The organism is Roseovarius lutimaris, from assembly GCF_900115165.1.
GTDB classification, from domain to species: Bacteria; Pseudomonadota; Alphaproteobacteria; order Rhodobacterales; family Rhodobacteraceae; genus Roseovarius; species Roseovarius lutimaris.
This window is the reverse complement of the sequence record NZ_FOVP01000005.1, coordinates 54,675-111,057: the sequence shown is the minus strand read 5'-3', so window position 1 is coordinate 111,057 and position 56,383 is coordinate 54,675. Positions and strand designations below refer to the sequence as shown.

The 56,383-nt window shown below is 60.9% G+C and carries 52 protein-coding genes, 1 pseudogene and 1 riboswitch (1 of these 54 running past the window's edge); of the genes and pseudogenes, 32 read left to right on the top strand and 21 right to left on the bottom strand.

Annotation, left to right across the window (positions count from 1 at the left end):
- The 6 genes from BMZ91_RS05865 to BMZ91_RS05845 all read left to right on the top strand — a co-directional run.
- Positions 1-1,876: the 3' portion of a formate dehydrogenase subunit alpha gene (locus BMZ91_RS05865; protein WP_092835711.1), read on the top strand. Its footprint begins 1,019 nt before the window's first position; 1,876 of the gene's 2,895 nt are visible here — the last part of the coding sequence; its start codon lies beyond the left edge, outside the window; it ends in the stop codon at positions 1,874-1,876.
- 12 nt (positions 1,877-1,888) lie between these two features.
- Positions 1,889-2,482: a formate dehydrogenase FDH3 subunit beta gene (gene fdh3B, locus BMZ91_RS05860; RefSeq protein WP_092835709.1), complete on the top strand. Its 594-nt coding sequence runs from the start codon at positions 1,889-1,891 to the stop codon at positions 2,480-2,482.
- A 116-nt stretch (positions 2,483-2,598) separates the two neighbouring features.
- Complete coding sequence (locus BMZ91_RS05855) at positions 2,599-3,807, top strand: formate dehydrogenase subunit gamma (protein WP_092835707.1); 1,209 nt, start codon at positions 2,599-2,601, stop codon at positions 3,805-3,807.
- Positions 3,808-3,809: 2 nt separating this feature from the next.
- A complete protein-coding gene (locus BMZ91_RS05850; RefSeq protein WP_092835705.1) occupies positions 3,810-5,129 on the top strand; it encodes a c-type cytochrome in 1,320 nt (439 codons plus the stop codon).
- Positions 5,126-5,263 (top strand): hypothetical protein, encoded by a 138-nt coding sequence (locus BMZ91_RS21390; protein WP_177193799.1) that lies wholly within the window; start codon positions 5,126-5,128, stop codon positions 5,261-5,263. Before BMZ91_RS05850 ends, BMZ91_RS21390 begins: the two co-directional genes overlap by 4 nt.
- Positions 5,260-6,633 carry a sigma-54-dependent transcriptional regulator gene (locus tag BMZ91_RS05845; RefSeq protein WP_092835703.1) on the top strand — a complete coding sequence of 458 codons (1,374 nt, stop codon included), beginning with the start codon at positions 5,260-5,262 and terminating at the stop codon, positions 6,631-6,633. The genes BMZ91_RS21390 and BMZ91_RS05845 overlap by 4 nt, the downstream gene beginning before the upstream one ends.
- A 13-nt stretch (positions 6,634-6,646) precedes the next feature.
- Here the strand turns inward: BMZ91_RS05845 and BMZ91_RS05840 are convergent, their stop codons facing one another.
- The 4 genes and pseudogenes from BMZ91_RS05840 to BMZ91_RS05825 all read right to left on the bottom strand — a co-directional run bounded on the left by BMZ91_RS05840 (position 6,647) and on the right by BMZ91_RS05825 (position 10,981).
- Positions 6,647-8,617 carry a sensor histidine kinase gene (locus BMZ91_RS05840; RefSeq protein ID WP_092835701.1) on the bottom strand — a complete coding sequence of 657 codons (1,971 nt, stop codon included), beginning with the start codon at positions 8,615-8,617 and terminating at the stop codon, positions 6,647-6,649.
- A gap of 86 nt (positions 8,618-8,703) precedes the next feature.
- Positions 8,704-9,720, bottom strand: coding sequence for an extracellular solute-binding protein (locus BMZ91_RS05835; protein WP_092835699.1), 1,017 nt, complete (start codon positions 9,718-9,720; stop codon positions 8,704-8,706).
- 239 nt (positions 9,721-9,959) lie between these two features.
- Positions 9,960-10,247, bottom strand: a pseudogene (locus tag BMZ91_RS05830) (metal ABC transporter permease); the annotation flags it as partial.
- Positions 10,244-10,981, bottom strand: coding sequence for an ATP-binding cassette domain-containing protein (locus BMZ91_RS05825; RefSeq protein WP_092835697.1), 738 nt, complete (start codon positions 10,979-10,981; stop codon positions 10,244-10,246). The gene BMZ91_RS05825 and the pseudogene BMZ91_RS05830, both read right to left, overlap by 4 nt.
- 60 nt (positions 10,982-11,041) lie before the next feature.
- On the opposite strand from BMZ91_RS05825, the gene BMZ91_RS05815 reads away from it, so the two are divergent.
- Together BMZ91_RS05815 and BMZ91_RS05810 are read left to right on the top strand one after the other, a co-directional pair.
- Positions 11,042-11,383, top strand: coding sequence for a metal ABC transporter solute-binding protein, Zn/Mn family (locus BMZ91_RS05815; RefSeq protein WP_092835696.1), 342 nt, complete (start codon positions 11,042-11,044; stop codon positions 11,381-11,383).
- A gap of 119 nt (positions 11,384-11,502) precedes the next feature.
- Positions 11,503-13,389 carry an acyl-CoA synthetase gene (locus tag BMZ91_RS05810; RefSeq protein ID WP_092835694.1) on the top strand — a complete coding sequence of 629 codons (1,887 nt, stop codon included), beginning with the start codon at positions 11,503-11,505 and terminating at the stop codon, positions 13,387-13,389.
- A gap of 7 nt (positions 13,390-13,396) precedes the next feature.
- On the opposite strand, the gene BMZ91_RS05805 is transcribed toward BMZ91_RS05810, so the two are convergent.
- A complete protein-coding gene (locus tag BMZ91_RS05805; protein ID WP_092835692.1) occupies positions 13,397-13,618 on the bottom strand; it encodes a hypothetical protein in 222 nt (73 codons plus the stop codon).
- A gap of 26 nt (positions 13,619-13,644) precedes the next feature.
- Here BMZ91_RS05805 and BMZ91_RS21385 point away from each other — a divergent pair, with 26 nt between their 5' ends.
- Together BMZ91_RS21385 and BMZ91_RS05800 are read left to right on the top strand one after the other, a co-directional pair.
- Entirely contained in the window at positions 13,645-13,785 is a 141-nt protein-coding gene (locus BMZ91_RS21385; RefSeq protein ID WP_177193797.1) for a hypothetical protein, read from the top strand.
- Between the two features lie 24 nt (positions 13,786-13,809).
- Complete coding sequence (locus BMZ91_RS05800) at positions 13,810-14,298, top strand: anthrone oxygenase family protein (protein WP_218145644.1); 489 nt, start codon at positions 13,810-13,812, stop codon at positions 14,296-14,298.
- A gap of 73 nt (positions 14,299-14,371) precedes the next feature.
- Here BMZ91_RS05800 and BMZ91_RS05795 read toward each other — a convergent pair whose 3' ends face one another.
- The gene (locus tag BMZ91_RS05795; RefSeq protein ID WP_092835690.1) at positions 14,372-15,964 is read right to left on the bottom strand and encodes a 2-isopropylmalate synthase; all 1,593 of its coding nucleotides are present in this window, start codon (positions 15,962-15,964) and stop codon (positions 14,372-14,374) included.
- A gap of 293 nt (positions 15,965-16,257) precedes the next feature.
- Between BMZ91_RS05795 and BMZ91_RS05790 the strand changes: the two genes are divergently transcribed.
- Together BMZ91_RS05790 and BMZ91_RS05785 are read left to right on the top strand one after the other, a co-directional pair.
- A complete protein-coding gene (locus BMZ91_RS05790; protein ID WP_092835688.1) occupies positions 16,258-16,923 on the top strand; it encodes an SDR family NAD(P)-dependent oxidoreductase in 666 nt (221 codons plus the stop codon).
- Positions 16,917-18,446 carry a cryptochrome/photolyase family protein gene (locus tag BMZ91_RS05785; RefSeq protein WP_092835686.1) on the top strand — a complete coding sequence of 510 codons (1,530 nt, stop codon included), beginning with the start codon at positions 16,917-16,919 and terminating at the stop codon, positions 18,444-18,446. Before BMZ91_RS05790 ends, BMZ91_RS05785 begins: the two co-directional genes overlap by 7 nt.
- Here BMZ91_RS05785 and BMZ91_RS05780 read toward each other — a convergent pair whose 3' ends face one another.
- Positions 18,447-19,898: an MORN repeat-containing protein gene (locus BMZ91_RS05780; RefSeq protein WP_092835684.1), complete on the bottom strand. Its 1,452-nt coding sequence runs from the start codon at positions 19,896-19,898 to the stop codon at positions 18,447-18,449.
- A gap of 153 nt (positions 19,899-20,051) precedes the next feature.
- Here BMZ91_RS05780 and BMZ91_RS05775 point away from each other — a divergent pair, with 153 nt between their 5' ends.
- Positions 20,052-21,719 carry an NAD+ synthase gene (locus BMZ91_RS05775; protein ID WP_092835914.1) on the top strand — a complete coding sequence of 556 codons (1,668 nt, stop codon included), beginning with the start codon at positions 20,052-20,054 and terminating at the stop codon, positions 21,717-21,719.
- A 27-nt stretch (positions 21,720-21,746) separates the two neighbouring features.
- On the opposite strand, the gene BMZ91_RS05770 is transcribed toward BMZ91_RS05775, so the two are convergent.
- Positions 21,747-23,930: an ATP-binding protein gene (locus BMZ91_RS05770; protein ID WP_092835682.1), complete on the bottom strand. Its 2,184-nt coding sequence runs from the start codon at positions 23,928-23,930 to the stop codon at positions 21,747-21,749.
- 4 nt (positions 23,931-23,934) lie between these two features.
- On the bottom strand, positions 23,935-24,330 hold the full coding sequence (locus BMZ91_RS05765; RefSeq protein WP_092835680.1) for a hypothetical protein: 396 nt from the start codon (positions 24,328-24,330) through the stop codon (positions 23,935-23,937).
- Between the two features lie 187 nt (positions 24,331-24,517).
- Between BMZ91_RS05765 and BMZ91_RS05760 the strand changes: the two genes are divergently transcribed.
- Positions 24,518-25,330, top strand: a complete 813-nt coding sequence (locus BMZ91_RS05760) for a CE1 family esterase (protein ID WP_092835678.1) — start codon at positions 24,518-24,520, stop codon at positions 25,328-25,330.
- A 100-nt stretch (positions 25,331-25,430) separates the two neighbouring features.
- On the opposite strand, the gene BMZ91_RS05755 is transcribed toward BMZ91_RS05760, so the two are convergent.
- Positions 25,431-26,354, bottom strand: coding sequence for an MBL fold metallo-hydrolase (locus tag BMZ91_RS05755; protein WP_092835676.1), 924 nt, complete (start codon positions 26,352-26,354; stop codon positions 25,431-25,433).
- 173 nt (positions 26,355-26,527) lie between these two features.
- Between BMZ91_RS05755 and gltX the strand changes: the two genes are divergently transcribed.
- Entirely contained in the window at positions 26,528-27,853 is a 1,326-nt protein-coding gene (gene gltX, locus BMZ91_RS05750) for a glutamate--tRNA ligase (RefSeq protein ID WP_092835910.1), read from the top strand.
- Here gltX and BMZ91_RS05745 read toward each other — a convergent pair.
- Both BMZ91_RS05745 and BMZ91_RS05740 read right to left on the bottom strand, forming a co-directional pair.
- Positions 27,837-29,153: a DUF2254 domain-containing protein gene (locus BMZ91_RS05745; protein WP_245736218.1), complete on the bottom strand. Its 1,317-nt coding sequence runs from the start codon at positions 29,151-29,153 to the stop codon at positions 27,837-27,839. The genes gltX and BMZ91_RS05745 overlap by 17 nt on opposite strands.
- Before the next feature lie 16 nt (positions 29,154-29,169).
- Entirely contained in the window at positions 29,170-29,775 is a 606-nt protein-coding gene (locus BMZ91_RS05740) for a gamma-glutamylcyclotransferase family protein (RefSeq protein ID WP_092835674.1), read from the bottom strand.
- 59 nt (positions 29,776-29,834) lie between these two features.
- Between BMZ91_RS05740 and BMZ91_RS05735 the strand changes: the two genes are divergently transcribed.
- The 4 genes from BMZ91_RS05735 (at position 29,835) to gcvP (ending at position 35,044) form a co-directional block, all read left to right on the top strand.
- Complete coding sequence (locus tag BMZ91_RS05735) at positions 29,835-30,287, top strand: RrF2 family transcriptional regulator (protein WP_092835908.1); 453 nt, start codon at positions 29,835-29,837, stop codon at positions 30,285-30,287.
- Positions 30,288-30,317: 30 nt separating this feature from the next.
- Positions 30,318-30,404, top strand: a riboswitch (glycine riboswitch).
- A gap of 166 nt (positions 30,405-30,570) precedes the next feature.
- Entirely contained in the window at positions 30,571-31,695 is a 1,125-nt protein-coding gene (gene gcvT / locus BMZ91_RS05730; protein ID WP_092835906.1) for a glycine cleavage system aminomethyltransferase GcvT, read from the top strand.
- 23 nt (positions 31,696-31,718) lie between these two features.
- Positions 31,719-32,078: a glycine cleavage system protein GcvH gene (gene gcvH / locus BMZ91_RS05725; protein ID WP_092835672.1), complete on the top strand. Its 360-nt coding sequence runs from the start codon at positions 31,719-31,721 to the stop codon at positions 32,076-32,078.
- A 116-nt stretch (positions 32,079-32,194) separates the two neighbouring features.
- Positions 32,195-35,044: an aminomethyl-transferring glycine dehydrogenase gene (gcvP, locus tag BMZ91_RS05720; RefSeq protein ID WP_092835670.1), complete on the top strand. Its 2,850-nt coding sequence runs from the start codon at positions 32,195-32,197 to the stop codon at positions 35,042-35,044.
- Between the two features lie 271 nt (positions 35,045-35,315).
- Here the strand turns inward: gcvP and BMZ91_RS05715 are convergent, their stop codons facing one another.
- From BMZ91_RS05715 to BMZ91_RS05700, 4 genes are all read right to left on the bottom strand, one after another.
- Positions 35,316-37,100 carry a bifunctional helix-turn-helix transcriptional regulator/alpha/beta hydrolase gene (locus tag BMZ91_RS05715; protein WP_092835668.1) on the bottom strand — a complete coding sequence of 595 codons (1,785 nt, stop codon included), beginning with the start codon at positions 37,098-37,100 and terminating at the stop codon, positions 35,316-35,318.
- An 85-nt stretch (positions 37,101-37,185) separates the two neighbouring features.
- Positions 37,186-38,061 carry an inositol monophosphatase family protein gene (locus BMZ91_RS05710; protein WP_092835666.1) on the bottom strand — a complete coding sequence of 292 codons (876 nt, stop codon included), beginning with the start codon at positions 38,059-38,061 and terminating at the stop codon, positions 37,186-37,188.
- A 60-nt stretch (positions 38,062-38,121) separates the two neighbouring features.
- Positions 38,122-40,641: an ABC transporter permease gene (locus BMZ91_RS05705; RefSeq protein WP_092835664.1), complete on the bottom strand. Its 2,520-nt coding sequence runs from the start codon at positions 40,639-40,641 to the stop codon at positions 38,122-38,124.
- Entirely contained in the window at positions 40,638-41,315 is a 678-nt protein-coding gene (locus BMZ91_RS05700; protein ID WP_092835662.1) for an ABC transporter ATP-binding protein, read from the bottom strand. The genes BMZ91_RS05705 and BMZ91_RS05700 overlap by 4 nt, the downstream gene beginning before the upstream one ends.
- Positions 41,316-41,367: 52 nt before the next feature.
- On the opposite strand from BMZ91_RS05700, the gene BMZ91_RS05695 reads away from it, so the two are divergent.
- Positions 41,368-41,991, top strand: a complete 624-nt coding sequence (locus BMZ91_RS05695) for an arylesterase (protein WP_245736217.1) — start codon at positions 41,368-41,370, stop codon at positions 41,989-41,991.
- Between the two features lie 45 nt (positions 41,992-42,036).
- Here BMZ91_RS05695 and BMZ91_RS05690 read toward each other — a convergent pair whose 3' ends face one another.
- From BMZ91_RS05690 to BMZ91_RS05680, 3 genes are all read right to left on the bottom strand, one after another.
- Positions 42,037-42,243 (bottom strand): cold-shock protein, encoded by a 207-nt coding sequence (locus BMZ91_RS05690; protein ID WP_092835658.1) that lies wholly within the window; start codon positions 42,241-42,243, stop codon positions 42,037-42,039.
- Between the two features lie 278 nt (positions 42,244-42,521).
- Positions 42,522-43,088, bottom strand: a complete 567-nt coding sequence (locus tag BMZ91_RS05685) for a L,D-transpeptidase (protein ID WP_177193796.1) — start codon at positions 43,086-43,088, stop codon at positions 42,522-42,524.
- Positions 43,089-43,402: 314 nt separating this feature from the next.
- Positions 43,403-44,656, bottom strand: a complete 1,254-nt coding sequence (locus tag BMZ91_RS05680; RefSeq protein ID WP_245736216.1) for a multidrug effflux MFS transporter — start codon at positions 44,654-44,656, stop codon at positions 43,403-43,405.
- A gap of 133 nt (positions 44,657-44,789) precedes the next feature.
- On the opposite strand from BMZ91_RS05680, the gene BMZ91_RS05675 reads away from it, so the two are divergent.
- From BMZ91_RS05675 to BMZ91_RS05645, 8 genes are all read left to right on the top strand, one after another.
- A complete protein-coding gene (locus BMZ91_RS05675) occupies positions 44,790-46,322 on the top strand; it encodes an acyl-CoA carboxylase subunit beta (RefSeq protein ID WP_092835656.1) in 1,533 nt (510 codons plus the stop codon).
- Positions 46,323-46,400: 78 nt separating this feature from the next.
- Positions 46,401-46,739: a hypothetical protein gene (locus tag BMZ91_RS05670; protein WP_092835654.1), complete on the top strand. Its 339-nt coding sequence runs from the start codon at positions 46,401-46,403 to the stop codon at positions 46,737-46,739.
- Positions 46,736-47,128 carry a DUF6497 family protein gene (locus BMZ91_RS05665; protein WP_092835652.1) on the top strand — a complete coding sequence of 131 codons (393 nt, stop codon included), beginning with the start codon at positions 46,736-46,738 and terminating at the stop codon, positions 47,126-47,128. The genes BMZ91_RS05670 and BMZ91_RS05665 overlap by 4 nt, the downstream gene beginning before the upstream one ends.
- A gap of 223 nt (positions 47,129-47,351) precedes the next feature.
- Positions 47,352-47,495 carry a hypothetical protein gene (locus tag BMZ91_RS21380; RefSeq protein ID WP_170925183.1) on the top strand — a complete coding sequence of 48 codons (144 nt, stop codon included), beginning with the start codon at positions 47,352-47,354 and terminating at the stop codon, positions 47,493-47,495.
- A 222-nt stretch (positions 47,496-47,717) separates the two neighbouring features.
- The gene (locus tag BMZ91_RS05660; protein ID WP_092835650.1) at positions 47,718-48,080 is read left to right on the top strand and encodes a hypothetical protein; all 363 of its coding nucleotides are present in this window, start codon (positions 47,718-47,720) and stop codon (positions 48,078-48,080) included.
- 358 nt (positions 48,081-48,438) lie between these two features.
- Positions 48,439-48,657 (top strand): hypothetical protein, encoded by a 219-nt coding sequence (locus BMZ91_RS05655; protein ID WP_177193795.1) that lies wholly within the window; start codon positions 48,439-48,441, stop codon positions 48,655-48,657.
- 147 nt (positions 48,658-48,804) lie between these two features.
- Positions 48,805-50,805, top strand: coding sequence for an acetyl-CoA carboxylase biotin carboxylase subunit (locus BMZ91_RS05650; protein WP_092835648.1), 2,001 nt, complete (start codon positions 48,805-48,807; stop codon positions 50,803-50,805).
- A 4-nt stretch (positions 50,806-50,809) separates the two neighbouring features.
- Positions 50,810-51,328: a hypothetical protein gene (locus tag BMZ91_RS05645; protein WP_092835646.1), complete on the top strand. Its 519-nt coding sequence runs from the start codon at positions 50,810-50,812 to the stop codon at positions 51,326-51,328.
- A gap of 14 nt (positions 51,329-51,342) precedes the next feature.
- On the opposite strand, the gene BMZ91_RS05640 is transcribed toward BMZ91_RS05645, so the two are convergent.
- The gene (locus tag BMZ91_RS05640; protein ID WP_092835644.1) at positions 51,343-51,789 is read right to left on the bottom strand and encodes a DUF4174 domain-containing protein; all 447 of its coding nucleotides are present in this window, start codon (positions 51,787-51,789) and stop codon (positions 51,343-51,345) included.
- Positions 51,790-51,964: 175 nt separating this feature from the next.
- On the opposite strand from BMZ91_RS05640, the gene BMZ91_RS05635 reads away from it, so the two are divergent.
- The 3 genes from BMZ91_RS05635 (at position 51,965) to BMZ91_RS05625 (ending at position 55,552) form a co-directional block, all read left to right on the top strand.
- Positions 51,965-52,900 (top strand): hypothetical protein, encoded by a 936-nt coding sequence (locus tag BMZ91_RS05635; protein WP_092835642.1) that lies wholly within the window; start codon positions 51,965-51,967, stop codon positions 52,898-52,900.
- The gene (gene scpA, locus BMZ91_RS05630; protein ID WP_092835640.1) at positions 52,872-55,001 is read left to right on the top strand and encodes a methylmalonyl-CoA mutase; all 2,130 of its coding nucleotides are present in this window, start codon (positions 52,872-52,874) and stop codon (positions 54,999-55,001) included. Before BMZ91_RS05635 ends, scpA begins: the two co-directional genes overlap by 29 nt.
- 257 nt (positions 55,002-55,258) lie before the next feature.
- Positions 55,259-55,552 carry a hypothetical protein gene (locus tag BMZ91_RS05625; RefSeq protein WP_177193794.1) on the top strand — a complete coding sequence of 98 codons (294 nt, stop codon included), beginning with the start codon at positions 55,259-55,261 and terminating at the stop codon, positions 55,550-55,552.
- A gap of 79 nt (positions 55,553-55,631) precedes the next feature.
- Here the strand turns inward: BMZ91_RS05625 and BMZ91_RS05620 are convergent, their stop codons facing one another.
- Entirely contained in the window at positions 55,632-55,838 is a 207-nt protein-coding gene (locus tag BMZ91_RS05620; protein WP_092835638.1) for a cold-shock protein, read from the bottom strand.
- A 195-nt stretch (positions 55,839-56,033) separates the two neighbouring features.
- Between BMZ91_RS05620 and BMZ91_RS05615 the strand changes: the two genes are divergently transcribed.
- Positions 56,034-56,348, top strand: a complete 315-nt coding sequence (locus BMZ91_RS05615) for an arsenate reductase family protein (RefSeq protein ID WP_092835636.1) — start codon at positions 56,034-56,036, stop codon at positions 56,346-56,348.
- The last annotated feature ends 35 nt before the right edge of the window (positions 56,349-56,383 follow it).

Genomic DNA, 56,383 nt, shown 5'->3' with positions numbered 1-56,383 from the left:
TGCCCGGACATTGGCCAATAACCGGCCCGGTACGCTGATTTGGTGTATGGGTGGTACTCAGCATGCCAACGGCAACAACAACACACGCGCCTACTGCATCCTCCAACTGGCGTTGGGCAACATTGGGGCCGCCGGTGGCGGCGCCAATATCTTCCGCGGCCATGATAACGTGCAGGGCGCAACCGACCTTGGTGTGCTAAGCCACACTTTGCCGGGGTATTACGGCCTTAGCAAAGGTGCATGGGGCCATTGGGGCCGTGTCTGGGGTGAAGATGACGACTGGCTTGCTGGTCAGTTTGACAGCATCAAGGACAAGGATGGCAAGGATCAGTCGCTGCAATACCTCAAGGGTATTCCTGTTAGCCGCTGGATCGACGGTGTTCTGGAAGACACGGAAAACATGGATCAGCCCAACAAGGTGCGGGCCATGGTTCTGTGGGGCCATGCGCCCAACAGCCAGACGCGCGGCAAGGAAATGAAAACGGCGATGGAAAAGCTGGACATGCTGGTCGTTGTTGACCCGTATCCCACCGTTTCCGCCGTCATGCATGACCGCACCGATGGCGTTTACCTTCTGCCGGCCTGTACGCAGTTCGAAACCCGCGGTTCCGTGACCGCCTCGAACCGCTCGCTTCAGTGGCGTGACCGCGTGGTGACACCGCTGTTTGAAAGCAAGCCGGACGAGGTCATCATGGCCAAGTTCGCCAACAAGTTTGGCTGGGCTGACCGTTTGTTCCGCAATATCGAAATGGAAGATGCGGAAACGCCGAATGTCGAAAGCATCACCCGCGAATTCAACCGCGGCATGTGGACCGTCGGCTATACCGGCCAGAGCCCGGAACGGCTCAAGATGCACATGGCCAATCAGCATACGTTCGACAGAACCACGCTGACGGCTCTTGGCGGTCCTGCGGATGGCGAAACCTATGGTCTGCCCTGGCCCTGCTGGGGAACGCCCGAGATGAAACATCCCGGGACGCACAGGCTCTATGATATGTCCACACCGGTTTCCAAAGGTGGCCTGACCTTCCGTGCGCGCTTTGGTGTCGAACGGGATGGCGACAACCTTTTGGCCGAGGGTGTCTATTCTGCGGGGTCGGAAATTCAGGACGGTTACCCTGAATTCACCATGCAGATGCTGATGGATCTTGGCTGGGACGGTGATCTGACCGCCGAGGAACGCGCGTCGATTGATGCGGTTGCCGGACCTGCCACCAATTGGAAAACCGACCTTTCGGGCGGGATTCAGCGGGTGGCGATTGCCCATGAATGTGCGCCCTTCGGCAATGCCAAGGCGCGGGCCGTCGTCTGGACCTTCCCCGATCCGGTGCCTCTGCACCGCGAGCCGCTCTATACGAACCGGCGCGATCTGGTCGCGGATTATCCGACATACGAGGACCGGCACGATTACCGTCTGCCGACCATGTATGCCTCGATCCAGAAGAACGACTTCTCGAAAGAGTATCCGATCATCCTCACATCCGGCCGTCTGGTCGAATATGAAGGTGGCGGTGACGAGACCCGTTCAAATCCCTGGCTGGCCGAGCTTCAGCAGGACATGTTCGTCGAAATCAACCCGCGTGACGCCAACAACCTTGGTGTGCGGGACGGCGCGCAGGTCTGGGTTGAAGGTGCCGAAGGTGCCAAGGTCAAGGTCATGGCGATGGTCACCGAGCGGGTGGGCGAAGGCGTTGTCTTCATGCCCTTCCACTTTGGTGGTCACTTTGAGGGCAAGGATCTGCGGGCGAATTATCCCAAAGGGGCAGACCCCTATGTCTTGGGTGAAGCGACCAATACGGCCCAGACCTATGGCTACGATTCAGTCACGCAAATGCAAGAGACCAAGGCGACTCTTTGCAAAATCAGTGCAGCATAAGGAGATACTGACATGGCAAGAGCAAAGTTTCTCTGCGACGCCGAACGCTGCATCGAATGCAATGCATGCGTAACGGCCTGTAAGAACGAGCACGAGGTTCCGTGGGGGATCAACCGCCGCAAGGTGGTTACGATCAACGATGGTAACCCGGGCGAGCGTTCGATCTCGGTGGCCTGTATGCATTGTTCAGATGCGCCGTGCATGGCGGTTTGTCCGGTGGATTGCTTCTATCAGAACGAAGAAGGCATCGTTCTGCATTCCAAGGACCTCTGCATCGGCTGTGGCTATTGCTTTTACGCGTGCCCGTTTGGCGCGCCGCAATATCCCCAGGCCGGTAACTTTGGCAGCCGCGGCAAGATGGACAAATGTACCTTCTGCGCCGGCGGTCCCGAAGAAAACCACTCGGCAGCCGAGTTCCAGAAGTACGGGCGCAACCGGATTGCAGAAGGCAAATTGCCGATCTGCGCCGAAATGTGCTCGACCAAGGCCCTGCTGGCGGGGGACGGCGATGTTGTATCGGCGATCTATCGCGAGCGTGTAGTGGCGCGCGGCTTCGGCTCGGGCGCCTGGGGCTGGGGAACGGCCTATGAACAGAAAGGCGGCTGACCTTTGGTCAGGGGCGCCCCCGATGTGGGGCGCCCAACCGCAATTCGGATCGGGTGGGCGGCGGTCACGTCGCCCCCCTTACCAATGTTTGAAATTCCCAGACAGGATGACACGCGATGACCCGCATTCTTATGACGCTCTTGGTGTCTCTTTTTCTGACGGTTCCGCTGGCCGCGCAAGAGGCGGTCGAGGCACCGCAGCCGGAGCGTTCGGCAACCGGTGGGGCGCAGACACTGGAGGATATTCTTGCCCGGCAACGCGGCGAGAAAATTGACGATTCATTCCGCTCTGACGCGACGGGCGACCCCGACAGCGCCGCAGGGGTGGCAAATCAGCTTGGAACATTGGGCGGGGCATCGGATTCCGAAGTCTGGCGCGCGCTGCGTTATGGCAAGGGCGATGTCACCGTTTCGGCCGGCGGGCCGGTGGCGGGTGTCTTGATCCAGGATGGCGGCATGAGATGGCTGGAATTCCGCCAAGGGCCGCTGGCGCAATATGGCGCCTACCTTCTGGGTGGCACGATCGTGGTGCTGGCGCTGTTCTTTCTGCTACGCGGTCGTATCCGCATTGATGGCGAAAAGACCGGGCGCACCGTGACCCGCTTTCAGGCGATCGAGCGGTTTGGGCACTGGCTTATGGCGGGCGCTTTCGTGGTGCTTGGCATCACCGGGCTGATCACGCTGTTTGGCCGCAAGGTGCTTATTCCCGCCTTTGGCCACGAGATGTTCTCGACCATGGCGATTGCGTCGAAATGGGTTCACAACAATATCTCATGGGCCTTCATGATCGGCCTTGTGATGGTGTTTTTCATGTGGGTGATGCACAACATCCCCAACAAGATCGACCTGAAATGGATCGCAGTGGGCGGGGGCATTTTCAAGAAGGGCGTTCATCCGCCTGCCAAAAAGTTCAATGCCGGGCAAAAGATGATCTTCTGGTCGGTGATCCTGTTTGGCGCCTCGATCTCCGTGTCTGGCCTGTCGCTTTTGTTCCCGTTCGAGTTGCCGATGTTTGCCAAGACCTTTGTCCTTCTGAACCAGACCGGCCTGCCGCAGGCGGTGGGGTATGGCGAATTGCCGGTCATGCTTGCGCCGCATGAGGAAATGCAGCTTGCGACGCTCTGGCATTCGATCATGGCCTTTGTCCTGATGGCGATCATCCTGGCGCATATCTATATCGGCTCGATCGGGATGGAAGGCGCCTATGATGCAATGGGATCGGGCGAAGTCGAAGAGCAATGGGCGCGCGAGCACCATAGCCTCTGGCTTGACGAAATCCGCAAGGCCGAGGGTCAGACCGAAGGCAAAGCGACCCCCGCGGAATAGCCATGCGCGCGCTTGCGATTGCTCTGTGGTGTCTTGGGCTGGCGGCGATGACCCCGCCGCTGGCCGCGCAGGAGTTTACCACGCTCAAGGGTCATGGCGGGCCGATCATGGGCCTTGCCGTGAACGATCAGACCGGGCAGGTGGCCTCGGCCAGTTTCGACAATTCTGTCGGCCTCTGGCAGGGGCGGGCGCCACACTGGCTTGAGGGGCACCGCGCTGCGGTGATCAGCCTTGAGTATCTGGACGAAACCCGGCTGGTGTCGGGGGGCGATGATTTTGCCCTGATGATCTGGGATATGCAAACCGGCACCCAAACCCGCCTTGAGGGGCACAAGGGCAAGATCGCGGCGCTTGATATCTCGCCCGATGGGCAATGGATCGCCTCGGCAAGCTGGGACGGCTCTATCGGGATCTGGCCGCTGGCGGGGGGCGCGCCACGATTTCTGACCGGCCATGACGCGGCTGTGACCGACGTGATGTTTGGCCAAACCGGGGCGCTGCTTTATTCGTCGTCCTCGGATGGCACGGTGCGCGAATGGCACTGGCAAGAGCCGCAGGTGCGCCCCCGCGTCGTGATCAATCAGGGGTTCGGCGTGAACCGGATCATCCTTGGCCCCGATGACACATGGCTTGCCTATGGCGCGGTCGATGGCGCAACGCGGGTGATCCGCCCCGAGACTGGCGCGACGCTGGCGGATTTCACCCTTGATCGCCGCCCGATCCTGGCGCTCGCCCATGATCCGGGTCGGGGCCAGTTGGCGGCAGGGGACGGGCACGGCTATATCATGGTGATCGACACCGATGACTGGCAGATCGAACGCGATTTTCGCGCCATGCAGCGCGGCCCGGTCTGGGCGCTGCAATTCTCGCCCGATGGCGAGATGATTTATGCCGGCGGCCTTAACGATGTGGTTTATGGCTGGCCGGTGGCCTTGCTGAGTGAATATGATCCGGCGGTGGCCTCTGAGCACAGCTTTTTGCGCGCGCCCCGCGAGATGGGCAACGGCGAGCGGCAATTTATGCGCAAATGCTCGATCTGTCACGCGCTCACGCCGCCGCCCTCGCGCAAGGCCGGGCCGACATTATACGGGGTGTTCGGGCGGCCAGCCGGCACCGTGCCGGGCTATGCCTATTCCGAGATCCTGACCGGATCTGATATCATCTGGTCGGACGATACGATAGACGCTTTGTTTGATCTTGGGCCGGATCACTATATTCCCGGCTCAAAGATGCCTATGCAACGGATCACGGCAGCGCAGGACCGTCAGGATATGATAGACTATCTGCGCGATGCCACGGCCAAACAGGAGAACCGAGAATGAAAGCCATGATTGTGGCCTTTGTGGCCTGCGCCATTATTGCCGCCGCCGCGCCCCACGTCATTGAACTTGCGGGCTACACGACCGAGGGCCAACGCGCGGGCGATGCGGTTCGCCTTGGTGACGCGGCCCAATGAGCCCTGCTGCGGCGCATGCCAGGGCCGCGCAGGACGACCGTGACGACTACGGCGAAAACCTCGCGCTTGCGTCGGTTCTCGTGATCGACGACGAACCGGGCATGCGCAATTTTCTGGTCAAGATCCTCGGCCCGCGCTGCAAGCGGGTCGAGCAGGCGCGCTCTTGCCGCGAGGCGGGCGATATCCTTGATCAGGCACATTTCGATCTGGTGATCCTCGATAATATCATGCCTGAAAAAACCGGGCTGGATTGGCTAGAGGAACAGCGCCATGTCGGCTTTTTCGCCGATACCATCCTGATCACCGCCTATGCCGACCTTGATACCGCGATCAAGGCGCTGCGGGCGGGGGTGACCGATTTCGTGCTGAAACCGTTTCGCGCCAACCAGATCTTGAACGCGGTGGCGCGCGCGCTTGATCGCAAATACCTGCGGCGCGAAAACTATCTGCTGCGACACGAGCTATCCGAGGGCGGGCAGGCCGCGCGCGGGCGCTTGCTGGGCAATTCCGCGCCTATTCAGGCGGTGCGCGAGATGCTGGGCAAACTGGCGCCGATGCCCACCTCGGTGCTGTTCACCGGGGCCAGCGGCACCGGCAAGGAGATTGCCGCGCGCACACTGCACGGGATGTCTGATCGCGCCGAAAAACCCTTTGTCGCGATCAATTGTGCCGCGATTTCACCCGAGCGCATCGCAGAAGAATTGTTCGGCGTGGTCGAGGGCGAAAGCCACCGCAAGGACGGTCTTTTGCTGCATGCGGATGGCGGCACCCTGTTGCTTGATGAGGTGGCGCAGCTTTCGGAAAATGTGCAGGCCGCCTTGCTCCGGGTGCTGGAGGACAAACGGATCAGGCCGCTTGGCTCGGAACGTGAAATTCCGCTGAACCTGCGGTTTCTTTTCGCCACCAACGCCGATCTGGAAGCAGCGGTTGCCGAGGGCCGCTTTCGCGCCGATCTTTATCACCGGATTAATGTGGTCAATATCGAGATGCCGCGCCTGAAAGAGCGCAAGGAGGATATCGTCGAACTGGCCGCGCTGTTCATGAGCGAATTCGTCAAGACGCTTGGCATGCAGGCGCTTGAGCTTAACGAAGAGGTTCTGTTGAAGCTAAGCCGCTATGACTGGCCCGGAAACGTCCGCGAATTGCGCAACCTGATCGAGCGTTCGGTGATCCTTGGGGCCTTTCCCAATGAGTTTGCCGGCTCTGGCCGCGTAAGCGGCGCACAGGCGATCGAGACGCTCGAACTGGTTGAACAGCGCCATATCATGACGGTGCTCGATGCCTGTGGCGGCAACCGCGCCGAGGCCGCGCGCCGACTTGGCGTGGCGCGCAAGACGGTGGATCGCAAATGTGCGGCCTGGGGGCTTTAGCCGCTCTTCGGGCTCAGGTCTGCTCACCTTGATCTTCGGGCAGCCAGACGGTGAATTCGGCGCCGCCCTCGGCCCGGTTGCGCACCGAAATAAGCCCCTTGGCGCCTTGAATCAGGGTCTGGCTGACCGAAAGGCCAAGCCCGGTGCCTTCGCCAAGCTTGGTGGTGAAGAACGGATCGAACACCGAGGCAAGCTTGTCGGCGGGAATGCCGGGGCCGGTATCGGCGATGATCAGGGCCGCACCGCTTTGCCCCGTCTGATCGCGCCTTTGCAGGGTGATCGTCAACGCGCCGCGATCCCCCATTGCCTGGACCGCGTTGACCACAAGGTTGATGATCACCTGCTGTAGTTCGCCGGGGTTGATGGACACAAGTGGCGCATCCTCGGCCATGTCGATCGAAAGCCGGGTTTGCGCATTGGCGATCACGTGATCGACCAGCACAAGACAATCCTTGAGCACGGCGGCGATATCGACCTGTTCCTCGAAGGTGCCAAATTCGGTCGGCCGCGCAAATTGCAGGAGTTTGGATACGATGGCGCTTATCCGTCCAACCTGCCTGTCGATCAGCGACAGCTCGGTGTCTACCGGTGCGCTCTCCTTGCCAAGGGTCTGGCGGATCACATCGACATTGCCTTGAATGACCGCCACCGGGTTGTTGATCTCATGCGCGACGCCGGCGGTGATTTCGCCGATCGAGGCAAGCTTTTCGGACATGACCAGTTGCTGATAGGTGGCTTCCAGCTTTTGATTGGCCTCGCGCAATTCGGCCGTGCGTTCTTCGACGCGGGTATTGAGCACATCCGCCCAGGACCGAAGCGCGCGGTCACGTTCCTGCACCTGATCAAGCAGGCTATCGAGATGCGCCGCCACGGTGCCGATTTCATCGCGAGAGCGCACCGGCCCGATGCGCGCGTCAAGCTGGCCACTCTCGACCTTGCGCATGGTTTGCGTCATCCGTTCAAGCGGCGAAAAAATCCCGCCGGCGAGCCGCAGGAAAAGCGGGATGGTCAGCGCCAGAATGGCCAGAAATGCCGTAAAAATAAGGATATAGGCGCTGCGCTTGACGGCGGTGAACGGGGCCTCAAGAAAGCCGACGTAAAGCATGCCGACGCGATTGCCAAAGCTGTCGGTGAGCGGTTCATAGGCCGAAATATACCAGTCATTGACCACAAATGCGCTATCGAGCCAGGTGCGCCCGCCGTCCAGAACCGCGCCGCGCACCGCCGCCGACACCCTTGTGCCTAGCGCGCGCTCGCCCTCGAACAGGCGCACATTGGTCGAGATGCGCACATCCTCTAGAAACAGCGTCGCGGTGCCCTTGCGCGCGTCACCATCGCCGGTCGCGCGATAGACAAGCGCATTGATCGTGTCGATGAAATCCAGGTTCCGGTTAAGCAGAATCCCCCCCACCAGTACCCCGCTGCGCCCCTGTGCGGTTACTGCCGTCGCGGTATGCACGACCATGCCGCGATCCTCGGTGGTGCGTTTCGTCGGCACGGCGGCGCGGGTCTCGACCAGGGGCACGCGCGCGCGCGCCGCAAGGCCGGTGGCACTCGGCAGCGCGGCCAGATCCGCGCCTGAAAGAATGTCGATTTCGGTGGCCGAACCACCGCGCACCGCCGCCGCGATCACCGGCCAGAGATTGGCCTGTTCACGGGCCGCGGGGGCAGGCAGGAAATAGAGGAAATCAAGCCCGAGCACCGCGCGATTGTTCTGCAAAAAGCGGTTGAAGCGGTCCGGGTCATGCCCGCTCGCGCGATCAAAATCTATCGAGCGGGCAAGGCTTCGCACGTCATTGCCGGTGGTGGTCAGGATGCGTTGCAGATACTGATCGGCGATGCGCAGATCGCTTTGCACATTGGTGATCAAAAGATTGTCGTAATTCACCGACCAGCGGTTGACGGCAAACAAGAGCAACAGCGGCATCAGCACCATCAAAGGCAGCAAGGCCAGGATCAGAAGTCGAAGCCGAACTGAGGTCATGAATGTGCCGGGCCCTGTGGTCTGGGCCCGACACTAGGATATTTGCGCCGCGCCCGCAATCACGCGCGCGGCCAGGTAGGGGCGGCCTAGTTCCAGCCGACCTGATTGAAGATCGCCTGCGCCTCGGCTGCATTGCGGCTGAAGGCCGAGGTATTGGTGGTGGTGTCGGGCTTGAACGTGCCAAGCCGCGCGGTGCCCTCATCTGCGGCCATGTCCTTGACGGCCGGGTATTCGTGGTTGTCGCGCGCGAATTGGGTTTGCGCAAATTCGCCAGTCAGGAATTCCAGAAGGGCTGTCGCCTCTTCGGGGTGTGGGGCGGCGGCGGTCATTGCGGCCACGGCAAGATTGACATGCGCACCGCGCCCGTCCTGATTGGGCCAGACCCAGCCGATGCCCTCGATGCCGGGTGTCAGGCCGTCGACCTCGCCATCAAACCCGCGCAGGAAGTAATAGTTGTTGGCCACGGCGATATCGCATTCGCCCGATACAATCCCGCGAAGCTGATCGGTGTCACCGCCCTGGGGCGGGCGTGCCATATTGGCGACAACGCCTGCGGCCCACTCCTTGGCTGCCTCGGCGCCATCGGCCTCGATGATCGAGGCCAGCAGCGACTGGTTGTAGACGTTCGAGGACGAGCGGATGCAAACCTTGCCCTGCCATTTCGGATCGGCCAGTTCTTCATAGGTTTGCGGCGGGGTCTCGACGCGATCCTTGGCATAAAAAATGATCCGTGCGCGCTGTGACAGGCCAAACCAAAGGTCATCCGGGTGACGCAGATGCTCGGGCACGCGCGATGTGATGGTCTCTGAGGTGAAGGGTTGCAGCACGTCGGCCTCTTCGGCGCGGGCCATGCGACCCACGTCAACGGTGATGAACACATCGGCGGGGCTATTGGCGCCTTCGGCGGTCAGGCGGGCGATCAACTCGTCCGCGTCGGCCTCGATCCGGTTCACGGAAACGCCGGTCTTGGCGGTGAATTCTTCGTAAAGCGCGTTGTCGGAATCATAGTGGCGACTGGAATATACATTGACCTCCTGCGCCAGAACCGGAGTGGTCAGGGCCAGGGTTGCAGTCATGCCTATGACAGCTTTAAGCGATTGCATCGGGTGTCCTCTCTTGAGTGTCCGCGTGAAAGATGTCCCCGTTCTCCATTTTCTGACTAAAAGAGTCAATATATAATTCAGACTAAAAGAGTCGGGTCTAATTTCCGGGTCATTTCAACGCGCCGTTACCGCATTTGGCGTCTGATCATACTGCCGCCGAGGCTTGTCGTGGCAAAGATCAGTGCCGCAAGACAGACAATGGTCGGCCCCGTCGGCGTATCAAGCCGGAACGATGCGCCAAGCCCGCCAAGCGCCAGAACGCCGAGCAGCGTATCCATCGCAAAGCCACGCCCCGAGAGCGCAGAGACCGTCATCGCCATGACAAGCGACACCGCAAGCGCGCCGATAAAGATCGAGGTCGAAAACGCCAGGGCAAACGCGACGCCAAGGATCGCGGCATGGGCGGTCGCATCGCCGAAATAGGCCATCCGTCGCCAAACCACGAAACACCCCAAAGGCGCCGCTGCAAGCGCCACGCCAAGCCCGGCAAGCGCGGTGCGGAGCATGAAATCGTCAAGCAGGATCATTCGGCGGCCTCATGTGTGGGATCGTGGTCGTGATAGTGGTTATGTTCGTGCCGGTAAAGCGCCAGGGCGCCTTGGGTGCCGCGCCCGAAAATGGCGCGGTATTCTTCGGCCTGTGCCACCACCTCGGGGCGCCCCTCACAGCAGATATGTCCATTGAGGCAGATCACCCGGTCGCTGGCGCTCATCACCACGTGAAGCTCATGGCTCACCATCAAAACGGCGCAGCCAAGGCTTTGGCGGACCTCTTCGATGCGCCGGTAAAACGCGGCAGAGCCGGGTTGGTCAAGCCCCTGCGTGGCCTCGTCGAGGATCAGAAGATCGGGCTTTTCCATCAACGCGCGCGCCAGCAGAACCCGCTGAAACTGTCCGCCGGACAGATCGGCCATCTGGTGATCGCGCAGATCGGGCAGGCCGGCCTGTTCCAATGCGGCGCGCAGAGCCCCGGCGGGGTGGCGGCGCGGCAGGCCGAGAAATCGCGTCACCGTCAGCGGCAGCGTCGGGTCGATATGAAGCTTTTGCGGCACATAGCCGATGCGCAAGCCCGGCGCGCGGATGACCGCACCGCTGGTCGGGGCAAGCGCGCCAATGATGGCGCGCAACAGCGTTGATTTGCCCGACCCGTTGGGGCCGACGATGGTCACGATCTCGCCGCGCTCAACAAAAAGGTTGACGCTTTGCAGCACCATATCGCCGCCAAGGCGCACGCAGAGGTCTTTGGTCTTGATCAGGCGCATGCGGGCGCCCCCTTGCGGCAATTGGGGCAAAGGCCGAGCGCCTCGACCACGGCCTGTTCGATGGCAAAACCGGTGTCAGTGGCGGCACGCGCGCGGGTGGTCGAGCTTTTGGCGGCCGAGGAAACCCGCGTTCTTGATTTGCGCGAGGGGGTTGCCTTTGGCGCGTCGGGCGATATGGCGGGGCATGAGGACGATCGCGGCCATGATCACGGTCATGAGGGCCTTGATTCGCACGCCTGGCTTGACCCGGAAAACGCCCGCCGCTGGCTTGGGCTTTTGGCTGACGAGTTGGCGGCGCTTGATCCGATGGCAAGCGATCATGCACCGGGGCCCGATCTTTATCCCGATCTGCTGCGCGCGATGGCAGGTGCGCTGGTGACGTGCCTGAGCGCGCCGCGCTAGGCGCGTCGAAACCTGCACCAAAACGCAGCGTAAAACTTGCGCCGCCCGGCAATCCCGCACATTCTTGCGCGCAGGGAGAGAGCCGTGCGGGGTCGTGCGGCCCATAGGGAGGACACGACATGAGCTTTACGTGCCGACAGGACGTGATTGACATCCAGAACGAAGTGACATGGGAGGCGCGGGATAAACCCGAAACCCTTTACCAGATGCTCAGTCATACGGCGCGCAGCTTTCCCGACCGCCCCGCCGTCAGCTATCAGCTGTTTTCGGGCGCGGGCGATCCGTCACATACCCTGACCTGGAAACAGTTCCACGATCAGTGCTGTCAGGCGGCCAACCTGTTCCGCAGCCTCAAGGTGGGCGAAGGCGAGGTTGTCGCACTTGTCCTGCCCAATTGTCTTGAGACCGCAGTTGCAACCATTGGCGGGGCGATTGCCGGGATCGTCAACCCGATCAACCCGCTGCTTGAGCCTGAACAGATCGGCTCGATCCTGCGCGAAACCAAGGCCAAGGTGGTCGTCACCCTCAAGTCGTTCCCCAAGACCGACATCGCCCAGAAAACCGCCGAGGCGGTGCGCCATGCGCCGGGCGTGCATACGGTTCTGGAAATCGACCTCAACCGCTATCTGAGCCCGCCCAAAAGCTGGATAGTGCCGCTGCTGCGCCCGAAAATCCCGACCGGGCATCACGCCGATATCCTGAATTTCAACAAGGCGTTGGCAGGTCAGAAAACCGCGCTCGATTTCCCTGATTCCGCCGGAGACCGGGTGGCGGCCTATTTTCATACCGGCGGCACGACCGGCATGCCCAAGGTGGCGCAGCACCGCTATTCCGGGATGATCTACAATGGCTGGATCGGGCATACCCTATTGTTCACCGAACATGACAACGTGATGTGTCCGCTGCCGCTTTTCCATGTGTTTGCCTGTCACGTGATCCTGATGGCAATGATCAAATCGGGCGCGCATGTGGTGTTTCCGACACCTGCGGGCTATCGCGGCGAGGGGGTGTTCGACAATTTCTGGAAGCTGTGCGAGCGCTGGAAGATCACCTTTGTGATCACCGTCCCCACCGCCGTTTCCGCGCTGATGCAGCGCAAGGTCGATGCCGATCTTAGCACGGTCAGAAACGCCTTTTCCGGCTCGGCGCCGATGCCGCTTGAGCTTTTCAACCGGTTTGAAGCGGCGACCGACATGACCGTGATCGAGGGCTATGGCCTGACCGAGGCGACCTGCCTTGTGTCCTGCAACCCGCCGGAAGGCGAAAAGAAGGTCGGCTCGGTCGGGGTGCCGTTCCCCTACACGGATGTGCGCATCTACAAGACCGATGCCGAGGGCAAGCCGATTGAATGCGCAGCCGACGAGGTGGGCGAGATCTGTATCTCGAATCCGGGCGTCTACCCTGGCAATACCTATACCGAGGCCGCGAAAAATATCGACCTTTATCATCATGACGACTATCTGCGCACCGGCGATCTTGGCCGGATTGACCCGGATGGCTATCTTTGGATCACCGGGCGGGCCAAGGATCTTATCATTCGCGGGGGGCACAATATCGACCCGGCCGAGATCGAAGAGGCGCTAATGGCGCACGGCGAGGTGGCGATGGCCGGCGCAATCGGTCAGCCCGATGCGCATTCCGGCGAAATGCCCTGCGCCTATGTCGAGCTGGTCGAGGGTGGCACCGTCACCGGCGAGGCTTTGCTGGAACATTGCAAGATCCACGTTCATGAACGCGCCGCGATCCCGAAATATGTCGAGGTTCTGGCCGAACTGCCGAAAACCGCTGTTGGCAAGGTGTTCAAGCCCGACCTGCGCAAACGCGCGATCACCCGCATCTATAATGCTGCTTTGGACAAGGCAGAAATCGCGGCCGAGGTGGTGGCTGTGGTCGATGACAAAAAGCGCGGGCTTGTGGCGCAGGTCCGCAAGACTGGCGATGTGGACGAGGAAAAGCTTGGCCACACTCTTGGGCAATTCGTTCGCCCCTGGGAATGGGCCGACTAGGCAGGCTTCAGGCGCGCGGTGGCAGGGTTAGCTCGCTGCGCGCAAGCCCCTTGATTGTTTCGATATAACGCTCTTGCGGCCAGCCGCAAAGCTGGGTCAGATGCTCCCAGGTGGGGATCGACAGCAGCGTCCAGAGCAGATCTGTGGCGCTGTCCTTGCCAAGGCAGAGCGCGCCATCGCGATCAAGCGCCTCGACCGCGGCGGCGCAGCCCTCTCGCATGTCTGCCATTCTTTCGCCCCAGGCCCACCCGACGGGTGCTCTGCAATCAGGTGCTTGGATTTTGCGGAATCAAGGCGCGCAAGGTGGTGCAACTCGGCTCGGTCAAGCTTGCCGATGCGGCCAAGATCGACCGCTGGATCGGCACGGCCCGCGCCATGGGACAGGCGGCCGCCTGAGATGTCAAGGAAAGGACAGGATCAATGACACATATGGTTGAAGTGACAGTTTTTGCGAGCGCTGCCCTTGTGATGGCGCTTGTGGCGGGGGTGTTCCTGGCGTTTTCGGATTTCGTCATGCGCTCGCTGCGCGTCGCGACGCTGACAACGGGGGTCGAGGCGATGCAACAGATCAACCGCAAGGTTTACGGCTCGGTCTTTCTGGTCGGATTGCTCGGTCTGGCGCCGGTGTCTCTGGGGCTGGCGGGCTATGGCGTGATGTCCATGAGCGGACCTGCGGCGGGGTGGATCATCGTCGGCGGGCTGATCTATTTTGCGGGTACGTTTCTGGTCACGATGCTGGGAAATGTACCGATGAACCAACGGCTTGACCATATGGTCCTGTCTGCGCCTGAAACCCGAGACTACTGGCAGGTCTATGCCCGTGACTGGACCCGCTGGAACCACCTGCGCACGGCGGCCTCGGCGATTGGGTCGGCCTGCTTGCTGATCGGCCTGGTGCTTTATGCCTAGAGCGGCCACTCATCGCGCCCTTGCGTGCGCGCCTCGTGCGAGGCAGCCACGCAAGGGGCTGAAGAGCGCTCACCTAGGACAGGTCTTTGTAGTTCACCTCGGGCGTATCACCGCCCGATTTTTCGCGCCGCACCAAGAGATTATTGAGCGCGTGAACATAAGCCCTGGCACTGGCCACGACCGTATCGGTATCGGCCGATTGCCCAGTCACGATGCGCCCGTCCTCTTCCATGCGCACGCTGACCGTGGCCTGAGCATCGGTGCCCTCGGTCACCGCATGCACCTGATAAAGTTGCAGGCGCGCGCCATGCGGAAACAGGTTGCGCACCGCATTGAAGGTCGCGTCGACCGGCCCGTCGCCTGTGGCCTCGGTCGTGTGCTCGGTGCCGTCAATCACCATGGTCAGGCTCGCCTGTTGCGGCCCATCGGTGCCGCAAACCACTCGCAAATGCTTGATCTGAAGGCGTTCGCCTTCACCATCAATCCCGATGTTGACCAGCGCGATCAGATCCTCGTCATAGACCTCTTTCTTGCGGTCGGCCAATTCCTTGAAGCGCACGAACACATCGTTGAGCTGATTATCGGCCAGATCATAGCCCAGATCATGCAGCTTCGAGCGCAAGGCGGCGCGCCCCGAATGCTTGCCCATGACGATATTGGTTTCGGCCAGGCCCACGTCGGACGGGCGCATGATCTCGAAGGTTTCGGCATTCTTGAGCATGCCATCCTGATGGATGCCCGATTCATGGGCAAAGGCGTTCTTGCCGACAATCGCCTTGTTGAACTGCACCGGAAAGCCCGACACCGTTGCGACGCGGCGCGAGATATTCATGATCTTGGTGGTGTCGATGCCGGTCGCATAGGGCATGATATCACCGCGCACCTTGAGGGCCATCACCACCTCTTCCAGCGCGGTGTTGCCGGCGCGTTCACCAAGGCCGTTGATGGTGCATTCGATCTGGCGCGCGCCGCCCGCCACCGCCGCCAGGGCATTGGCCGTGGCCATGCCAAGATCGTTGTGACAATGGGTGGCAAAGACAACCTCATCGGCGCCGGGCACGGTTTCGATCAGGCGGCGGATCAGGTCGGCAGATTCAACCGGCGCCGTATAGCCCACCGTATCGGGGATATTGATCGTGCTCGCGCCGGCCTTGATCGCGATCTCGACCGTGCGGCACAGATAGTCCCATTCGGTGCGCGTGGCATCCATCGGCGACCATTGCACGTTGTCACACAAGTTGCGCGCATGGGTAACCGTCTCGTGAATTCGCTCGGCCATCTGATCCATGTCGAGATTGGGGATCGCCCGGTGCAATGGCGAGGTGCCGATAAAGGTGTGAATGCGCGGTTGCGCCGCGCCTTTCACCGCCTCCCAGCAGCGGTCGATATCCTTGATATTCGCCCGCGCCAGCCCGCAGATTACCGAATTTTTCGAATTCGCCGCAATCTCGCTCACGGCGCGGAAATCGCCTTCCGAGGCGATCGGAAATCCGGCCTCGATGATATCGACGCCCATCTCATCCAGAAGCCCGGCAATTTCGAGCTTTTCCGCATGGGTCATGGTGGCGCCGGGGGATTGTTCGCCATCCCGCAGGGTGGTGTCGAAAATCACCACACGCTCTTTTTGGGCCTGCGAGGGAACGCGGTTTTTGGTCTGATCAGTCATTTTGAGTCTCTTTTTATTTGTCCTAAGCCTGTGGCGCGAAAAGGCACATCCTCTGAGCGGTCGCGCCGGGCCGGCACGCTCAGAGGCGGCTTAGGTCTAGCAGGGCAGCCGGAAACGCGCGCAAAATCGCGCGAGTCATGGGCAATGTCATATGATCCTGCTTAGTCATGCGCCGGACTATAGGATTGGGCGCGCGAGATGAAAACCCCGAAATTGACCTTTGATTCGATTGAACGCTCGGGCAGGGCGCGATTGGTCTTGAAGCGCGGCGCAATCCGTCTAGCTCTGTGGTCATGGAAAACGCATTGATCATCGGCGCCTCGGGCGGGATCGGGGCTGCGCTATGCGCGGCGCTGAGCGCACGGGGCGTCGCCGTAACCGGCCTGTCGCGCAGCGCGGACGGTCTGGATGTCACGAATGAGGCCTCGGTCGCCGAAGAACTGGGCCGCCTTGTCGGGCCGTTCGACCTTATCTTTGTGGCCACCGGCGCGCTTGAAATCAACGGCGCCGCGCCCGAGAAAACCCTTCGGTCGCTCGACGCGACTGCGATGATGGATCAGTTTGCCGTCAATTGCATTGGCCCGTCCCTGGTGCTCAAGCACAGTCTTGGCCTTATGCCGCGCAAGGGGCGGGCGGTCTTTGCCGCACTTTCGGCGCGGGTCGGGTCGATCGGGGATAATGCCAAGGGCGGCTGGAACAGCTATCGCACCGCCAAGGCCGCGCTCAACCAGATGATCCATACCGGCGCGATTGAGCTGGCGCGCACCCACAGCGATGCGATCTGTGTCGCGCTGCATCCGGGCACGGTGCGCACGCCGTTCACCGAGAAATACCTTGATCGCCATCCCGCCGTGGCCGCGCCCGAGGCGGCCGATAACCTGCTTGGCGTGATCGACGCGCTGACCCCGGCGCAAAGCGGGCAGTTCTTTGACTGGCAAGGCAAACCCGTCGCATGGTAGAGCGTCTTGTTCTGGTGCTCGGCGATCAGCTTTCGACGCGCCTGTCGGCGCTAAGCCGCGCGGATAAATCCAGCGATATCATCGTGATGGCCGAAGTGATGGACGAGGCGCGCTATGTGCCCCATCATCCCAGGAAAATCGCGCTTATCCTGTCGGCGATGCGCCATTTTGCGCAAACGCTACGCGATGACGGCTGGCAGGTCGCCTATACCAGGCTCGATGATCAGGACGCGTCTAAATCAATTGTCGGAGAATTGATGCGGCGCGGGCAAGAGTATGGCACCAGCACGGTACTGGCCACCCAACCGGGCGAATGGCGGCTGCTTGAGGCGCTTGAAAACGCGCCACTCTCGGTGACGATCCTGCCCGATGATCGCTTTATCTGTTCTCTGCCTGAATTTACCGAATGGGCCGAGGGGCGCAAAGAGCTGCGGATGGAATATTTCTATCGCGAGATGCGCCGCAAGACCGGCTATCTGATGGAGGGCGACAAACCGGCGGGGGGCAAGTGGAACTATGACCACGACAACCGCAAGCGCGCGCGCGCCGATATGCTGCGCTCTGCCCCGCTGCAGTTTACACCCGACGAGATCACCGAAGAGGTGCTTGATCTGGTCGAGGCGCGGTTTGGCGATAATTTCGGTACGCTGCGCCCGTTCTGGTTTGCGGTCACACCCGGTCAGGCCAAGCGCGCATTGGATCATTTTGCCGGGCAGCTTTTGCCAGAGTTCGGCGATTATCAGGATGCGATGCTTGCGGGCGACAAATTCCTGCATCATTCCGTGCTATCGCCGTATTTGAACATCGGATTGCTTGATCCTGTGGATATCTGCACCCGCGTGGTTGAAGAATGGCAAGCCGGAAACGTGCCGATCAATGCCGCCGAAGGCTATATCCGTCAGGTGATCGGCTGGCGGGAATATGTGCGCGGTCTCTATTTTCACGAGGGCCCCGAATACACGGCGCGCAATCATCTTGGCCATGACCGCGCCCTTCCGGCCGCCTATTGGGGCGGCGAAACGCGGATGAATTGTCTGGCCCATGCGGTCGATCAGACCCGGCAAGAGGGCTATGCGCATCACATTCAGCGCCTGATGGTGACCGGCAATTTCGCGCTTTTGGCCGGGGTCGAACCGGCGCAGGTGCATGACTGGTATCTGGCGGTCTATGTCGATGCCTATGAATGGGTCGAGGCGCCCAATACCATCGGCATGAGCCAGTTCGCCGATGGCGGGATCATCGCCAGCAAGCCCTATGTCTCGTCAGGCAATTACATCAACAAGATGTCGGATTATTGCGCGGGCTGCGCCTATTCCGTCAAGGAGAAGACCGGCGAAAAGGCCTGTCCGTTCAACCTGTTATACTGGGATTTCCTGCACCGTCACCGCGACCGGTTTGCGAAAAACCCGCGCATGGGCCCGATCTATCGCACCTGGGAGAAGATGGCCGAGGACCGAAAAACCGCCGTTCTGGAAGGTGCCGCGCGCATCCTTGACGATCTTGACGCGGGCAGGGCGGTCTGATCACTCTGACGGGGCCGGGGCCTCTTCGCTCGGTTGTGCGGCCTCTGCCGGGGTGGTGTTGTCGGTCAACGCACCGTCCTGCCATTCGCCGCTGGCCTCTTGCCCGGTGGCATAGCGCATCGTGCCTTCGCCCTGACGCTTGCCCTCTCGGAACATGCCCTCATAGACATCGCCGTTGACATAGGTCGCGGTGCCCTGACCGGAAATCTCGCCATTCTGCCAGGTGCCTTCATAGATAAACCCGTCCGGCATGGTGATTTTTCCCTGACCGTGGCGCTGCCCATCGGCGAACGCGCCGCTATAGATGGTGCCGTCGGGATAGGTCGCGACGCCCTGACCGTGGCGCTGTCCATCGCGCCATTCGCCCTCATAGCGATAGCCATCGGCATAGGTCATCACACCCTGACCATGGTTGCGGGCATTCTCGAATTCGCCCTCATAGACAAGCCCGTTGGGATAGGTCGCGCGGCCCGTGCCCTCGATCACGCCACCAACCCATGAGCCCTCATAGGTCGAGCCGTCGGGATAGATGATCTTGCCCTCGCCATTGGCAAGGTCATCGCGAAACTCGCCCTCATAGACCGAGCCATCAGGATAGGTCACGCGCCCCTCACCCGAGATTTTGCCGGCCACCCAGGAGCCAGTGTATTCATAGCCATCGGTGCCGGTGAAGGTGCCTTGCCCGTGGCGGCGATCCCCCTCGAATGCGCCCTCGTAGATGTCACCGTTTTCATAGGTGACACGGCCCATGCCTTCGCGCTGACCGGCGACAAGATCGCCTTCATAGATATCGCCATTGGGCTGGATGAGTTTGCCCTTGCCGTCAATCTGGCCCGCGCGCCACGTCCCCTCATAGATAAGACCATCGGGCATGGTCAGCTTGCCCTGACCTTCGCGTGCGCCCCGCGCGACCGCGCCTTCATAGACCGCGCCGTCGGGATAGGTGATCTTGGCGGTGCCTTCCTTGACGCCATTCACCCAATCGCCGTCATAGATATAACCACCCGGTGACTCCATGCGCCCGCGCCCGTCATGCATCGCGTTGCGAAATCCGCCCTGATAGCGCACGCCATTGGCATAGACCGCGACGCCCTGACCGGTGATTTTGCCATCGGCCCAGGCCCCCTCATAGGTGCCGCCATCGGTGAACACGATCTTGCCGACGCCATTCGGTTTGCCGCGCGCGAATTCGCCTTCATAGACCGAACCGTTGGGAAAGCGCGCCACGCCCTTGCCCTTGATTTCACCGTCAACCCATTCCCCGGAATATTCATACCCGTTGGGCAGGGTATAGGTGCCGGTGCCATGCTGAAGGCCGTTCTTGAACGTGCCCTCATAGGTGCCGCCGTCGTCATATTGCTTTACACCCACCTCGCCATCCTGCGCAAATGCAACATTTGCCCCGCCTAGCGCGATGGCGAAAATCACGGTTCGTGTCAGCGAAAAGTTCATAATTGCCCCGATGCCCTATCCCGCCTGGTTGAACGGCGGTTCCTGCAAATCTAGTGGACACGGCAGGGGCTGACAACGGGTTTTGGGCAAATCGGCTTTCCCTCGGGCGGTGATCTGCTAAATCAGACGTGAACAGCAGCAAGGGGCATGCATATGTCTGACAGGTTTCGCCTCACATTGGCACAGTTGAACCCGACCGTGGGCGACCTTGACGGCAACGCCGCATTGGCGCGCGGCGCATGGCAAACCGCGCGCGCGGCGGGGGCCGATCTTGTGGCCTTTCCCGAGATGTTCATCACCGGCTACAACACCCAGGATCTGGTGCAGAAACCTGCCTTTCATCAGGCAGCCATCGGCATGATCGAGAGGCTTGCGCGTGACTGTGCCGATGGACCGGCCATCGCGATTGGTGGCCCGGCGCTTGAGGGTGTCGGGCTATACAACGCCTATTACATCCTGCAAGGCGGGGCGATCACGGCGCGGGTGCTCAAGCATCACCTGCCCAATGAGACCGTGTTCGATGAAAAGCGGATTTATCAATCCGGCCCGGTCGGCGGGCCCTATTCGGTGGCGGGCGTGCGCATCGGAAGCCCGATTTGTGAAGACAGCTGGCACGAGGATGTCACCGAGACGCTGGCCGAAACCGGGGCCGAATTCCTGCTCGTGCCCAACGGGTCACCGCATTATCGCGACAAGATGGACCTGCGCCAGAACCTGATGGTCGCGCGGGTGGTGGAAACCGGCCTGCCGCTGATTTATCTCAATCTTGTCGGCGCACAGGACGATCAGGTGTTTGACGGCGGCAGTTTCGTGCTCAACCCCGGCGGTGGATTGGTGTTGCAAATGCCGATGTTCGAAGAGGCCATCGCGCATGTCGATCTACGGCGCGGGCCCGAGGGCTGGAGCGCCGAGCAAGGCGCGCTTGCGCCGCTGCCGGATGCTCTGGAGCAGGATTACAACGCCATGGTCCTGAGTTTGCGCGATTATCTGCGCAAGACCGGGTTTTCCAGGGTTCTTCTGGGGCTTTCGGGCGGGATAGATAGCGCGATCGTGGCCAGTATCGCGGTTGATGCGATTGGCGCGCAAAATGTCCGCTGTGTGATGCTGCCGTCTGAATATACCTCTGAGGCCTCGCTTGCGGATGCGCGCGCCGTCGCCGAGGCCCTTGGCTGTCGCTATGATTTTGTCCCGATCACCGAAGGGCGCGCCGCGATCACCAATACCTTGGCACCGCTGTTTGAGGGCAAAGAGCCCGGCCTTGCCGAGGAAAACATCCAGTCGCGCCTGCGCGGGCTCTTGCTTATGGCGCTGAGCAACAAGTTTGGCGAGATGCTCTTGACCACCGGCAATAAATCCGAGGTTGCCGTGGGCTATGCAACGATTTACGGCGATATGGCGGGGGGGTATAACCCCATAAAGGATATGTATAAAACCCGCGTTTTCGAGATTTGCCGCTGGCGTAATGCCAATCACCGTGACTGGATGATGGGGCCAGAGGGCGAGGTGATTGCGCCGCGCATAATCGACAAGCCGCCAAGCGCAGAGTTGCGCGCCGATCAGAAGGATAGCGATTCCCTGCCGGATTATCCGGTGCTTGACGGCATCCTTGATATTCTGGTCGATCAGGATGGCAGTATCGCCGATTGCGTTGCCGCAGGATATGCGCGCAGGGATGCCAGGCAGGTCGAGCATTTGCTCTACATCAGCGAATACAAACGCTTTCAATCCGCGCCCGGAACACGGCTGAGCAAGCGGGCGTTCTGGCTTGACCGGCGCTATCCGATCGTGAACCGCTGGCGCGATGAAAGTGCCGAGGGCTAAGCGGTCGCTCTGCGGGTAAGCCGCCGCTCATTCGGCGGCTGTTTGCGGATTGGGGCCGGTCGCGTCTGATCTGGCTTGGTGATCTTCGGCCTCTGCCCGGTTTTGGCGCAGGTCCGGGGCGTGCCTTTCCACATAGGCGATCAGATCGGCCTTGCGCAACGGCTTGCCCAGGAACCCATCCATGCCAGCCATTTGTGCGGCCTGCTTGTGCTGTTCCAGCACATTGGCCGTCACGGCCACCACATGCGCGGGGGCAAGGCCCTGCGCGGCTTCGCGGGTGCGGATCAAGCCGGTCGCCTGATACCCATCCATCCCCGGCATCGACACATCCATCAGGATAAGATCGGCGGGCGCCTGACCATATTGCGCGACGGCGTCATGACCGTCTACGGCCAGCCGCAGTTCGGCCCCGGAGGCGCTGAAATATCGGTCAAGCAAGAGCCGGTTGGTGGCATTATCATCCACCGCCAGCACCCTGACCCCCGTGGCCCAGCCGGTTTTGACCGCGGGTTTTGAGGTGTCCGTGGCAGGCAAGGAGGCAATTTTTGCAGTGTTTTTCATGCTGCCGTTCAGCGCCCCGCGCACGGTCTCGATCAACAGCGTTTCGCGCACCGGCTTTCGCAACTGGCCGCTGTCGGCGGTATTCTGCGACATCAGGATATGCGGGGCGGACGCAGGCAGGGTGCCATTGGCAAGGATGCTGTCGAGCAGGATCAGGTCCGGGACGGTCTCGCCGCAGGCTGCCGAAAGGGCCAGCGGATCGCGACCGCTGTGAACCTCGCATCCCAGATGGCGCAGGCAGGCGGCAAGCCCGTCGCCACGCCCAGACAGCGGGTCAAGCACCCAGATGAGAGGGGCGGCAACGCCAGGGTGCCCGAGCGGAGCCGCGCGCAGCCCCTGACCTTCGGCCTCCTGCGGGACAAGGGGAAGGGTGATCTCAAAACACGTGCCATGCCCTTCACGCGAGGTTACCGCAAGCGTGCCGCCCATAAGCGTGGTCAATTGACGGCTGACCGCGAGGCCAAGGCCGGTGCCGCCAAAACTCCGGGTGGCGGTGTTATCGACCTGCTCGAAGGCGCGGAAAATTGTGTCTATCTGATCGTCGGGGATACCAACACCGGTATCGGTGATCGAAATGGTGAATTGCCCCTGAACGCCTGGGGCAACACGCAGGGCGACATGGCCACCAAGCGTGAACTTCAGGGCATTTCCGACGATATTCACCAGAATCTGGCGCAGCCGTCCGGCATCGCCCAGCATGACGTCTGGCATTTGCGGTGCGACGTCAGAGAAGAATTCAAGCTTTTTGCGCGCAGCGAGGGGCGCCAGCAACTGGGTAACATCCTCGACGATTTCGCGCAGGCGGTAAGGCTCCTGCGCGAGGGTCAGCTTGCCCGCCTCGATCTTGGAGAAATCGAGAATGTCGTTGATGATCGTCAAAAGTGCATTGCCCGAACGGATGATCGTGCTGACATAGCTGTCCTGCTCGCGGTTCAACTCGGTTTCGCCAAGCATATCGGCCATGCCGATGATGCCATTCATCGGGGTGCGGATTTCGTGGCTCATCTTCGCCAGAAAGGCCGATTTCGCCTTGTTTGCGGCCACAGCCACGTGACGCGCCTCTTCAAGGCGGCCGATCAGGGCGCGCAGGGGGCGCCCGACGATGACGCGAAAGGAAATCCAGTTGGCCAGAGAGGCGATCAGGATACCGCCCGCCAGCAAGAGCAGCATGAAATCACGCTGATAGCGTTTGACGGTGGCGATTTCGCGCTCGTCAAAGCGGGTTACCATCTGGGTGATTGGCCAGGAATAAACCTCATAGGGCAGAGACAGGGCGGTATCGCTTCCCTGACAGCCAAGCCCCTGTGGCACCACCGCCAGAACCTTGCCGGTTTCAGGGGCTATCAATTCGACACAGCGGATCGCCGGATCGCCGAGCATCGTTTGCATGAGATCTGTGACATAGGGGCTGGACCAGTCCACCGCGCCGTCGCTCTGGTCGCTGAAGCGTTCAAGCGCACCGCCGACACGGGCGGTGGCATTGCCGATTCGCATCGCCATTCCCTCTTCACTGCGCAGCAGGGTCTTCTCGCTCATCCATAGCAAACCGCTGACCGCGAACAACAGGAAGGTCGGCACCATCACAGCGGTCAGTTTCAGGTAAAGACCGAGTGTCGGCGTGCGCAGCTTGGCGCTGTCTGTCATCGACATTGCTCTACTCCAGCCGAACCGCGCGCCCGGCCTCGATCAAAGACTTGATCGGGCCCCGATTGTCGATCTCGGTACGAATAACGCCATAACTCCCGCGGTTTTGCGCCATGTAATAGTCAACGGTCGATTCGGTGCCATCGGCGGTCACCAAGGTTGCGCACATCACGTAAATGTCGTTCATCCGCAGGATGACCTCGTGGTTCTCGGTTGGATATAATTTGGTGATTTCACCGGTTTCGAGGTCGAGATGTGGCAATGCACCGTCGATCATCGCGCGGCTCAGGCTACGTTGCAGGGCGGCCTGAAGCTTGGTCCTGACCTCAGTCAGGGATTGCGCCTGTGCACCGGAGGTCAGCATCAGGACAAAGGCCATGAGCGTGGGCAGAATATAGCGTTGCATAGAGGGGCCTCCTTGGATGAACAGGTCACGCGTCGCCACAGGAAAGCCAACCAAGGTTACCAAAAGGTTGAACCAGAACGGTTATTTCTCGACAATGCATATCAAATACCGTCCAAGCACGCGCTTGTGAGTTGCCTTTCAGCGCGCGCAACGCACATTTGAACAGTCTCAAAACGGAGTTTTCCTTATGCGATTTCTGGCATTTTTCCTTGCGATTTCGATACCTGCTGCAGGGGCTCCGGCGCTGGCCTGCGGGCCCGATACGGACTGTCGGCTTGGGGACCGGCACTATCGCATTGCCCTGCCCGAGGGCGAAGACGCCACCACACCGGTCGGGGCGGTCGTGTTTGCGCACGGGTATCGCGGATCAGCGGCGGCTGTCATGAAAAACAAAGGCTTACGACGCGTTCTGTCTGATATGGGGCTGGCGTTGATCGCGTTGAAATCCGCCGATGACGATTGGGTCATTCCCTTCGCCCCACGCCATATGGATGCCGATGGATCAGAGGAATTCAATTATGTCGAGGCCGTGTTGAAGGACGCCACCGCGCGATTTTCGATCGACGAGAACCGGATCATGGCAGCCGGCTTTTCTGCGGGGGGGATGATGGTCTGGAATCTGGCCTGCAGGATGCCGGAGAAATTTGCAGGATTCGCGGCGATTTCCGGCACATTCTGGGTCAAACCGCCGGATCATTGCGCCACACCTGCGGCAAGTCTTGTGCATATCCATGGCGATTCGGACCCGACCGTGCCTCTTACCGGGCGCGCGATCCTTGAAACGCGTCAGGGCGACGTGGAAGAATCCCTCGCCATGTATAAAAGCCTTGGCGGGTTTAGCCCATCGGGAAAGATGAGCGTCAAGGATCTGTCCTGTCAGTTGGAACGCAATGCCAAGGGCGATATCCTTGATTTCTGTCTGCATCCGGGCGGGCATTCATTCAAGAGCGCCTATGTCAAATTCGCCTGGGAACGGTTTGAGGCGGCGGGCAAACTCTGACGCCCGACCCCGAAGCAAAATGCGCGCCTTCTTGCGAAAGGCGGGCATTTTCCTTTTATACCAACGGATTGCCCGGATTTGTCAAAGCATTACATGAGCGTCAGAGCATGAGCTGATAGCTGCTTGGCACATAGGTGAACCCATTATCTTTGGCCTCGACAAACCCAACAGCAGGCCATGGCATGTGATAGCCGATGAACGGGATGTTATCGCTGGCCAGCATATCCAGAATACGGCGCCGGGTCGCGGCGGCGGCGGATTTATCCATGTCGAATTTCACCTCCCAGTCGGGTTGGGCCAGGGACCAAACATAGTGATTGGCAAAATCAGCCGCCAGCAACAGCGATTTGCCGCCGCTTTCAATCATATAGGTCATATGGCCGGGGGTGTGGCCAAATGAGGCCACCGAGGTGATACCCGGGGCGACGCTTGCGCCATCGCCGATCATGGTCGTTTTTTCGGCCAGCGGGCGCATGTTGCTGTCGAACCGCCCATTCCCGGCGTCCGCCCAGTGATCAAACTCGACACTTCCGGTGACATAGCGCGCATTCGGGAAAGTCGCCTCGCCGCCCTCGCGCATCAGCCCGCCGATGTGATCGCCATGCATATGGGTGATCACCACAATATCGACCTGATCGGGGGTATAACCGGCCCCGTTGAGGGCGCTGGTGATCGCATCGGGGCCAAGGCCGGTGTCAAACAGGATCAGGTCAGTGCCGGTATTGACAACAGTCGGGGTGAAAAAGAACTGCGCAGCATCGGTCGGGATATTGGCCTCGGCTGAAACCGCGTCAAACTCTTCGGCGCTGACGTTCAGCCCGAAAATCGAATGCGGATCGGGGCGCGGCATGGTCGCGGCCAGCAAGGCGGTCACCTCATAGTCGCCAAGCACAAAACGGTTATGGCGCGTGGTTGACGCGCCCATCATCGGGGCGCTCGCGCGGGCCGGGCCAAAGCTTGCGGCAAGCGGGGCGGCAGCAGCGGCTGTCAAAAGGTTGCGTCGTGTAAGGGTTGTTTTGGTCATGTGATTCCTCCTGTTGATCGGCACGATGATAGGGCATTTCAGGCACACTCCCGGCGTCTCACGATATTTTGACGCATCAACGCCGGAAAATCCGCAGAGCGGGGCGCGAAAGCCGGGATTTCTGGACAAAGACGCGCACCTGTGACACATCCACCGCGAAGCAGGAGAAGCCCATGACCACCACACGTTTTGCCCCGTCGCCCACCGGATACATCCATGTGGGCAATCTGCGCACCGCGCTGATGAATTACATGATTGCCGCCAAGGCAGGGGGCAGCTTTATTTTGCGCATCGACGACACCGATCCTGAGCGGTCCAAGCAGGAATATGTCGATGCGATCAAATATGATCTGGAATGGCTCGGTCTGCACTGGGACAGGACCGAGCGGCAGTCAGAGCGCCTCGACCGCTATGCCGAGGCTGCCGATAGGCTGCGCGAAATGGGCCGGTTCTACGAGGCCTTCGAGACCCCGACCGAACTTGACCTCAAGCGCAAGAAACAGCTCAACATGGGGCGCCCGCCGGTCTATGACCGCGCCGCCCTTGCCCTGAGCGAGGCCGAGAAAGACGCGCTGCGCGCCGAGCGTGGCGCCGGCGTCTGGCGCTTCAAGCTTGATCAGGAACGGATCGAGTGGAAAGACGGCATCCTTGGCGACATCTCGATTGATGCCGCATCGGTCAGCGATCCGGTGCTGATCCGGGGCGACGGCCAGGTGCTTTATACGCTGGCCTCGGTTGTCGATGACGTCGAGATGGGCGTGACCCATGTCGTGCGCGGCTCGGATCATGTGACCAACACCGCGACGCAGATTCAGATCATTTCCGCGCTGGGCGGCACCCCGCCGGATTTTGCGCATCATTCGCTTTTGACCGGGCCGCAGGGCGAGGCGCTCTCGAAACGTCTTGGCGTGCTGTCGCTGCGCGATCTGCGCGAGCAGGGCGTCGAACCGATGGCGCTTTTGAGCCTGATGGCGCGGCTTGGCTCGTCTGACCCGATCGAGCTTCGCACCGATATGGCCGAGCTGATCGAGGGGTTCGATATCGACCGTTTTGGCGCGGCCCCGACCAAGTTTGACGAACAGGACCTGTTCCCGCTGACCGCGCGCTATCTTGCCGCTCAGCCGCTTGACGCGATGGCCGAGACCATCGCAGAGGTCGGTGTGCCCGACGATCAGGCGGCGCAATTCTGGCAGGTGACGCGCGAAAACATCAACACGCGCAAAGATATCGCGGGTTGGTGGGCGATGTTCCGCGATGGCGCAGAGCCGGTGATCGACGACGAGGATCGCGAATTTGTCGCCGAGGCGATGACGCTTTTGCCCGACGGCCCGCATGACACCGAAACCTGGGGCACGTGGACCGCCGCCGTCAAAGAGGCGACCGGCCGCAAGGGGCGCGGGCTTTTCATGCCGCTGCGCAAGGCGTTGACCGGACAGGCGCACGGGCCTGACATGTCGCAAGTTCTGCCGCTGTTGCAGGTGATCAAGGCAAAGGGCTAGGGGTGTCATTCCTGTCACGCAGCCGCTGTTTTTCGCTCTTGAGCGGCAAAGCGAGATCGGCATAGTCAAGCGCGCGCGCGGCCAGATCGCGCGCCGCATTGGCCAAATCCGGCTCTGGCACCTCTGACAGGGTATGCAGCGTGTCTTGCAGGCGTTCGGCCACCTCAATTAGGCCCGCCCCGTCGCGGGCGGTGCTGGCAAAGGCGTTCTCGATCAGGGCGCGGCGCGACACATCCGGCAGAAACAGCCGTGGAAACAGCGGCGTATCGCTATCGGGTTTGCCATGCGCCCAGTCCAGCAACAGCTTTTCCTGACGGCAGATCACCGCAATTGCCGTGCCGGGATCATTGATGCCCGGCGACAGGGCGCGCGATGCGGTTTCCGACAGCACCAGCAACCCGTAAGAGGCATCCTGTTCAAAGGTGCGATAGCGCCCGATGGTCAGGCTTTTGGTGATCAGGGTTTCCTCCCTCTCACCAAGCCCGGTGGCATGGCCGATGACCTGCCCTTCGATCACGTAATCGCCCGGGCGTACATAGAGATAAACCCGCGTCTGATCGTTGCATAGCTTGTCGCTGATGGCGCGCAGGTCGATGAATTGCACATAGCCGGTGGCGCGCGCCGCAAGGGGCCGCGCATCATTCGGCAGAACCGTGTCACGCGTCATCCGGCGCGCCCCGAGCGAGGGCAGGCGGCGGGTGCGCATCAGGCAGGCGCGGGTGATATCCTCGGTCGAGGCAAGCGTGGCATCCATGCTTCCGAGATCGCTGAGGTGATGAATCCAGCGCAACAGCGCCAGAATGACAAGCACCACCACCGCCACGGTAAAGCCCAGCACAAGAACGCTGGCACCCTCGGGATAGAACCCGGCCTTGAACAAGATGATCGCGCTGAGCGAATAGACAAAGGCGCCGATAAAGGTGGCCAGAACCGTATGCGTGGTGGTGTCGGCCAGCAAGATGCGATGCACCCGCGGCGTGGCCTGACCGGCCGCCGCATTATGCGCGGTGACCATGACGTTAAGCGAAAACGTGCTGACCGCGAGCATGCCGGAGGCAAGGATCGTCAGGATCGGCATGACCGAATTCGGCGTAAAGCGGTCTTGCACGCTCTGTGGAATATAGCCTTCGAACAGGATCGCGATGGCCGAGGCGACCACCGCCAAAAGCGCCATCAGCGCGATGCGCAGCCACAGCTTTCGGCTGAGCCGCAAAAGCGTCATGCCGGTGGTTGAGAGAAGCTCAAGTTTCACGAGGATCACGCCCTTTTTCGCGCCAGTGTGACGCGGGGCGTGCGGCATGTCCATATGCCGCCGTTCAGGCCATATCGCGGATCACCCGGACGTCAAGCCGGGCCAGATGCTCGTCGCTCAACACGCGCTCGGCGGCGCTCAGGGTCTGGTGGCGCGGGTAGCGCGGGCGCGCGCGATCATCCAGAACCGGCGCGTCCCAGCCATGAGTCGTGTCGAAAAACCGGGCCACGCCCTCGGGGCCGAATTCGCGCAGATAGCCCTGTACGACCACATCTATATAACTCAGCAGAATGGGATGCGCGGTGCTTGGGGTGCCGTGCCGCCCCTCGGGGATACTATAGACCGCGATCTCGGGGCGATGTGGCAAGGGGTGGGTGACCTGATCATGCGCGGGCACGCGGGCATAGGCCGCCTCGCGCAGATCAAGAGCGGGCCAATCGGCCCCCGGCACCGCCGCGATCAGCCCGTCGATGGTGCTTTCGGGGTCGGGAAGCGCGGTCAGAAAGGCAACGGGGCGCATTTCGGTATGGCGCCAGACCCGCCGCCAGCCGCGAAGCTGTGCGGGATGGGCCTCGGCAAAGACATGCGTGGCGCGGTTCACGAGGCTACCATAGCCAAAGAAATATGCGTCGCTGAAAGAGGTGATGTTCTGGCCTTTGATCTGAATCATGGTCCCCGACAGTTTTGCAGGCAAAGCTTGTGACATTCAAGCAAGGGGGCGATTTCGCCATGCGGATTACCAAACGCACCAATATTGCCATCAGGGTTCTGATGTTCTGTGGCACCAATCCCGGCCGCATGGTCACCAAGACCGAGATTGCAGAGCGCTGCAATACCTCGGAAAGTCACCTTGCGCAGGTCATCAACAAGCTGGCGCAGCTTGGCTATCTGCACACCCAACGCGGTCGCCATGGCGGGGTCACGCTTGGCCGCGAGATGAGCCAGATCACGGTTGGAGAGGTGTTTCGCGCGATCGAGGCCAACACCCCGGTGGCGGAATGCTTTGCCGATATCGACAATACCTGCCCGCTGATTGATGCCTGTCGGTTGCGACTGGCGCTTGTCGATGCCGTAGAGGCGTTTTACGACCATCTCGATCAGATCACGCTGGAGGCGCTCGTGTGCAACAATGAGGCGTTGTTCACACTGTTTTCATCGCCGCCCTGCCTGAAACGGGCTTGAAGCGGCGCGGGCAGTATACTAGCGTGTACCTGAATCGGATAGGGAGAACTGGCCACGCCAGTGCCGAAGGAGCAACCGCCCCGGAAACTCTCAGGCAACAGGGACCTGCCCGACGACAAGACACTCTGGAGAGATCCCGGATTATGCCGGGGCGCCGAAGGGATAGCGATCTCAGGCCAAAGGACAGAGGGGGCATCGTGACGCGGCATTCAGGGCCAATGCGTCGTAACGGTGCCGGTGTGATCATCTGATTATCCGGGCCCAAAGGTAAGGGAGGATGCAGATGGCTGATTTGCTCACAACGCCACTGAATGCATTGCACAGGGAATTGGGCGCCAAGATGGTGCCCTTTGCCGGGTATGACATGCCGGTGCAATACCCGGCTGGCGTGATGAAGGAACATCTGCATTGTCGCGCCAGGGCCGGCTTGTTCGACGTCAGCCACATGGGCCAGGTGATCGTCCGCGCCCCCGGTGGTTATGCGCAGGCCGCGAGAGAGATGGAAGCGCTTGTTCCGGTTGACCTTTCGGGCCTTGGCGTGATGCGCCAGCGCTATGGGTTTTTTACCAATGATCAGGGTGGCATTCTCGATGACCTGATGCTGGCCAATCGCGGCGATCATATGTTTGTCGTGGTCAACGCCGCCTGCAAGGGGGCCGATATCGCCCATATGCGGGCGCGCTTGCCCGGCTGCGAGGTTGAGGAAATCACCGACCGCGCGCTTGTTGCGCTGCAAGGCCCGGCCGCCGAGGCGGTGCTTGAGGCGCTTGTGCCCGGTGTCGCGGCGATGCGGTTCATGGATGTGGGTATCTTCGGCTCTGACTTTGGCGAATTGTGGATTTCCCGCTCGGGGTATACCGGCGAGGATGGGTATGAGATTTCGGTCAGCGAGACGCAGGCCGTGGCGTTTGCCCGTGCCCTTTTGGCAAGCGACGATGTCGAACCGATCGGCCTTGGCGCGCGCGACAGCCTGCGCCTTGAGGCCGGGCTTTGCCTTTATGGTCATGACATCGACGAGACCACGACCCCGGTCGAGGCCAGCCTGATCTGGGGCATCCAGAAGGTGCGCCGCGCGGGTGGCGCGCGCGCAGGCGGCTTTCCCGGTGCGGATAAGATTTTCGCAGAGATGCAAGGCGGCGCCGCACGTGCCCGTGTCGGCCTGCGCCCCGAGGGACGGGCGCCGATGCGCGAGGGCACGTCGCTTTTCGAGGCCGCCGAGGGCGGCGCGCCGGTGGGTCAGGTCACCTCGGGTGCCTACGGGCCGACGATCGAGGCGCCGATGTCGATGGGATATCTGCCCAAACCCTTGGCAACCGAGGGCACGGTCATTTACGGAGAAGTGCGCGGCAAGCGCCTGCCGGTCAAGGTGGCGAAACTGCCGTTTACACCTGCCAATTTCAAACGCTGAACATCATCATCAGGGAGAAAAGCATGAAATTTACCGAAGAACACGAATGGCTGCGCGTCGAAGACGACCTTGTTGTGGTCGGGATCACCGAACATGCCAGCGAACAGCTTGGCGACGTGGTGTTTGTCGAACTGCCCGAAGTCGGCACGCAGGTCACCAAGGATGACGAAGTTGTCGTCATCGAAAGCGTCAAGGCCGCAAGCGATATTCTGGCGCCGATTGATGGCGAGATCGTCGAGGTCAACGAGGTGCTGGTCGATGCGCCCGGCAAGGTCAATGACGACGCGACCGGCGATGGCTGGTTCTTCAAGATCAAGCCAAGCGATCTGGGCCAGATGGACGAGTACATGGATGAGACCGCCTATCAGGATTACATCAGCTAGCACCTGATCGCGCGGTGCGGGACGCGCGCCGCGCGGGAGTATTTTTGGAAAGATGAAAGCCGGGACGCTGGACCATGACGGTCCGGCCTCCCGTGTCCGTCAGAGGGAGATCTGGGATGCCTTTCAAGCCAACAGACTATTTGCCGTATGATTTTGCCAACCGGCGCCATATCGGCCCGTCGCCCAGGGAAATGGGTGAAATGCTGGAGCGTCTTGACGTGCCCAGCCTTGAGGTGCTGATTGACGAAACCGTGCCCAGGTCGATCCGGCAGGAGGCACCGCTCAACTTTGGCAAGCCCAAATCCGAAAGCGAGTTGCTGCACCACATGTGGCAGACCGCCTCAAAAAACAAGGTTCTGACCTCGCTGATCGGGCAGGGCTATCACGGAACGGTCACGCCGCCCGCAATTCAGCGCAATATTTTTGAAAACCCCGCCTGGTATACGGCCTATACTCCCTATCAGCCGGAGATCAGCCAGGGGCGGCTTGAGGCCTTGCTGAACTTTCAGACCATGGTCAGCGATCTGACCGGGCTTGAGATTGCCAATGCCTCGCTTCTGGACGAGGCGACGGCGGCGGCCGAGGCGATGACGATGGCGCAGCGCGTGGCCAAATCCAAGGCGCGCGCGTTTTTCGTCGATGAAAACTGTCACCCGCAGAATATCGCGGTGATGCAGACCCGCGCAGCGCCGCTTGATATCGAGGTGATCGTTGGCGCGCCCGATGATCTTGAGGCCGACAAGGTCTTTGGCGCGATTTTCCAATATCCCGGCACCCATGGTGCCCTGCGCGATTTCACCCCCGAGATCGAGGCGCTTCATGCGCAAAATGCCATCGGGATTGTGATTGCCGACCCGCTGGCGTTGACCATTTTGAAAGAGCCGGGCGCGATGGGCGCCGATATCGCCGTCGGCAGCACGCAACGCTTTGGTGTACCGGTCGGCTATGGTGGGCCGCATGCCGCCTATATGGCCACCAAGGATGCCTATAAACGCGCGATTCCCGGGCGGATTGTCGGCGTGTCGATCGACAGCCACGGCAACCGCGCCTATCGGCTTAGCCTGCAAACCCGTGAACAGCATATCCGCCGCGAGAAGGCCACCAGCAACGTCTGCACTGCGCAGGCGCTTTTGGCGGTCATGGCGTCGATGTATGCGGTGTTTCACGGCCCCAAGGGCCTGCGCGCGATTGCCGAGCGCATTCACCGCAAAACGGTGCGTCTGGCCAAGGGGCTTGAGGCGGCGGGGTTCAAGGTGGAACCGGCGGCGTTCTTTGACACGATCACGGTCGATGTCGGTCTGTTGCAACGCGGTGTTTTGCAATCGGCAGTGCGCGAGGGGATAAACCTGCGCCGTGTCGGCGAGACCAAGATCGGAATCACCCTTGACGAGCGCACCCGCCCCGCCACCATCGAGGCGGTCTGGCGCGCCTTTGGCATCATCATGGAGGATGCCGATTTCACCCCCGATTACCGCGTCCCCGAGGCGCTGCACCGGCAGACGGATTACCTTGATCATCCGATTTTCCACATGAACCGGGCCGAGACCGAGATGATGCGCTATATGCGTCGGCTTGCGGATCGCGACCTTGCGCTTGATCGCGCGATGATCCCGCTTGGCAGTTGCACGATGAAGCTTAACTCGGCCGCCGAGATGATGCCGGTCAGCTGGCGGGAATTTGCCCTGTTGCACCCGTTTGTGCCGCAAGATCAGGCGCTTGGCTATAAGGAGATGATCGACGACCTGAGTGCTAAGCTTTGCGATATCACCGGCTATGCGGCGATCTCGATGCAGCCCAATTCCGGCGCGCAGGGCGAATATGCCGGTCTGTTGAGTATCTCTGCCTATCACCGTGCGCAGGGCCAGGGGCATCGTAAGGTCTGTCTTATCCCGGTCAGCGCACATGGCACAAACCCGGCCAGCGCGCATATGGTCGGCTGGGATGTGGTGGTGGTCAAATCCGCTGCAAATGGCGATATTGATGTCGATGATTTCCGCGCCAAGGCCGAGAAACACGGCGATAACCTTGCCGGTTGCATGATCACCTATCCAAGCACCCATGGTGTGTTCGAGGAAACCGTAAAAGAGGTTTGCGAGATTACCCATCGTCTTGGCGGGCAGGTCTATATCGACGGCGCCAATATGAACGCCATGGTCGGGCTAAGCCGCCCCGGTGACCTTGGCGGCGATGTCAGCCACCTCAACCTGCACAAGACGTTTTGCATCCCGCATGGCGGCGGTGGGCCGGGCATGGGGCCGATCGGGGTGAAAGAGCACCTTGTGCCGCATCTTCCGGGTCATCCCGAAACGGGCGGCGAACAAGGCCCGGTGAGTGCGGCGCCCTATGGCTCGCCGTCGCTCTTGCCGATTTCATGGGCCTATTGCCTGATGATGGGGGGCGCAGGCCTTACCCAGGCGACGCGGGTCGCGATCCTCAATGCCAACTATATCGCCAAGCGGCTCGAAGGCGCCTATGACGTGCTCTACAAGGGCCCGACCGGCCGGGTGGCGCATGAATGCATTCTCGACACGCGCCCCTTCGAGAAGAGTGCGGGCGTCACTGTGGACGATATCGCCAAGCGCCTGATGGATTGCGGCTTTCACGCGCCCACAATGAGCTTTCCGGTCCCCGGTACGCTGATGGTGGAGCCGACGGAAAGCGAGACCAAGGCCGAGCTTGACCGCTTTTGCGACGCGATGCTGGCGATCCGCGAGGAAATCCGCGACATCGAAGAAGGCCGGATTGATGCGGAGAACAACCCGCTCAAGAATGCCCCGCACACGATGGAAGATCTGGTGCGCGACTGGGATCGGCCCTATAGCCGCGAACAGGGCTGTTTCCCGCCGGGGGCGTTTAGGGTCGATAAATACTGGCCGCCAGTGAACCGGGTGGACAATGTGTACGGCGACCGGCACCTGATCTGTACCTGCCCGCCGCTTGAGGATTATGCCGAGGCGGCCGAATAACTCGGTCCTCGGGACAAAACGCGACTTGCGGCCGCGGGGATCCCTCGCGGTCGTGTCATTCAGGGGCAGATGTAGAGACGAAAAAGGCGACCCTTGCGGGTCGCCTTCACTCGTAATGGAAAACTCTTAAAAAAAACAGAAATCGACCCAATACACGGTCAATTTCAAGCAGGGCCGGGTGCGCCATCACGTCAATCCAGTCCACTCACGTGTGATCACGGTAGCGTGAAAAAGGTGATTCTGTCATACCCCATATAGGGTAAAATCCGGATTATTCGGAGAGCAGGGGCGTCAGGCGATCAAGAACGTCGCGCCAGCGCCGGAAAAACGCCAGTTGCCCGGCATCCTCGAACAGGTGGAATTCGATCCAAGCGTAATCGCGGGTGAAGTCGTGATAGGTTGCCAGCGGCACCTGCGGGTCTTGCGCGCCGTTCATCAGGATCACCGGAAGCTGACCGCGCAATGCGTCGATATCGCCACTCCAATCGGCGAGTTGGCCCGAGACAAGCTGTTGTGAGAACGGTTCATGCGCGCAGTGCTGATCAGACAGGCAAATATCTGATCCGGTGACGATCGCTTCGAACACTTCGGCATTTTCAAAGGTGGCAATATCCGCGGCCGAATTGGCGAACACGGCGTGGACAAAACCGCGCTTGCCAATTTTGCGCGCCAGAAGAAACCCGGACTTGACCATGAAGGGCAACAAATGTGGGGTGTATTTCGCGCCTGCCAGAATGAAGCGGTGCCATTTGTCCATGCGCTCGTACTGTTCGCGCCGCGTGAGCGGCAGCATGCCGGAGCAGGCGATGATCCCGCTGAACATCGTGGGGTGCTGACGGGCCAGCCTGACGGCGTAATAGACATCGCCACTCAGGCTTATGATCGGGCAGCGGGTAACATGTTCGGCCCTTAAGAGCTGCGCCGTGTCGGCAACAAAGGTGGCGTCGTAATCGGTTTTGGGCCGCACCATATCCGATGCGCCATAGCCCGCGCGCACCGGCACGATAATGCGCAGACCGCGCCTTTTGGCCTCGGCCTCGGCAGAGGCGGGCCAGCGTACAAACCCAAAATCCATTGGCAGATAGAGCACCGGCGTTCCGGTCGGATCGCCAAGCAAAAGGTAATCGAACCGCCGCCCGTCTGCCGTGATAATTGATTTGAAATCAAGCTCTTGCAAGGTGCCATGGCCGCCACTGACCACGCGCGGCCCGGGGATGGATGCGAGGGCCAGATTGGTCATGTCCATAACCGAGAGCGCCAGGCGCACCAGTTCCAACTGAGAGTGGGTTTCGGTTTTGGTGAGGATTGATTTGATCTGGGCGCGGATTGTGTCAACTGAGCGGCTGCGCTGTGTGGCGATCTCGTTGACAGAGCGGCAATCGACAAGGTGGCGCACAATCTCGGCCTCGGCGCCGCTCAGACTGAACGCACTGCGCAGGATGTCGCAAAAGCCCTCGGGCCAGGCGACCTCGTTTGACGCGGCAATCACAAGCGCCGTGCCATCCGGCGCCAGGTGACGTTGCAGACGCAGGACGATCAGATGCCCTTCGACGCGCGATCGCACCCGCAACACGGCGCTGTCCTTTTGGCCATCATGGATCAGCAGGCGCACGGTGGCGGCAACGGCCTCGATGTCATCGGCATTGATCGGCAGATCACCAAGCCGCGCCTTGGCGGGCAGGTTCAACCGGGTACGGGCCGCCTCATTTGCGGCACGAATGCGATTCTCGTCGTCAAACACAAGTGCCGCCACCCTGTCGAAGGGGGCAAGGATGGCGTCAATCTCATCGGGGGTTTCGGTTACGGCGATCCGATCCAGAAATTCCCCGGCACGGCGGAAATGGCTGGCGATCTGTGGGTCATCAAGCAGGCGTGGCGCGGCGAAATCGGCGCGTGCGCGCAGCGGGCTGATCGCACTTTCCCAATGATCCAGAAGCGCCTCGTATCGGGCCGGATCAAGCGCGACATCGTAAAGACAGTCAATCGCCTCGTCCCTGTCCTTGTCGGAAAGGGTGGGGAAATCGGTATCATCCGCCTGTCGTCGGTTGGAAACCATGTTTGGGCCTGTCTGAGGTCAATCTGGAATGATTTTACCAGATGTCAGCCGGACATGTCGATATTATGACAGCGATGAGGCAGTTTTATTCTGACCCATCGCCCAAGGAACCGGCAAAGTGATCGCGCAGGCGGGTCCAGCTGTCCTGATTTGCCGCGCAAAGCAGAACGCCGTCGCTGATCTCTGTATTATAGGCGCGCCCGTCCAGCATCATGGCAATCCCACCCGCCTGTTGGCAGGCGATGACGCCAGCCGCATGATCCCAGGGGTTGAGCATGCCCGACATCACGAAATCCACCGCCCCCTGTGCCAGCATACGGTATTCATGGCATGAACAGCGCAGCGCCGTCACCCGCGCGAGGCCGGCCAGACGCGGCGCCAAAAGCTCTTGCTGCTCCTGTGCCATCAACGAAAAATGCATATACCCTTGTAGGTCGGATAGCGCCCCCCCCGAGGAAACCTTTGTCGGGCGCTCAGAGCCAAGGGCGGCGCCAAGACGGGTTGGCGTCGCCTCATCCGCGATGATCCAGTCATCGGCGACAGGATCATAGAGCAGGCCAAGCACCGGCCGACCAAAGCGTGTCACGGCGATGATCACCCCAAACAGCGGCAGGCCATGCGCGAAATTCCAGGTCCCATCCACAGGGTCGATGATAATCGCCAGCTCCGCGCCAGATATATCCTCGCGCAGCGACGGCTTGGCGGTCACCGCCTCTTCGCCGACGATAAGGGCGTGCGGAAACATCCGCTGCAAGCCGCGGGCAAGCATCGCCTCGGCTTGGTGGTCTGCCTCGGTCACAAGGTCATGCGGGCCCGATTTGGTGGTGATATCGCCCTGCGCCAGATTGCGGAACCGCGGCATGATCTCGGCGCGCGCGGCGCGACGCACCAGATTGATAAGCGCGGTCTGCTGGGCCGATGTCATTGGCGAGGTAAGCGGGATGGGCAGCGAATCTGTCATGGTGTCTCCTGTCACGGGGGCCTTATGTCTGCCACTGTGCCTGCCGGGTTTCAATGCGGCTTACTCGCGCGCGCGCAGGGTTTGCGCCGGTCGCGCGGTCAATGGCCCAAGCGCGAACCCGAACCCCGCCAGAAGGGTCACAAGTGCGCCGCCAAGGATGATCAGAATGGCCGAGGGCCAGATCACCGCAAAGCTGGTTTCCATCACAAAATGGCTCACGGCCCAGCCCCCGGCAAGCCCCGCGCCAAGCGCCACAAGGCCCGCCGCCGCGCCAAGAATGGCGGCGCGCAACACGAGGCTTGTTAAAATCCGGCCCCGCGTGGCACCAAGCGTCTTGAGGATAGCGGCCTCATAGGTGCGTGCGCGCTGATCGGCGGCGGCGGCACCAATCAGCACCAGAAACCCGGTCAATAGCGTCACCGACGCCCCCCAGGATGTGGCCGAGGCCAGCCCGGCCAATAGCTCTGACACCTGTGCAATCGCATCGCGCACCCGGATCGCGGTGACATTGGGAAAGCGGTCGTTGATATCGTTGAGGATCGCCGCCTCGGCCGCTTCCTCGGCATAGACGGTGGCGATGAAGCTATGCGGCGCACCGGCCAGGGCCGAGGGGTTCATCAGCATCACAAACCCCATGCCTGCGGTCGAAAAATCAACCTCGCGGAATGAGGTGATCGGCGCGGTGATGTCGCGCCCCAGAATGTTGAGGGTGATCAGATCGCCCAGTTCAAGGCCGATTTCCTCCGCTTCCTCGGCGGCAAAGCTAAGCTGTGGCGTGCCGGTATAATCCTCGCCCCACCATGTGCCGGCGGTCAGCCTGGTGCGCGCGGGCAGGGTGTCGGCGTAGCTAATCGCGCGATCGCCCTCGACCACCCAATGACCGGGCGCGACCTCGGTTGCGGGGCGGTCATTGATGCGGCTGATGATCCCGCGCAGCATCGGTGCGCTGTCGATCCGGCTCACGGCGGGGTCATTTTCCAGCCGTTCCAGAAAGCCGGGCATCTGGTCTTTTTGCATATCGACAAAGAAATAGGACGGCGCGCGCTCCGGCAGGTCGGCGGCAATCGCGCGGCGCAGGTTGCCGTCAATCTGCCCCACAGCGGCCAGAACGCTCAGACCGAGACCAAGCGACAGCATCACCGGCCCCGCCGTTGTGCCCGGTCCACCGATGGCGGCAAGCGCCCAGCTGAGCGCCGGGCGGCGGCGCAGGCGCGGGCGGATCATGCGCGCGGCGCGTTGCACCAGCCAGGCGGCGACGGCCAATGCGGCCAATGCTCCACCGATGCCACCTGCCGTCCAGAGGGTCAGGCGCAGATTGCCGGAAAACAGGATGGCCGCCCCCAGAAGCGCCGCGACAAGCAGCGCCGTGGCGAGCAGATAGGGCCAGCCTGGCCAGCGGCTTGATCCCGAAACCGCATCGCGAAACAGGGCGGCGGCGCGCACATCGCGGGCCCGCGCCAGCGGCCAGAGGGTAAAGATAAGCACGCTCAGGGTGCTGTAAAGCGCGGCCTCGGCCATCGGGCGGGGATAGGGCGCAAAGACCGCCGGCACCGGAAGGCTATCGGCAAAAATCGGTGCCAGAGCGATCGGCACGCCCACGCCAAGAGCGATCCCGAGCGCAATCCCGACAAGCGCCAGAACGCCCACCTGAATGAAATAGGTCTGAAAGATCGTCCGCTGATCCGCGCCAAGCGTGCGCAGGGTGGCGATGACCCGAGTCTTGCCCGCCAGATAGGACCGCAGGGCCGATGAAATCCCGACACCGCCCACCGCCAGCCCCGAAAGCCCGACCAGCACCAGGAACGCGCCCAAGCGTTCGACAAACTGGGCGACGCGCGGCGTGCCGTTGCGCGCATCAAGCCAGCGAAAGCCGCTGCCGGCGAGGCCGACCCTGGCGTTTTCCTCGGCCGCCGTTAGGTCTTTGCCATCGGGCAGATCAAGCCGGTACTTGGTCTTGAATAGCGATCCGGGCGTCAAAAGGCCCGATTTTTCAAGCGCCGTCGTCGCCACGATGGTGCGCGGGCCAAGGCCAAAACCGGCGCGCGACTGATCGGGTTCCCGCACCAGTTCGGCCATCAGGCGAAATTCCTGCGTGCCAAGGCGAAATCTGTCGCCGATGGCAAGGTCAAGCCGCTGGATCAACAGCGCATGCATCACGGCACCGGGCAGGCCATCGCTGCCGGCAAGGGCCACCTCAAGCGGCATCTCGGGCAGCAATTCGATGCTGCCGACAAGCGGATAGGCCCCGTCGACCGCCTTGACCTGGGTCAGTTCGCGCGCGCCTTCGGGGTTCACCGCAAGCGAGCGGAAATCGGCAACCTCCGAACTGCGCAGAGCGTTTTCATCAATCCAGTCGCGCTCGGCACGAGTCGCAAAGCGATAGGTCAGCTCAAGCTCGGCGTCGCCGCCCAGAAGCGCCGCGCCTTGCGACACCAGCCCGGCCTTGATGCTTTCGCGGATCGTGCCGACGGCGGCAATCGCGGCCACGCCAAGGATCACGCAGGCCAGAAAGATGCGAAACCCCCGCAAACCGCCGCGCAACTCGCGCCGGGCCAGCTTTGCCGCGACTCCAAGGCTCATGCGGGCACCTCGATGCGGCCATCGCGCAGGGCGATCACCCGATCACAGCGCGCCGCAAGCTCCGGGTCGTGGGTGACAAGAACAAGCGTGGCATCATGGCGGTCGCGCAGATTAAACAGCAGGTCGATGATCGCCGCGCCGGTGCTGCTATCAAGGTTGCCGGTGGGTTCATCGGCCAGAATGATCGCCGGGCGCGGCGCGGCGGCGCGGGCAAGCGCCACGCGCTGTTGCTCGCCCCCTGAAAGCTGTGATGGGTAATGCCCGGCGCGCGCGCCAAGCCCGACCGCCTCAAGTTCCTGAGCGGCGCGTTTGCGCGCATCGGGCTGATTGGCAAGTTCGAGCGGGGTGGCGACATTTTCGATCGCGGTCATCGTCGGGATCAGGTGAAAGGATTGAAACACGATGCCGAAATTGTCGCGGCGCAGGCGCGCAAGCTGATCCTCGTTCATCGCCGAGAGGTCATGATCAAGCGCCATGACCTTGCCGGATGTGGCGCGCTCCAGCCCGCCCATCAGCATCAAGAGCGAAGACTTGCCAGAGCCCGACGGCCCAACCAGCCCGACCGTTTCGCCCCGGTGGACATCCAGCGAAATCCCGTGGAGTATCTGGACAAGACCGGCGTTTCCCTCAAGCGAAAGCGTGGCGTCGGTAAGCGATAAAATCGGAGAGGTCATGCGGGTGCGCCTGATAGGAAAAGATGTTGTGACATATGGGGCCTGCCGGGCCATGGGCAAGGCAATAGCGGCCTTTCTTCTGCTTGTCAGCCCCGCCTGGGCCGGGCCGGTCACTGTGCTCGCCTTGGGCGATAGCCTGACCCAGGGATATGGGCTTGTTCAGGATCAGGGATTTGTGCCGCAGATGCAGAAATGGCTTGACGATCAGGGGATTGAGGCGCGCCTTGTCAATGGCGGTGTGTCGGGTGACACCACCGCAGGTGGCGCGGCGCGCGTCGAGTGGAGCCTGACGCCAGAGGTCGAGGCGATGATTGTCACGCTTGGCGGCAATGATTTGCTTCGCGGGTTTGATCCGGGCGTGAGCCGCGGGAATATCGAGAAAATTCTCAAGGTGGCCGAGGCCAAAGAGATCGAAGTCCTGCTTGTCGGGATGAAAGCGCCGGGCAATTACGGGGCCGGGTACAAGGCCGATTTCGACGCGATCTATCCAGAACTGTCAGAGGCCTATGGCACGCTTTACGTGGGCAATTTCTTTGCCGGTCTGGGCGAGGGCTCGCCTGCCGATCTTCAGGCCTATTTTCAACCCGATGGTATTCACCCCAATGCCGACGGGGTGGGGCGGATCGTAGAGGCGCTTGGCCCCAGGGTGATTGAGTTGATCAACGCCACAAAATGAAAAGGGCCCACGCGGGGCCCAGATCGCAACGCAGGATCGCGCGCCTTATGCGAGAGAGATATTTGTCGCCGATTCGCGACCGTCACGGCCCGCTTCGACGTCGAATGTCACTTTCTGGTCGTCGGCCAGACCGGTGAGGCCTGCGCGCTCGACAGCCGAAATATGAACGAATACATCCTTGCCGCCGCCATCGGGCGCAATAAAGCCAAACCCTTTGGTTGCGTTAAACCATTTTACGGTGCCACTCGCCATTGTGTGGTCTCCTTCTCAGTTTTCGCTGCCCGCGTTGGTGCGGCAGCCCGGCAAAGTCGTGCAAGATCGAGTGACTGAGCCGTTGATAGGAGCAGGTGGTCGATAGCTGTAACGTCGCAGTCAAAAATATGAGTGCAGATTTAAAAAAAATCAAGCCACAAGAATCGAGGCGCGGATTGGCGCATCAAGCCAGAGATTTCGCGCGTTTATTGCTGTTTAATGCGAAACCGCCGGTCCTGCGATGGCAGAACCGGCGGGCAACCTTGGTATGATCTGACTTAGAGAACCGTGACAACCGTGCCGGTCGGCACCCGCTCGTAAAGGTCCTGAACATGCGCGTTGATCATCCGAATGCAGCCATTCGAGACCGAGCGCCCGATCGAGCTAGGCTGGTTCGTGCCATGGATCCGATAATAGGTGTCACGCCCGTTCTGGAACAGGTAAAGCGCGCGCGATCCAAGCGGGTTGCCCTTGCCGCCCGGCTGAACATAGTCGTTGCCCTTGAAGCGCCCATAGGCACCGGGATCGCGTTCGATCATCTCATTTGTAGGGCGCCAGGTGGGCCATTCCTTTTTCACGGCAATCGTGGCGGTGCCGGTGAATTCAAGCCCGGCCTTGCCCACGCCAACGCCGTAACGACGCGCGACGCCCGGTGCGGTCACGAAGTAAAGAAAGTGCGCGCGCGGCAGGATGATAAGCTGGCCGGGTTGATATTTGGGGTCAAAGGCCACCTCTTGCGGGGCGTACCTTGGATCAAGCTCGAAGGCGCTTGCCATGGCAGGCACAAGCGCGGGGATGGCTGTGGCAGCAAGGCCGGTGGCCAGAAATTTGCGGCGGTCGATCATTGGTCATCTCCTGAAATACGCGTCGCAGTATACAATAGCCCCGGAAAGTTACGACACTCAAAACCCGGTGATTTGATCACCTTTTGCGTAACTGTGGCGATGGGGCCGCGATTTTGGCGATCTTTAGATCGCCGCCCAATCGGTAAAGGTAAACGTCAGGGCGATTTCAGGCGCAGGCGGCCTGGTTTTGGCATCCGTCTCGGGGCGGGTCGGGGTCATTCAGGCCTCCTTTTGGTTGGTTCTTCCCCACGTGGGGGCGCATTGCGCAAAAACCAGAGAAGGTCGAATAATCGTGAGTGGATGTGAGTGAGCCTTCAGGACAGGCCAAGCCGACGTTCGCGCCGCATCACCAACAGGATTGTCACGATGGCGGCAAGCCCGGTGATGAGCATGATCCAGAGCAAGGTGAACGCCCCGTTCTCAGGGGTCAGAAGCAATCCCGCAAGCGCCGATAGCGCCGCCCCAAGCCCGATCATCAACGCCCCGGCCAGACCGCTCGCGGTGCCGGCAAGCTCGGGGCGCACAGACAGGGCGCCCGCCGTGGCGTTGGGGATGACCATGCCATTGCCCAATCCCATCAGCGTCATTAGCCCGAAAAACGTGACCGCCGTGCCAAGGTCGAGGTAAAACAGCGACAGGTTCACGGCGATTCCGATCGCGTTGGCCAATGTGCCCCAGAACACCATTCGGTTGACGCCAAGCCGGGTGGAAAAGCGCCCCGAGGCGAAATTCCCCAGGAAATAGCCGATTGCCGGGGCGCCAAAAAACAGGCCAAGCTGCGCGGGGGGCAGGCCAAAGACCTCTGCTCCGACAAAGGGTGCGCCGCCGAGATAGGCAAAGAACGATCCTGATGAAAACCCCGACGCCAGGGCATAGCCCCAAAAGCGCCGTGAGGTCAGAAGTTCGGGGTATTCGCGAAACTGCTGGCCAAGCGTGCGCCCGCTCAGGGGGGCCGTCTCGCCAAGATCGGACCAGGAAAGCCAGAGGATCAGCGCACCAAGCGCGAACAACGCCCAGAAATTGGCCTGCCAGCCAAACAGATCATCCAGCACCCCGCCAAAGGCCGGGCCAATCATCGGCACCACGGCCATGCCCATGGTGACATAGCCGATCATGCTCGCGGCGCGGTCCTGTGGGACCATGTCGCGCACGATGGCACGGCTTAGAACCATGGCCACGACCACGCTGGCCTGAAACATGCGAAAGGTCAGGAAAACATAGACGTTGGGCGCAAAGATACAGCCAAGCGTGGCGATCAGAAACAGGCCTAGCCCGCCGATAATCACCGGCCGTCGCCCCCAGCGATCCGAAATCGGCCCCATCAGCAATTGCAGCCCGGCATTGACCCCGAGATACAGCGCAACAGACAGTTGGATCAGCCGGTATTCGGTGTCAAACCACTCGGTCATGCCCGGCAGGCTTGGCAGGAAAATATTCATCGCCAAGGCAGAAAGCCCTGCCAGCAGGATCAACGTGATTATATGCGGTGGTGTTGAGCGGTCCAGAAACCGGACCTTGTTTTCCCGGTTCATGCAAATGGCGTAAAAGGCGCGCGCGGGGAAGTCCATGGCGCCCGCCATATATTCGCAAATTTACAGGTTTGCAATTCTAGGTTTTCATATCTTTGCAAATTTGCGGGATTCTGCTTTGTGCTCGCGCCTAAAATCCCTATGCTATGCGCAATATTGCAAGGGGAGTGCCATGAAAGACATCCTTCAGGAATTGGAAGGCCGCCGCGCCGAAGCCCGTCAGGGCGGTGGACAGCGCCGGATCGACGCACAGCATGCCAAGGGCAAGCTGACAGCACGCGAACGTATCGAGCTTTTGCTGGACGACGCCAGCTTTGAAGAGTTCGACATGTTCAAGGCGCATCGCTGTACCGATTTCGGCATGGAACAGGATCGGCCTTATGGCGACGGTGTTGTCACCGGCTGGGGCACGATCAATGGCCGGATGGTCTATGTGTTCAGCCAGGACTTTACCGTGTTTGGCGGCTCACTGTCCGAAACCCACGCCGAAAAGATCTGCAAGATCATGGATATGGCGATGCAGAACGGCGCGCCGGTGATCGGGATCAACGATTCCGGCGGTGCGCGCATTCAGGAGGGGGTCGCCAGCCTTGCCGGCTATGCCGAGGTGTTTCAGCGCAATATCATGGCCAGCGGCGTCATCCCGCAGATCAGCCTGATCATGGGTCCCTGCGCCGGGGGGGCGGTCTATTCGCCCGCGATGACCGATTTCATCTTCATGGTGCGCGACAGTTCCTACATGTTCGTGACCGGGCCCGATGTGGTCAAGACGGTCACCAACGAGGTGGTCACCGCCGAAGAGCTTGGCGGCGCCAGCACCCATACCCGCAAATCAAGTGTCGCCGATGGCGCGTTTGAAAACGATGTCGAGGCCTTGGCTGAAGTGCGCCGTCTGGTGGATTTCCTGCCGCTCAATAACCGAGAAAAGCCGCCCGTGCGTCCGTTCTTTGACCAACCGGGGCGCGTCGAGAATAGCCTTGATACGCTGATCCCCGACAATGCCAACTCTCCCTATGATATGAAGGAATTAATCCATAAAATCGCCGATGAGGCTGATTTTTATGAGATTCAGGCCGAATTTGCCAAGAATATCATCACCGGGTTTATCCGTCTGGAAGGTCAGACTGTCGGGGTTGTCGCCAACCAGCCGATGGTTCTTGCGGGATGTCTTGATATCGACAGCTCGCGCAAGGCGGCGCGCTTTGTGCGGTTTTGTGATGCGTTCGAAATTCCGATCCTGACGCTGGTCGATGTGCCGGGCTTTCTGCCGGGAACAGGCCAGGAATTCGGCGGCGTGATCAAACATGGTGCGAAGCTCTTGTTCGCTTACGGCGAGGCGACGGTGCCGAAGGTGACAGTGATCACCCGCAAGGCCTATGGTGGCGCCTATGACGTGATGGCGTCCAAGCACCTGCGCGGCGATTTCAACTATGCCTGGCCCACGGCGGAGATCGCAGTGATGGGGGCCAAGGGGGCGACCGAGATCATCCATCGCGGTGATCTCAAGGATGCCGAGAAGATCGCGGCCCATACCAGGGATTACGAGGATCGCTTCGCCAATCCGTTCGTCGCCGCCGAACGCGGATTCATCGACGAGGTGATTCAGCCGCGCAGCACGCGGATGCGGGTGAGCCGGGCGTTTGCATCCCTGCGCAACAAGAAGCTGACCAACCCTTGGAAAAAGCACGACAATATTCCGCTTTGAGGGAAGGGCGACTTGGGGGCCAGCCCCCAAACCCCCGGGATATTTAGGGCCAGAAGAAATAGGGGAAGTGGACAGGGCATGGGCCGGGATCGCTGGCATGAGATCGAGGAGGAGGGCGGCGCGCTTGTGGTGGCGCGGCGCTGGCCTGTTCGCTTTGATCTGGCGGTTGCGACTCGGCTTCCAAAGGGTGGGCGACGCTATCTTGCGCATCTGATCCGCCAGGATATGTGGCGCGCGTTGCAGACCCTGCGCGGATTTATACCGGCGGTGCGGGTGACGCGCTCTTACGGCGGCCTTGAGGTTGTTGCCGGTGGCGAGGTTCAGGGCCGGTTTGACCGGGCCGATGCCGAGGCAAGGATCGCGGCGGTGCTTGAGGATCCGGCCAATCGTGCGCGCTGGATGCGGAGGGCGAGATGAGGATCGCGGGGCTGATTGTGACACTCTGCCTTGCGCAACAGGCAGCGGCGGCGCAGGAGGAGACGCTGCTGCTGCCTTCGGGACTTGAGGCGCGGCTTCTGGAGGTGCTGACGGATCGGCCGGGCGGAGGGCTTACGTATCGGTTTCGCTTTGTTGCAGAAGGGTTTACGGGCGGCGAGGCCGCGCTGGAGATGGTCATGGGGGATATGGATTACTTGTGTCAGACCTACGCCGTGACGCGGCTTCCGGGCATCGGTCCAATACCGAACCGGATTGTTATATCACTGGCCGACCGGCCGTCAGAATTCGGGGCGTTCGACCCCGAGGTGACACAGGTTTTCGAGGCTTATAGCGTGCAGGACGGGGTCTGCATCTGGGAGATGTTTTAATGCAAACACAAGATGTTGAGAGACGCAGTTCACGTGGGGGGCGGAATGAGGCTTTGGCGTCACATGAGCGGGTGTTCGCCACTGGCGCGTATTCATTTTCCCGAAATTCGGCTATGATGAGGGCTGGTTACACCAGAGTAACCTTAACCTCGCCATTCGGGCGGTCAGGGGGATGTGTCCCTGTGGCCTCCGTTTATGCAGACAAGAGAGACAGGAGAAATACATGTCGAACAGCATCAAGAGCGTTCTCGCAATTGGCCTTGTGGCCTTTGTCGCAGCTTGCGCACAGCCCGCACAGGAAGAATTCGTCGTTGTCGAGCCCGAGCCGATTTCGACCGAGCCGGTTATCACCGGTAAGTACAAGTAACCTTTTCAAGGTTGAACAGGGACAGGCGGCACCGCCTGTCCCGCTTTTGGCGCGATGCGTCAAAGCTCGCGATTTGCGCTATCGTGTAGCGGCAAGCTGCGGCTATCACCATATTTTTAGGTCTTTTCAGCCTTTTTCCGGGCCCTGCGCTCTATTGTCAGCCGTGATGCGGGCGGCCTCGGGAATGTCCGCCCCCGTCTCTGTCGGATCAGGGGGGGTGTCATGATCAAACACCGCGGGTTCCCCGGGCGTCTTCCGGGCACGGATTTCCAGTTTGTCATTCGCCGCGCCAATCCCAGGGGCGCCACACCGCTGACCGAGCGCGAGCGATTTCGTGATCGCAGGCCCGCAGACCGGCGTGCCGATGTCGGCTTCTTGCGTGCGCTCTGGGAGCATTTCGGCGATCAGCCGTTTGAGCGTGGCAATCTTGATGCCGGGCGTCTGGCGTGGTTGTTCGGACGTGAGGTGAAGCCCTTTGAAGAGGGCTTTGACCCTGAAAGCTATGACGCCTTGCTGGTGATTGATCTGGCCGTTGCGCGGTCGTCTTTTCCCGAAGTGTTCAGCGACCGGGAGGCTGAGGGATGACGCGGGTCGGCATGAACTTGCCAGTCGGTTGTGAAAACACGCGGAATACAGCCGATGCGGTTGTCCCGCGTGATTTCGGCTTGGCCGCAGCCTGCGATATCGGCAGTATGAAGCAGGTGATGGAAGCCCTTCCCCAAGGGGCGTTGACCAAACGTCTGATCCGTTACCCTTCCCCTTACGGGCGGCGCTGTGCTGGTTGGCATAGACCGCCCGTTTTTTCTTTGAAACACCGGCTTTACGGATCTCGGCGGCGGTTTGCCGATCGGCATTATGTCGGGCGTGGCGGCTTTGACGGTGCACGTGATATGGCGTTGACTGACGGCGATATCCAATCGCGTATTTCAGGAGGCGATCCAACATGCACACCATCCAACGCAAAGTTATTCCGATGCTCTCGGCACTTGCCCTCATGGGGCTTGCGGCCTGTGGCGACACGGTGCCCGAACAGGCGCTTTTGGGTGGCGGTGCCGGTGCGGTCACCGGCGCTGTGGTGGGCGGAAGTGTCATTACCGGCGCCGCTGTCGGGGCCGCGGGCAACGTGGTTTATTGTCAGGCCTACCCAAGCCGCTGTAACTAAAGAGAATTCAAGCCGCACGCCGGGCCAATGGCCCGCGCGCTGCGATGCTGAGACCCGGACCATCGGTGCAGAACGCGCCGGTGGTCTTTTTGTGCAAGACCCGTGCGCGCAGACGCGCGGCCAAGAACCGGAAAGAAGGGACCTAAGATGTTCAAGAAGATCCTGATCGCGAACCGTGGCGAGATCGCCTGTCGGGTGATCAAAACCGCGCGGGCCATGGGTATCAAGACGGTGGCGATCTATTCGGATGCCGACCGCAATGCACTGCATGTGCGCATGGCCGATGAGGCGGTTCATATCGGTCCCGCACCGGCCAATGAATCCTATATCGTCATCGACAAGGTGATGGCGGCCATTCGCCAGACCGGCGCCGAGGCGGTGCATCCGGGTTATGGTTTTCTGTCGGAGAACCCCAAGTTCGCCGAGGCGCTTGAGGCCGAAGGCGTCGCCTTTATCGGGCCGCCGGTCGAGGCCATCAAGGCGATGGGCGACAAGATCACCAGCAAGAAGATCGCCCAAGAGGCCAAAGTCAGCACCGTTCCGGGCTATATGGGCCTCATTGAGGATGCCGAAGACGCGGTCAAGATTTCCAATCAGGTCGGCTATCCGGTGATGATCAAGGCCAGTGCCGGCGGCGGCGGCAAGGGCATGCGGATCGCCTGGAACGACGACGAGGCGCGCGAGGGCTTTCAAAGTTCCAAGAACGAGGCCGCCAACAGCTTTGGCGATGACCGGATTTTCATTGAGAAATTCGTCACGCAACCGCGTCATATCGAAATTCAGGTGCTGTGTGACAGCCATGGCAACGGCATCTATCTGGGCGAGCGCGAATGCTCGATCCAGCGCCGGAACCAGAAGGTGATCGAAGAGGCGCCAAGCCCGTTTCTTGATGAGGCCACCCGCAAGGCGATGGGTGAACAGTCGGTCGCGCTGGCACAGGCGGTGGGCTATACCTCGGCCGGGACGGTGGAATTCATCGTCGATGGTGAGCGCAACTTCTATTTCCTTGAGATGAACACCCGCCTTCAGGTCGAGCATCCGGTGACCGAGCTGATCACCGGGGTCGATCTTGTGGAACAGATGATCCGCGTGGCCTACGGTGAAAAGCTTGGCCTGACGCAGAGCGACGTCAAGCTGACCGGCTGGGCGATGGAAAGTCGGCTTTATGCCGAGGATCCCTATCGCGGTTTCCTGCCTTCGATTGGCCGTCTGACCCGCTATCGCCCGCCGCAAGAGCTTGCGATCGAAGGGGCGGTGGTGCGCAATGATACCGGCGTCTTTGAGGGCGGCGAAATCAGCATGTTCTACGACCCGATGATCGCCAAGCTATGCACATGGGGTCACACCCGTCATGAGGCGATCGAGGGCATGCGCAATGCGCTTGACGCCTTCGAGATGGAAGGCGTCGGGCATAACCTGCCGTTCCTGAGCGCGGTGATGGATCACCCCAAGTTCGTGGCCGGTGAGATGACCACCGCCTTTATCGAAGAAGAATATCCCGACGGATTTGAAGGGGTTACCCTTGGCGAAGACGCATTGCGTGCGATTGCGGCAAGCAGTGCGGCGATGCACCGGGTGGCCGAAATCCGGCGCACCCGCGTGTCGGGCCGGATGGACAATCACGAACGCCACGTCGGCGAGGATTGGGTGGTGTCGCTTCAGGGGCATAGCTTTGCGGTGACGATCGCCGCCGACAAATCCGGCGCGACGGTCCGCTTTGAGGATGGTGATAATCTCCGGGTGACAAGCGACTGGACGCCGGGCGATCAGCTTGCGACGCTGATGGTGGATGACAAGCCGCTGGTGTTGAAAGTCGGCAAGATTTCCGGCGGTTTCCGGATCCGCTCGCGTGGGGCCGATCTCAAGGTGCATGTGCGCACCCCGCGTCAGGCCGAATTGGCCGCGTTAATGCCCGAGAAACTTCCGGCTGATACATCGAAACTGCTGCTCTGTCCGATGCCGGGTCTGATCGTCAAGGTCAACGTCGCCGTCGGCGACGAGGTGCAGGAGGGTCAGGCACTTTGTACCGTGGAAGCGATGAAGATGGAAAATATCCTGCGGGCCGAGAGAAAAGCCACGGTGACCAAGCTTAACGCAAACCCGGGCGACAGCCTTGCGGTTGACGATGTGATCATGGAGTTCGAATAAGCCAATGCCACGGGCCGCCGCCCATATGCGCAATGCGATGTCGATGCTGGTGCTGATGGCCCTGGCAATGGCCTGCGTGCGCGATGAAGAGGTGGCCCAAAGGGACCGGATTGAGCAATGGTTCAGCCTTGGCGAGACCGTTGAATTCAAGGCCGGGCGCGACTGTGCGGCGGGGGTTTACCGGGTCAAGGGCGACCGGGTAAAGGCCGCCATGCCCCTGACCGACAATGTCGGCGAGATGGGTCGTGTTCTGGCGGCGCGCGGGCTTGCGGCGATGACGCGCCCCGGGCAGTCGCCGGATCAATCAATGGTGGCGCTTGCCAATATCGACCGCCCAGCGGGCATGCGGATGCGCCGCGCGGGCCTTGAGGCGCGCGCCTGCATGGGCGAGATCACCGAAAGCGCGTTTCGCCATGCCATCGTGACCATGGGCGCGACCCTGGCCTTTGACAATGAGAGCGGGGCCCTGATGTTGCTTGAGCCGCAATCAGGGCTTTTGGTTGTTGCGATGGGGGCGGGATAGATGGTGCGCCGGTTTCAGCTTCCGCTTGTATGGTCGCGCAATTCCTGTTGGCGCACCGGCAATTTGTCGATGCTGCGGGTGATTTCGCGCACTCGCCAGGGCGCCGGTTTGCGCAGGTATATGACCCCGTCCTTGCCCACCAGCACCAGAGAGAATCCGCGTGGGCGCAACGTCTTGCGCAGCTCCGAGCGCGCGGCAGGGTCGGTATCGGTCAAGACCACCACATCGCGCTCTTCCAGCACATCAAGCCGCTCGGCGATATACCCCATCTGTTCCACATATCGCGGATCGGCAGGCGTATCGGCAAAGACAACAAGCGGTCTTTTAATCCATAGAAATTCATTCAAATTTGCCGCTGTCCCATCAAGGATGGGGATATCTACCGCATCCTGGGGCGCGTCCTGCGCGATGGAAGATGTGGCAATAAATGCCAGAAAAACAAGGGAAATTAGTGGTTTCATGGGCTCTCCTACCCGACAAGATATAGGGGGGATGGCAGCAATTGCGAAGAGACAATCTCGACAGGTCCGAAAAATTTTACGATTAAGGCCATGCTCAGGATTTGGCGCGCAGGATGACGGAGTCAAAACAAATACTCCGCAAGGCGCGGCGATCTGGCGAAAGGCACGTATTGATATGGAAATCATCCTGCATCTGGGGGCGCATAGAACCGCCTCGACCAGTTTCCAGCACTATATGCACGCCAATCGCAAGGTGCTCGCGGCGCGGGGCATCGGCTATTGGGGCCCGGATGTGACGCGCGACGGGATTCTGACCGGGGTCATTCCGGTGGCCGGGCGCAGTTCGGTCACCGAACAATTGCATCGTGCCCGTGGCCGCATCGCGCTGCGCCTGCGCAAGGCAGAGGCGGCCGGGCTTTGCCAGCTTGTGGTCAGTGACGAGAACATGATCGGCGCGCCGCGTCGCAATCTGCGTGGCAGCCGGCTTTACGGCGACATCGGCGATCGAATGGCGCGCTTTGCCAATGCCTTTGACGGGCGCATAAGCCGGGTTGCCATTTCGGTCCGGGGTCAGGATGCCTGGTGGTCGTCGGCGATGGCCTTTGCGGTCGGGCGCGGGCACCGTGTGCCTGGCCCGGACGATCTTGATCGGCTGGTGACGGTGAACCGCCATTGGCGCGATGTGATCACCGATCTGGCCTGTGCCATGGGTGGGCCGGAAATCATTGTGCTGCCGCATGAGGTCTATGCCGGCCTGCCGGACGAAAAGCTGCGCCAGATGACCGGCATTGACAGCCCGCCGCGCAAAGCGGCACGCGACTGGCTCAACCGCGCGCCCGATCTTGCGGAGCTGCGCAAACTGGTGACGGCGCGGGGCGGTGACGACGCACGTCTTGGCGAAGGCACGGGCCGCTGGCGCCCGTTTGACCGCTATCAGACATTGGCCCTGCAAGAGGCTTATTCCGACGATCTGTTCTGGCTTGGTGCCGGGGCCGATGGTCTGGCACGATTGACAGAGGAAACCGGACCGGTGAAGGCGGGACAAAACCCGCCCATCGGCCAGACGACAAGAGGACACCCCAATGACGAAGAAGAAAGACGACTGGCGTAATCTGGCCGAAGCAGAACTGCGGGGGCGCCCGCTGGATGATCTGACCTGGAACACCCTTGAGGGTATTCCGGTCCAGCCGCTTTACACCGAAGAAGATGTTGCGGACCTGCCTCATATGGGCACGATCCCCGGACAGGCGCCCTTTACGCGCGGCGTCAAGGCGACGATGTATGCCGGGCGTCCCTGGACGATCCGGCAATATGCCGGCTTTTCCACCGCCGAGGAATCCAACGCCTTTTACCGCCGCAATCTGGCCGCCGGCCAACAGGGCGTTTCGGTGGCCTTCGATCTTGCCACCCACCGCGGTTACGACAGCGATCACCCTCGCGTCGAAGGCGATGTCGGCAAGGCCGGTGTGGCCATTGACAGTGTCGAGGATATGAAAATCCTGTTTGACGGCATCCCGCTTGACAAGGTCAGCGTGTCAATGACGATGAATGGCGCCGTGATCCCGGTTCTGGCCAGCTTTATCGTCGCCGGTGAAGAGCAGGGGCATGACAAAAGCGTGCTCTCGGGCACCATTCAGAACGACATTCTGAAAGAGTTCATGGTGCGCAACACCTATATTTATCCGCCCAAGCCGAGCATGCGGATCATCAGCGACATCATCGAATATACCAGCAACGAGATGCCGAAATTCAACTCGATCAGCATCTCAGGCTATCACATGCAAGAGGCCGGCGCGAACCTTGTTCAGGAGCTGGCCTATACGCTGGCGGATGGTCGCGAATATGTCCGCGCCGCAATCGAGGCGGGCATGGATGTGGACAAGTTTGCCGGACGGCTCAGCTTTTTCTTTGCCATCGGCATGAACTTTTTCATGGAGGCGGCCAAATTGCGCGCCGCTCGTCTGTTGTGGCATCGCATCATGACCGAGTTTGGCGCCAAGAACGAGCGCTCGAAAATGCTGCGCACCCATTGCCAGACCAGCGGCGTGAGTTTGCAGGAGCAAGACCCCTATAACAACGTGATCCGCACCGCCTATGAGGCGATGAGCGCGGTCTTGGGCGGCACGCAAAGCCTTCATACCAACGCGCTTGACGAGGCGATTGCCCTGCCGACCGAATTCAGCGCCCGGATTGCGCGCAATACCCAGTTGATCTTGCAGGAAGAAACCGGCGTAACCAATGTGGTCGATCCGCTGGCAGGCTCTTATTACGTTGAAAAGCTGACGGCCGATCTTGTCGATAAAGCCTGGGAGTTGATTGAAGAGGTCGAGTCGATGGGCGGCATGACCAAGGCCGTTGAATCCGGCATGCCCAAGCTGCGCATCGAGGAAACCGCCGCCACACGACAGGCGATGATCGACCGGGGCACCGAGGTAATTGTCGGGGTCAATAAATACCGCAAAGATAAGGAAGACCCGATCGACATTCTCGATGTGGACAACGTCGCGGTGCGTGAAAGCCAGATCGTGCGCCTGAAAAACATCCGCGCCAGCCGCGATGAGGCCGTCTGTCAGGCGGCGCTTGACGAGTTGAGCCGCCGCGCCAAAGAGGGCGGCAACCTTCTGGAAGGGGCGGTCGAGGCCGCGCGCGCCCGCGCCACCGTAGGAGAGATCAGTATGAGCCTTGAAAAGGAATTTGGCCGTCACCGAGCCGAGGTGAAAACCCTGGCCGGTGTGTATGGCGCCGCCTACGAGGGCGATGCAGGCTTTGCCGCAATCCAGAAGTCGGTCGAAGATTTTGCCGCAGAGGAGGGGCGCCGCCCCCGCATGCTGGTGGTCAAGATGGGCCAGGACGGTCATGACCGGGGTGCCAAGGTGATCGCCACGGCCTTCGCCGATATCGGCTTTGACGTCGATGTTGGCCCGCTGTTCCAGACCCCGGACGAGGCGGCGCAGGATGCGGTCGACAACGACGTGCATGTGATCGGCATCAGCAGCCAGGCGGCCGGGCACAAGACCCTTGCGCCCAAGTTGATCGCGGCGCTGCGTGAGAAAGATGCAGGCGATATCATCGTGATCTGTGGCGGTGTCATTCCGCAGCAGGATTACGAATTCCTGAAGAAAGCGGGGGTTAAGGCCATCTTTGGCCCCGGCACCAATATTCCCGAGGCGGCCAAGGATATCCTGCGGCTTATCCGCGAGGCGCGCGCCTGAGGTAAGGGCGCCCGGGGGCTGTTCCCCCGGGCGGTTCGGTCCCTGTGGCCGCTGTTACGACTGGTTTTCAAATCGGCGAAAGTGCGCAATGCGCGCCAACCCTGGGTTGTCTGTGGTTTTGTGAGGGCCTGCGTTTCACGCATGCCACACCGATTCGAAAACACAGTGTTTCCGTTTTAAAAATTTGACAGGCGAACTTTGTCCTATACCGTATCCGGTAATCAATTCGGGCTATTAACCATATTTACGAGGGTCTTATGCGTTATCTTTCCTCACTTGCCGCCGGTCTTGCTTTGGCCGTTCTTGCCACCCCGGGCTTTGCCGAGGGGCCGCGTGTTTATGCCTATGAAAGCGCGGTCAATTACTGCCCGGCAGGTCTTCAGCCGGTATCGCTTAACGGCGTGATCTGTTGTGGTCAGCCGAACCAGGCGCAATCTTATCAACAGGTTATGGCGCACCCAGTGCGCAAGAAAATCCGCCACTACAGCCCCAGGGCGCGCAGCGCGCGTGCGCATCTGAACTGCCCGGCGGGTGCCAAAGGCTGCTACTGATCCGGACGATCAAATAGACCATGGAAACAGGGCATGCGGTCTGCGCGCCCTGTTTTCTCTCACTCTGCCTGCGTTGCGCTCAGAGGAGCGTGATATCTGACGCCATCTTGCGCCCGTCACGCCCATCCTGAAGCTCGAAACCGACCTTCTGATCGTCGGCAAGGCCCGTCAGCCCCGAACGTTCGACCGCAGAGATATGCACAAACACATCCTGACCGCCGCCATCGGGGGCAATAAATCCGTAACCCTTTGTCGTATTGAACCATTTCACGGTGCCAGTTGGCATTCCGCTTCTCCTTTTCGTCGCTTCCCCGGTATTATGCCGGGCCATGTCACACTGCCGCATCAAGACGCCTTAAAGGCGGCCGATGCGCCACGCGTAACACCGTCGATGATTGCATTGCCTTGGCAAAAATCAAGCGAAACTCCGTGACTGGCGGGAACTTGCCCGTTATTGAGGCACGAAAAGAGGGGGCCCGTGATGATCCTATATGGTTTGAAGACCTGCGATACCTGCCGCAAGGCATTGAAATCGCTTCCTAATGCAGAATTTCGTGACGTCCGCACAGATGGTGTGCCACAAGATGTGATGGGCGCCGCGCTTGAGCGGTTCGGCGGAGCGTTGCTCAACCGCAAGTCGACCACCTGGCGGGGGCTAAGCGAATCTGAGCGCGACCAGAGCCCGTTAGAGCTTTTGGCCGCGCACCCAAGCCTGATGAAGCGGCCACTGATTGAGGCGCAGGGCGCGCTTTATCTTGGCTGGGGCAGCGATACCCAGTCGGCGCTTCTTGGATAACGCCTCAAAATTCTTACATGAAAGAATAGCTTAAC

Coding starts and splice junctions, on each gene's coding strand:
- fdh3B (WP_092835709.1), top strand. CDS start 1,889: ATGGCAAGAGCAAAGTTTCTCTGCGACGCCGAACGCTGCATCGAATGC.
- BMZ91_RS05855 (WP_092835707.1), top strand. CDS start 2,599: ATGACCCGCATTCTTATGACGCTCTTGGTGTCTCTTTTTCTGACGGTT.
- BMZ91_RS05850 (WP_092835705.1), top strand. CDS start 3,810: ATGCGCGCGCTTGCGATTGCTCTGTGGTGTCTTGGGCTGGCGGCGATG.
- BMZ91_RS21390 (WP_177193799.1), top strand. CDS start 5,126: ATGAAAGCCATGATTGTGGCCTTTGTGGCCTGCGCCATTATTGCCGCC.
- BMZ91_RS05845 (WP_092835703.1), top strand. CDS start 5,260: ATGAGCCCTGCTGCGGCGCATGCCAGGGCCGCGCAGGACGACCGTGAC.
- BMZ91_RS05840 (WP_092835701.1), bottom strand. CDS start 8,617: ATGACCTCAGTTCGGCTTCGACTTCTGATCCTGGCCTTGCTGCCTTTG.
- BMZ91_RS05835 (WP_092835699.1), bottom strand. CDS start 9,720: ATGCAATCGCTTAAAGCTGTCATAGGCATGACTGCAACCCTGGCCCTG.
- BMZ91_RS05825 (WP_092835697.1), bottom strand. CDS start 10,981: ATGCGCCTGATCAAGACCAAAGACCTCTGCGTGCGCCTTGGCGGCGAT.
- BMZ91_RS05815 (WP_092835696.1), top strand. CDS start 11,042: ATGGCAAAACCGGTGTCAGTGGCGGCACGCGCGCGGGTGGTCGAGCTT.
- BMZ91_RS05810 (WP_092835694.1), top strand. CDS start 11,503: ATGAGCTTTACGTGCCGACAGGACGTGATTGACATCCAGAACGAAGTG.
- BMZ91_RS05805 (WP_092835692.1), bottom strand. CDS start 13,618: ATGGCAGACATGCGAGAGGGCTGCGCCGCCGCGGTCGAGGCGCTTGAT.
- BMZ91_RS05800 (WP_218145644.1), top strand. CDS start 13,810: ATGACACATATGGTTGAAGTGACAGTTTTTGCGAGCGCTGCCCTTGTG.
- BMZ91_RS05795 (WP_092835690.1), bottom strand. CDS start 15,964: ATGACTGATCAGACCAAAAACCGCGTTCCCTCGCAGGCCCAAAAAGAG.
- BMZ91_RS05790 (WP_092835688.1), top strand. CDS start 16,258: ATGGAAAACGCATTGATCATCGGCGCCTCGGGCGGGATCGGGGCTGCG.
- BMZ91_RS05785 (WP_092835686.1), top strand. CDS start 16,917: ATGGTAGAGCGTCTTGTTCTGGTGCTCGGCGATCAGCTTTCGACGCGC.
- BMZ91_RS05780 (WP_092835684.1), bottom strand. CDS start 19,898: ATGAACTTTTCGCTGACACGAACCGTGATTTTCGCCATCGCGCTAGGC.
- BMZ91_RS05775 (WP_092835914.1), top strand. CDS start 20,052: ATGTCTGACAGGTTTCGCCTCACATTGGCACAGTTGAACCCGACCGTG.
- BMZ91_RS05770 (WP_092835682.1), bottom strand. CDS start 23,930: ATGTCGATGACAGACAGCGCCAAGCTGCGCACGCCGACACTCGGTCTT.
- BMZ91_RS05765 (WP_092835680.1), bottom strand. CDS start 24,330: ATGCAACGCTATATTCTGCCCACGCTCATGGCCTTTGTCCTGATGCTG.
- BMZ91_RS05760 (WP_092835678.1), top strand. CDS start 24,518: ATGCGATTTCTGGCATTTTTCCTTGCGATTTCGATACCTGCTGCAGGG.
- BMZ91_RS05755 (WP_092835676.1), bottom strand. CDS start 26,354: ATGACCAAAACAACCCTTACACGACGCAACCTTTTGACAGCCGCTGCT.
- gltX (WP_092835910.1), top strand. CDS start 26,528: ATGACCACCACACGTTTTGCCCCGTCGCCCACCGGATACATCCATGTG.
- BMZ91_RS05745 (WP_245736218.1), bottom strand. CDS start 29,153: ATGCCGCACGCCCCGCGTCACACTGGCGCGAAAAAGGGCGTGATCCTC.
- BMZ91_RS05740 (WP_092835674.1), bottom strand. CDS start 29,775: ATGATTCAGATCAAAGGCCAGAACATCACCTCTTTCAGCGACGCATAT.
- BMZ91_RS05735 (WP_092835908.1), top strand. CDS start 29,835: ATGCGGATTACCAAACGCACCAATATTGCCATCAGGGTTCTGATGTTC.
- gcvT (WP_092835906.1), top strand. CDS start 30,571: ATGGCTGATTTGCTCACAACGCCACTGAATGCATTGCACAGGGAATTG.
- gcvH (WP_092835672.1), top strand. CDS start 31,719: ATGAAATTTACCGAAGAACACGAATGGCTGCGCGTCGAAGACGACCTT.
- gcvP (WP_092835670.1), top strand. CDS start 32,195: ATGCCTTTCAAGCCAACAGACTATTTGCCGTATGATTTTGCCAACCGG.
- BMZ91_RS05715 (WP_092835668.1), bottom strand. CDS start 37,100: ATGGTTTCCAACCGACGACAGGCGGATGATACCGATTTCCCCACCCTT.
- BMZ91_RS05710 (WP_092835666.1), bottom strand. CDS start 38,061: ATGACAGATTCGCTGCCCATCCCGCTTACCTCGCCAATGACATCGGCC.
- BMZ91_RS05705 (WP_092835664.1), bottom strand. CDS start 40,641: ATGAGCCTTGGAGTCGCGGCAAAGCTGGCCCGGCGCGAGTTGCGCGGC.
- BMZ91_RS05700 (WP_092835662.1), bottom strand. CDS start 41,315: ATGACCTCTCCGATTTTATCGCTTACCGACGCCACGCTTTCGCTTGAG.
- BMZ91_RS05695 (WP_245736217.1), top strand. CDS start 41,368: ATGGGCAAGGCAATAGCGGCCTTTCTTCTGCTTGTCAGCCCCGCCTGG.
- BMZ91_RS05690 (WP_092835658.1), bottom strand. CDS start 42,243: ATGGCGAGTGGCACCGTAAAATGGTTTAACGCAACCAAAGGGTTTGGC.
- BMZ91_RS05685 (WP_177193796.1), bottom strand. CDS start 43,088: ATGATCGACCGCCGCAAATTTCTGGCCACCGGCCTTGCTGCCACAGCC.
- BMZ91_RS05680 (WP_245736216.1), bottom strand. CDS start 44,656: ATGGACTTCCCCGCGCGCGCCTTTTACGCCATTTGCATGAACCGGGAA.
- BMZ91_RS05675 (WP_092835656.1), top strand. CDS start 44,790: ATGAAAGACATCCTTCAGGAATTGGAAGGCCGCCGCGCCGAAGCCCGT.
- BMZ91_RS05670 (WP_092835654.1), top strand. CDS start 46,401: ATGGGCCGGGATCGCTGGCATGAGATCGAGGAGGAGGGCGGCGCGCTT.
- BMZ91_RS05665 (WP_092835652.1), top strand. CDS start 46,736: ATGAGGATCGCGGGGCTGATTGTGACACTCTGCCTTGCGCAACAGGCA.
- BMZ91_RS21380 (WP_170925183.1), top strand. CDS start 47,352: ATGTCGAACAGCATCAAGAGCGTTCTCGCAATTGGCCTTGTGGCCTTT.
- BMZ91_RS05660 (WP_092835650.1), top strand. CDS start 47,718: ATGATCAAACACCGCGGGTTCCCCGGGCGTCTTCCGGGCACGGATTTC.
- BMZ91_RS05655 (WP_177193795.1), top strand. CDS start 48,439: ATGCACACCATCCAACGCAAAGTTATTCCGATGCTCTCGGCACTTGCC.
- BMZ91_RS05650 (WP_092835648.1), top strand. CDS start 48,805: ATGTTCAAGAAGATCCTGATCGCGAACCGTGGCGAGATCGCCTGTCGG.
- BMZ91_RS05645 (WP_092835646.1), top strand. CDS start 50,810: ATGCCACGGGCCGCCGCCCATATGCGCAATGCGATGTCGATGCTGGTG.
- BMZ91_RS05640 (WP_092835644.1), bottom strand. CDS start 51,789: ATGAAACCACTAATTTCCCTTGTTTTTCTGGCATTTATTGCCACATCT.
- BMZ91_RS05635 (WP_092835642.1), top strand. CDS start 51,965: ATGGAAATCATCCTGCATCTGGGGGCGCATAGAACCGCCTCGACCAGT.
- scpA (WP_092835640.1), top strand. CDS start 52,872: ATGACGAAGAAGAAAGACGACTGGCGTAATCTGGCCGAAGCAGAACTG.
- BMZ91_RS05625 (WP_177193794.1), top strand. CDS start 55,259: ATGCGTTATCTTTCCTCACTTGCCGCCGGTCTTGCTTTGGCCGTTCTT.
- BMZ91_RS05620 (WP_092835638.1), bottom strand. CDS start 55,838: ATGCCAACTGGCACCGTGAAATGGTTCAATACGACAAAGGGTTACGGA.
- BMZ91_RS05615 (WP_092835636.1), top strand. CDS start 56,034: ATGATCCTATATGGTTTGAAGACCTGCGATACCTGCCGCAAGGCATTG.